The organism is Stenotrophomonas sp. RG-453 (assembly GCF_033843685.1).
GTDB classification, from domain to species: domain Bacteria; phylum Pseudomonadota; class Gammaproteobacteria; order Xanthomonadales; family Xanthomonadaceae; genus Stenotrophomonas; species Stenotrophomonas bentonitica_A.
In genome coordinates this window covers 229,329-286,999 of record NZ_JAMYED010000007.1, presented here as the reverse complement: position 1 = coordinate 286,999, position 57,671 = coordinate 229,329, and the positions used below count along the sequence as shown (strand labels likewise).

Genomic DNA, 57,671 nt, shown 5'->3' with positions numbered 1-57,671 from the left:
ATGGCAGAGCGCAGCCGGCTGAAGCCTTCCGTCCACGCCCGGCCATTGGCCTCGCGCTGATTCATGCCGAATTCGCGGCACAGCTGGCGGGCCCAGTCGTCGGGATTGAACCAGTCCAGACCCGCTTGGCGGAGCAGATGGCCCCCAATGGAGCTCTTGCCTGCGCCGTGGACCCCTGCCAGCACGAACAGGAAGGGCCGTGCAGGCATCAGTAACCGCTGCCTGCGGCCACCTTGCCCTTGAGGCGTGCTGGCTTGCGCAGCAGCGCGCGCGCCTTGTTGGCGGCCGCGGCGCTGTCCAGCACGGCAAGGCGATCATCGAAGCGCTGACGGAGCTGCTGCAGGGCCGGGGCCTGTTCGCGCAGGGACGCGAGGTCCCGCTGCAACGACACGACCTCGGCCTGCATGGCCTGGTACTGCTGGGCGGACAGAATGACGGCCTGCGGCTCGTTGTGATTGGTGACCAGTACGGCCTGCTGTTCGCGGACGTCCTGCATCACCTTGCGCCAGTGCTCCTTCACCGTCGAGGCGGTCGTGCGGGTCAGCTCGGTGATCGGGTCGAACTTGAGCGCGTGCAGCATGGCGGCGGCTCCCTGGCGGATGGCGCCCAGTGTAGCCCGATCCGTACGAATTGTGAGAAATATGGGATTTATGAAATTTATGAAAATGAGGACTGGTGGCTGCGCCGGCTATCCCTCGTCCGCCCTGCGGCGCAGGGTGCGGCGGGAACGCCAAACAGCAGCAAGGGGGCGTGTGCCCCCTTGCTGTCGTGCGATCCCTCTACCGGAGAGGGCGTAATTGGCGCCGTGCCAGGCGCTTACTTCTTTCCGGCCAGCTGACGCAGCACGTACTGCAGCAGGCCGCCGTGCTTGAAGTACTCCACTTCCTTCGGGGTCAGAAGCATCACATGGGCCTCGAAGGTCTTCTTCGTGCCATCGGCCTTGGTCGCGGTGAGGGTGGCCGTCTTGCTGGCACCATCCTCCAGGCCGGTGATGTCGATCACTTCCGAACCGTCCAGGCCCAGGCTCTGCGCGTTGTCGCCGTTCTTGAACTGCAGCGGCAGCACGCCCATGCCGACCAGGTTGGAGCGGTGGATGCGCTCGAAGCTCTCGGCGATGACCGCCTTGACGCCCAGCAGGTTGGTGCCCTTGGCGGCCCAGTCACGCGAGGAGCCGGTGCCGTATTCCTTGCCGGCAAAGACGACCAGCGGAACGCCCTCGGCCTTGTACTTGACCGCCGCATCGTAGATCGCCAGCTTCTGCGGCTCGCCGCCATCCTTCGGGAAGTACAGGGTGTTGCCGCCTTCTTCGCCGCCGAACATCAGGTTCTTGATGCGGATGTTGGCGAAGGTGCCGCGCACCATGACGTCATCGTTGCCGCGGCGGCTGCCGTAGCTGTTGAAGTCGGCCGGCTGCACGCCGCGCTCCTGCAGGAAGCGGCCCGCCGGGGAATCCTTCTTGATGTTGCCGGCCGGGGAGATGTGATCGGTGGTGATCGAATCGCCGAACAGGCCCATCACGCGGGCGCCATGCACATCTTCGATGTGGCCGACGTCCATGGTCATGCCCTCGAAGTAGGGCGGGTTCTTGATGTAGGTCGAGCTGCCGTCCCACTCATACAGATCGCCATCGGGCGACTTGATGGTGTTCCAGCGGGTGTCGCCCTTGAACACGTCGGCATAGTTCTTCTTGAACATCTCCGGCCCGATGGTCGCGGCAATCACATCGCCGATTTCCTTGTTGCTCGGCCAGATATCGCGCAGGTACACCGGCTGCCCATCGCTGCCCGTGCCCAGCGGCTCGGTGGTCAGGTCGATGTCGGTGGTGCCGGCGATGGCATAGGCAACGACCAGCGGCGGGCTGGCCAGGTAGTTCATTTTGACTTCCGGGTGCACGCGGCCTTCGAAGTTGCGGTTGCCCGACAGCACCGAGGCCACCACCAGGTCACCGGCGGCGATGCCGGCACTGACTTCGGTCGGCAGGGGGCCGGAGTTGCCGATGCAGGTGGTACAGCCGTAGCCGACCACGTAGAAGCCGACCTTCTCCAGCTCGGTCAGCACACCGGCTTTTTCCAGGTAATCGGTGACCACGCGCGAGCCTGGGCCGAGCGAGGTCTTGACCCACGGCTTGCGGTCCAGGCCCTTGGCCGCCGCGTTGCGGGCGAGCAGGCCGGCACCGATCATCACCGCCGGGTTGGAGGTGTTGGTGCACGAGGTGATCGCGGCGATGACCACCGCGCCATCCTTCAGGCGGAATTTCTGGCCATCCAGTTCGACATCGCTGTAACCCTTGGCCAGCTGTTCGTTGCCGACCGCCGCGCCGCCACCTTCGTTGACGAACGTGGCGACATCATCGTTGCGCTTGTCGCGGTTGGTGGTCAGGCCGACGAGGTTCTCGCGGTAGTTCTGCTTGACGTCTTCCAGCAGCACGCGGTCCTGCGGGCGCTTCGGGCCGGCCAGCGACGGCTTGACCTGGCCCATGTCCAGTTCCAGCGTGGCGCTGTAGCTGGCGTGCGCGGTGTTGGCGTCATGCCACAGGCCCTGGGCCTTGGCATAGGCTTCCACCAGCGCGATCTGCTCCTCGCTGCGGCCGGACAGGCGCAGGTAGGTCAGTGATTCTTCATCGATCGGGAAGATGCCGCAGGTGGCGCCGTACTCCGGGGCCATGTTGCCGATCGTGGCACGGTCGGCCAGTGGCAGGTGCTGCAGGCCTTCGCCGAAGAACTCCACGAACTTGCCGACCACGCCGTGCTTGCGCAGCATCTGGGTGACGGTCAGCACCAGATCGGTGGCGGTGGCGCCTTCGGGCATGCGGCCGGTCAGCTTGAAGCCGACCACCTGCGGGATCAGCATCGACGACGGCTGGCCCAGCATCGCCGCTTCCGCTTCGATGCCGCCCACGCCCCAGCCGAGCACGCCGATGCCATTGATCATGGTGGTGTGGCTGTCGGTGCCGAACACGGTGTCTGGATACGCAACGGCCTTGCCATCCTTCTGCGCGGTCATCACCACGCGGGCCAGGTTTTCCAGGTTCACCTGGTGGACGATGCCGGTGTTGGGCGGCACCACCTTAAAATTGTCGAAGGCCTTCTGGCCCCAGCGCAGGAAGCCGTAGCGTTCCTGGTTGCGCTGGAATTCGATCTTGCCGTTGAGGTCCAGCGCATCGGGTGTACCGAACACATCGACCTGCACCGAGTGATCGATCACCAGCTCGGAGGGGATCTGCGGGTTGATCTGCTCCGGGCGTCCGCCGAGCTTGACCACGGCATCACGCATCGCGGCCAGATCGACCACGCAGGGCACACCGGTGAAATCCTGCAGGACCACGCGCGCGGGCATGAACGCGATCTCGATGTCCGGTTCGGCCTTGGGATTCCACTGGGCGACGGCCTGGATGTGGTCCTTGCCGACGGTCACGCCGCCATCCTCGTGCCGGAGCAGGTTCTCTAGCAGGATCTTCATCGAGTAGGGCAGGTGGGAGATGTCGAACGTCTGTCCGAGCTTGGGCAGGCTGAAGTAGTCGTAGGTGGTGCCGCCGACGTCCAGCTGGCTGCGGGTGGAGAACGAATCGCTCATTGCAGATGACTCCTCTTGCGGATGGCTTGCGTTGGCCCGCCCGAGGCAGACCTGCTTGCGTTCGCCGCTGACCGGTGGGGCCCGCGATCGTCCTGAGTATGAACGATTCAGGGCAGTGACCACCTGCGGCAGTTGGTCTCAGGCTACATGGAGATATGTATCCCTCATGTCACGGATGAGACAGATCCTTTCTGTGCCAAGGGTCTTGGCGGCCAGATCAGTACTCCAGTGGAAGTATGCCCCCGGAAGTATGTATAATCTGTGCATACTTTGGAGGGCGTACCGATGGAAGCTACCGTTGCAGAACGCGGGCAGATCACCTTGCCCAAGGCGGTCCGTGATGCGCTTGGCCTGACCAAGGGCACCCAGCTGAAGGTGGAGCTCGAGGGCAGCCGCATCATCCTGCGCAAGAGCGTGGACGATGCGATCTCCCGTGCCCGCGGCAAGTTCGCGCTGGATGGTTTCGATTCGGCCGAAGCGGCTGTGCGCGCGGTCCGCGACGAGGAATGAGCGCGTGATGATCGCCGTCGATTCACCGGTGCTGATCGAGCTGCTCAGCAATGGCCCGCAGGCCGACGCGGTCGAAGCGGGCCTGCGCCAGAGCCTGGTCGGCGGGCGCGTGGTGATCTGCGGGGTGACCCTCGCCGAGATCTGCGCGTCGCTGCGCGGCGGCGCCGAAGTGCAGGAGGCGCTGGAGGAAATGGGCGTCCACTTCAGTCCGCTGGAGGCCAAATCCGCATTGCGCGCCGGTGAGATGCACCGCCGGCACCGGCAGCGGGGCGCCAAGCCACGCGGGCTGGACGAATTCATGGTCGGGTCGCATGCACTCCTGCAGTGCGATGGCCTGATCACCTGGAACGACACGTTTTACCGCGACTACTTCAAGGGCCTGAAGCTGATCGTGCCGCACGCCTGAGCCCATACTTTTAAACCGCATTCTTTCAAAGAATCACCCGGGAGTTGTCATGTTGGAAGCCTACCGCCACCACGTAGCCGAGCGCGCCGCGCTTGGCATCCCGCCGCTGCCGCTGAGCGCCCAGCAGACGGCCGACGTCATCGAGCTGCTGAAGAACCCGCCGGCGGGCGAAGCCGAGTTCCTGCTGGAACTGCTGACCCACCGCGTGCCGGCCGGCGTGGATGACGCCGCCAAGGTCAAAGCCTCGTACCTGGCCGCGATCGCGCTGGGCAGCGAAGTCAATCCGCTGATCACGCGCGAGCGCGCCACCGAACTGCTGGGCACCATGCTCGGTGGTTACAACGTCGCCCCGCTGGTGCAGCTGCTGGACGACGCCACCGTCGGCGCGATCGCCGCCGATGCGCTGAAGAACACCCTGCTGGTGTTCGATGCCTTCCACGATGTGCAGGAAAAGGCCAAGGCCGGCAACGCGAACGCCCAGGGCGTGCTGCAGAGCTGGGCCGATGCGGAGTGGTTCACCAGCCGCCCGCAGGTGCCCGAGAGCCTGACCATCACCGTGCTCAAGGTGACCGGCGAAACCAACACCGATGACCTGTCGCCGGCGCCGGACGCCACCACCCGCCCGGACATCCCGCTGCACGCCCTGGCGATGCTCAAGAACAAGCGCGATGGCATCGAACCGGAAGAAGACGGCAAGCGCGGCCCGGTCAAGTTCATCGAATCGCTGAAGGACAAGGGCCACCTGGTCGCCTACGTGGGCGACGTGGTCGGTACCGGTTCGAGCCGCAAGTCGGCCACCAACTCGGTGCTGTGGTTCACCGGCGAAGATATTCCGTTCATTCCGAACAAGCGCTTCGGCGGCGTGTGCCTGGGCTCGAAGATCGCCCCGATCTTCTACAACACGATGGAAGACGCCGGCGCGCTGCCGATCGAACTCGACGTGTCGCAGATGAACATGGGCGATGTGATCGAGCTGCGCCCGTACGACGGCAAGGCCCTGAAGGACGGCGCCGTCATCGCCGAGTTCAAGGTCAAGTCCGACGTGCTGTTCGACGAAGTGCGCGCCGGTGGCCGCATTCCGCTGATCATCGGCCGTGGCCTGACCGCCAAGGCGCGCGAAGCGTTGGGCCTGGCGCCGACCGATCTGTTCCGCCTGCCGATGGACCCGCCGGATACCGGCAAGGGCTTCTCGCTGGCGCAGAAGATGGTTGGCCGCGCCTGTGGCCTGCCGGAAGGCCAGGGCATGCGCCCGGGCACCTACTGCGAACCGAAGATGACCTCGGTGGGCTCGCAGGACACCACCGGCCCGATGACCCGCGACGAGCTGAAGGACCTGGCCTGCCTGGGCTTCTCGGCCGACCTGGTGATGCAGTCGTTCTGCCACACCGCCGCGTACCCGAAGCCGGTGGACGTCAAGACCCACCACACTCTGCCGGAGTTCATCTCCACCCGTGGCGGCATCTCGCTGCGTCCGGGCGATGGCGTGATCCACAGCTGGCTCAACCGCATGCTGCTGCCCGACACCGTCGGCACCGGCGGCGACTCGCACACCCGTTTCCCGGTGGGCATTTCGTTCCCGGCCGGCTCGGGCCTGGTCGCCTTCGCGGCCGCCACCGGCGTGATGCCGCTGGACATGCCCGAATCGGTGCTGGTCCGCTTCAAGGGCACGATGCAGCCGGGCGTGACCCTGCGTGACCTGGTCAACGCGATCCCGCTGTACGCGATCAAGTCCGGCCTGCTGACCGTGGCCAAGGCCGGCAAGAAGAACATCTTCTCCGGTCGCATCCTGGAAATCGAGGGTCTGCCGGATCTGAAGGTCGAGCAGGCGTTCGAACTCTCCGATGCCTCGGCCGAGCGTTCGGCGGCCGGTTGCTCGGTGCACCTGAACAAGGAGCCGATCATCGAGTACCTCACCAGCAACATCACGCTGCTGAAGTGGATGATTGCCGAGGGTTACCAGGACGCCCGTTCGCTGGCGCGCCGCATCGAGAAGATGGAAGCCTGGCTGGCCAACCCGGAGCTGCTGGAGCCGGATGCCGACGCCGAGTACGCCGCCGTCATCGAGATCGACCTGGCCGACATCCACGAGCCGATCGTGGCCTGCCCGAACGATCCGGACGACGTCAAGACGCTGTCCGACGTCGCCGGTGCGGCGATCGACGAGGTGTTCATCGGGTCGTGCATGACCAACATCGGTCACTTCCGTGCGGCGGCCAAGCTGCTGGAAGGCAAGCGCGACATCCCGACCAAGCTGTGGGTCGCCCCGCCGACCAAGATGGATGCTTCGGAGCTGACCAAGGAAGGGCATTACGGCACCTTCGGCACCGCCGGTGCCCGCATGGAAATGCCGGGCTGCTCGCTGTGCATGGGCAACCAGGCGCAGGTGCGTGAGGGCGCGACGGTGTTCTCCACCTCGACCCGCAACTTCCCGAACCGCCTGGGCCGCAACTCCAACGTGTACCTGGGTTCGGCCGAGCTGGCCGCGATCTGCTCGCGCCTGGGTCGCATCCCGACCAAGGAAGAGTACATGGCCGACATCGGCGTGCTGGATGCCAGCAGCAAGGACATCTACCGCTACATGAACTTCGACCAGATCGAGGACTATCAGGACGTGGCCGGTACGGTTGCTGCCTGATCCGATGCCGGGCGCTGCCCGGCTTCGGTAACCCATCGGTCACTGGCCGATGGATGAAACACGAAAACACCCGGCGCGAGCCGGGTGTTTTTTCATGTGCACGATCAGGTCGCCGGAAACCGGAACGGCCAGGCGTCGTCGGTCACCTCGTTGCGCTCGGCGCAGACTTGGCGGAAGGTTTCCACGAACGCCTGCTGCAGTCGGGTGGGGTGCCAATCGGCGCGGGTGGTGAGGCCGATGCGGCGGCGCAGGTCATCGCCGGCCCGGCCTACCTCGCAGAGCAGGCCGGCGCGGCGTTCGAACACGAACTGATCGCGCGACATCAAGGTGAGCCAATCATCTTCGAGCAGCAGGCCGCGCGTGATCAGCACCGAACCACACTCGATGCGCAGCCGCGGCGGTTCGTGGCCGTGCTGCCGGAACATGTGTTCCCAGCGCGCCCGCACCGGTGCGCCGGTCGCGGCGATCACCCACGGGTAGTCCAGCAGCCGGGCAAAGCCGAAGCCCTTGGTCGCGGCCAGGGGATGACCGCTGCGCGCGACAATGACCGGGTCGTCGTCGAACAGCCCTTCCTGGGCGATGTCGCGCACCGGCAGCCTGTCGCGCATCGCGCCGATCAACAGGTCCAGGCTGCCCTCGCGCAGATCGCCCAGCAGTTCGGCGTAGGGGCCTTCGATCACGTTCACGGTGGCGCCCGGATAGGCCCGCGCGAAGCGTGCCAGTACCTGGGGCAGCAGGATCGCCCGCGCGAGCGGCATGACCCCCAGCGAAACCCGGCCGCCCTGCTGCGAGCGCAGCGAGGCGAGTTCATCGATGCCGGCGCCGAGTTCGGACAGGGCCAGCCGGACCAGGCGCAGCATGCGCGTCGCCGCCGGCGTCGGTTGCACGGTCTTGCCTCGGCGCACGGTCAGCGGTGTTTCGATCACCTCGGACAGCTCGTGCACCGCACGGTAGATCGCGGGCTGCGACACGCCCGCGCGACTGGCAGCCAGGGTGAAGCTGCCGGCAGTATCCACCGCCGCCAGAGCGCGCAGCTGGCCCAGGGTGACGCGGCGTTCGACAGCCGGCATCGCCGGCAGCCGCTGCGCGCGACGGGCCACGCGGACACCGTGCGTGATGTAGTCCAGCGCGCGTTCGATGCGGGGGACCAGCAGGTCGGCCGCCTCGGTGGGCGACATGCCACCGGGCTGCCGGTCGAACAGCGGCGCATCCAACTGTTTCTCCAGCCGCGCGATGGCCTGGGTCAGGGCCGGCTGGGACAGGTTCACGTGCGGAGCGGCGGCGCTGATGCCGCCGTGGTGGTAGACGGCGGCAAGGGCGTGCAGATGCTTGAGGTTCAGATCCAGAGGGCTGCTCATGCATCAACTATAACCAAACCCAATGGCTTTTTCGAAAAACGATCTTGAGGGGGCAGGCCGGGCAACGACAGACTGCGTCATCGTCAACGAAGGATGGATGGATGTCCCGGGTAGTTTCTTCTATCGAACGCGCTGCTCCGGCGGCGATCCAGGTGCTGGCAGAGGCCGGTGTCGCCACCGCGCACGAAGCGCAGGGCCGCAGCGGCCTGCTGCATCCACGGCTGCGCCCGATCTACAGCGGCGTCCGCATCGCCGGCAGCGCGGTCACTGTATCGGTGCCGCCGGGCGACAACTGGATGATGCACGTGGCGATCGAACAGCTACGCGAGGGCGATGTACTGGTGGTCGCGCCCACCAGTGATTGCACTGACGGCTACTTCGGCGATCTGCTGGCGACCTCGGCCCAGGTGCGCGGCTGCCGCGGGCTGGTGATCGATGCCGGCGTGCGCGACGTGCGTGACCTCACCGCGATGGGCTTTCCGGTCTGGAGCCGCGCGGTCCACGCACAGGGTACGGTCAAGGAAACGCTGGGTTCGGTGAATGTGCCGGTGGTCTGCGGCGGGGCGCTGGTGCAGCCGGGCGACGTGGTGATCGCAGACGATGACGGCGTCTGCATCGTGCCGCGTGCCGATGCAGACCGGGTAGCCGCCGACGCGCGGGCGCGCGAGGCGCGCGAGGCCGACAAGCGCGAACGCCTGGCCAACGGCGAGCTCGGCCTGGACCTCTACCAGATGCGTGAGCGCCTGGCGGCCAAGGGCCTGCGCTATGAGTAAGGGCGTGCGCGCGATGTGGATGCGCGGTGGCACCTCCAAGGGCGGGTTCTTCCTCGCTTCGGAGCTGCCCGCCGCGCCGGCCGCGCGTGATGCCTTCCTGCTGCGTGCGTTCGGTTCGCCCGATCCGCGCCAGATCGATGGCATGGGCGGCGGCGATCCGTTGACCTCCAAGGTCGCCGTCGTGGCGCCTTCCAGTCGCGCCGATGCCGACGTGGAGTACCTGTTCCTGCAGGTCTTCGTGGACCAGGCCGTGGTGAGCGATGCGCAGAACTGCGGCAACATGCTGGCCGCTGTCGGCCCGTTCGCGATCGAGCGCGGGCTGGTTGCCGCCACCACGGATCAGACCGAGGTGCGCATCTTCATGTGCAACACCGGTACGCTCGCCGTGGCCAGCGTACAGACGCCGCAGGGCAAGGTGGCCTACGACGGTGAGGCGCGCATCGATGGTGTCCCTGGCAGCGCAGCGCCGGTGCCGCTGGCGTTCGCCGATGTTGCCGGCTCCAGCTGTGGTGCCCTGCTGCCGACCGGCCAGGCCGTGGATGTCATCGACGGCGTGCAGGTGACGCTGATCGACAACGGCATGCCGTGCGTGGTGCTGCGTGCCGGCGATCTCGGGATCAGCGGGCATGAGGACCGCGCCACGCTGGATGCGGACGAGGCGCTCAAGGCACGGCTGGAGGCCATCCGCCTGCAGGCCGGCCCGCTGATGCGGCTCGGCGATGTCCGTGCCCAGTCGGTGCCCAAGATCATGCTGGTGGCCGCGCCGCGCGCGGGCGGGGTGATCAGCGTCCGTTCCTTCATTCCGCACCGCTGCCACGCCTCCATCGGCGTGCTCGGGGCAGTGACGGTCGCCACCGCCTGCCTGCTGCCGGACTCACCCGCGCACCCCCTGGCGGTGCTGCCCGGCGGCCTACACCAGACGCTGGAGATCGAACATCCCAGCGGCAGCACCGCGGCCGTGCTTGATCTGGATACGGCCGGGCAGGTGTCCCGCGCCGCCGTACTGCGCACTGCGCGGAAGCTCTTCGACGGCGTGCTGTTCGACTGAATACGTACGACGTCCTTATTCTTGTGACCTGGGAGGGTTGATATGACCGTTGTAGAGAAGCGGCCGAGCCGCTTCGGCATTGTTGGCCAGCTCTGGTTCCAGGTGCTGGCCGGTACGCTGATCGGTGTGTTGTTGGGGTGGCTGCAGCCAGACATCGGCTCGGCGATGAAACCCTTCGGCGACGCCTTCATCAAGCTGATCCGGATGATGATCGGTCCGATCATCTTCGTCACGGTGGTGCATGGCATCGCCGGCATGCGCGACATGCGCAGCGTGGGCCGCCTGGCCTTGAAGTCGCTGATCTACTTCGAAGTCATCACCATCCTGGCGCTGATCGTGGGCCTGGTCGTGGTCGATGTCTGGAAGCCCGGCGCCGGCATGAACATCGACCCGGCCACGATCGACATGGCCAGCATCCAGGGCTACGTGCACAGTGCGCACGACCAGTCGATCGTGTCCTACGTCATGGCGATCATCCCCAATACGCTGGTCAGCGCCTTCACCGAAGCGCATGTACTGCAGGTGCTGTTCGTGGCGGTGCTGTTCGGCGTGGCGCTGGCCTCGATCGGCGAGCGCGGCGCGCCGGTGATGAAGGTGATCGAGTCGACCTCGGGCGCGCTGTTCAAGATCATCGGCTACATCATGTACTTCGCCCCGATCGGTGCGTTTGGTGCGATCGCCTTCACCGTCGGCCAGTTCGGCGCGGGCTCGCTGCTGTCGCTGGGCGAGCTGATCATCGAGTTCTTCGTGGTCTGCGGGCTGTTCACCGTGCTGGTGCTGGGCAGCGTGTGCTGGTGGACCGGCGCCAGCCTGTGGCGGCTGCTGGGCTATCTGCGCGATGAGATCGTGATCGTCGCGGCGACCACCTCCACCGAAACGGTGCTGCCGCGCCTGATCGAGAAGATGAAGAAGCTGGGCTGCGAGGAAGGCGTGGTCGGTTTCGTGATCCCCGCCGGTTACTCGTTCAACCTGGATGGCACCTGCCTGTACCTGACCACCGTGGCGCTGTTCCTGGCCCAGGCGACCAACACCGAACTGACCGTGTGGCACCAGCTGGGCCTGATCGCGGTGCTGCTGCTGACCTCCAAAGGGGCGGCTGGCGTGGCCGGTGCGGCATTCGTGGTGCTCGCGGCGACGCTGGGCACGACCGGCACCATTCCGGTGGCGAGCATCGCGTTGATCCTGGGCATCCACCGGATCCTGGCCGAGGGGCTGACCTTCGTGAACCTGATCGGCAATGCGATCGCGGTGCTGGTCATCGCCAAGTGGGAAGGCAAGCTGGATGAGAAGGTGCTGGCCGAGCAGATCGGCACCCGCCGCCTGCGCCGCCGCGTGCTGACCGCCGCCACGGTCTGATCCTCCCGCCGCGGCGCTGCCGCGGCCTCCCGACATCCATCCGTTGCGCGGCTCCGGCCGCGCACAGGAGGCGCTTGTGTCCCGTTTCTCCCGCAACACTCTTTCCCTGCTGGTGGCTGCCAGCCTGGCGGCGCCGGCGTTCGCCGCGTCCTCTGCAACCCAGGGCGGTCTGCCTGATGGCGTCGATCTCACGCTGGACCTGGTCGGCAACGTCGCCTCCAATCCGGTCGGCGGTGTCGAGCAGGGCACCGAAGGCTCGTACTGGGTGATGGCCCAGTCCAAGCTGGATCTGGACACGCTGTGGGGTATCCACAACACCGAGGTCGACGCGCAGTGGGCCTGGTTCGCCGGCCGCAACCTGGCACGCGAGAAGATCGGCAATTCGATCAGTGCCCAGCAGACCTGGCGGCCGGTGGCCGGCGGGCGCCTGACCCGCCTGACCCTGCGCCACCGCTTCGACAACGGCCTGAGCATCATCGTCGGGCGCGCCCCGGTGAACAGCTACTTCAACAGCTCCGCGCTCAACTGCGTGTTCATGAGCAACGCGATGTGCCTGACCCCGTATGGGGCGATCACCGACCTGGGCATCACCGCCTACCCGAACGCGTCCTGGGCCGGGATCGTGCGCTACGACGTGAACGATCGCTGGTATGCGCAGGCTGGCGCGTTCGACTACAACAACGAGTTGAACAAGGCTGGCAAGAACGGCCTGGACTTTTCGGTGGGCGAGGGCACCGGCACCATCACCGCCTATGAAGTGGGTTACCAGACCAGCTTCGCCAATGACCGCCTGCCACGGACCTACCGGCTGGGCATGTACCGCAACAGCGATGGGGGCAAGAGCTCCTACTACGACGCCGACGGCAACTCCGCGGCGCTGACCGGCAGACCGACCGCCGCGCAGGACGGTGCGCGGGCGGGCGGGTATGCGATGGCCGACCAGACCGTCTGGCGTGGCGAAGGCAAGCGCAACCTCGCACTGTTCGCACGGGCATACGTGAACACGGGCAACGAAGCACCGATCGATACCTTCTTCTCGGCCGGCTTCGTCAAGACCGGTACCTTCGCCGGCCGCGAGCAGGACACGCTGGCGATGTTCGTCTCCAACACCCATTTCAGCGATGAACAGATCGACTTCCTGCGCGACCGGCGCACCCGAAACGGCGGTAGCGGGGCTCCTCATGCGGACGAAATCATCGCCGAACTCAGCTATGGCTGGGCCGTGCACAAGGGGATCCGCGTGATGCCCAACCTGCAGTACGTCATCAACCCCGACCCCATCTACGCGCCGACCCGCACCACCGACATCCCCGATGCGCTGATCGTCGGGCTGCGCGTGGACATCCACTTCGCCCAGCTGTTCGGCTGGTGATTCCTCCGCCACGAGGCCCTTGCATGATCATCGACTGCCACGGTCACTACACGACCGCCCCCGCCAGCCACGACGCCTTCCGCAAACAGCAGATCGCGCACTACAACGATCCCTCGCTGCCTGTGCCGGTCTATCCGGACATCAGCGATGCGGAACTGCGCCAGAGCGTGGAGGGCAACCAGCTGCGCCTGCTGCGCGAGCGCGGTGCGGACATGACCATCTTTTCCCCCCGCGCCAGCACGATGGCCCACCACATCGGCGATGAACGGGTCAGCGCCGAGTGGACCCGCCGCTGCAACGACCTGATCGCCCGCGTGGTGGCGCTCTATCCGGAAACCTTCATCGGCGTGTGCCAGCTGCCGCAGTCGCCTGGCGTACCGATCGCCCACTCCATTGCCGAGCTGGAGCGCTGCGTCAACGAACTGGGCTTCGTCGGCTGCAACCTCAACCCCGACCCGTCCGGCGGACACTGGACCGGCCTGCCGCTGACCGACCGCGCCTGGTATCCGTTCTTCGAGAAAATGGTGGAACTGGACGTGCCGGCGATGGTGCACGTCTCGGGCAGCTGCAATGCCAACTTCCATGCCACCGGCGCGCACTACCTCAATGCCGATACCACGGCGTTCATGCAGTTCCTGCAGGGCGACCTGTTCCGTGACTTCCCCGACCTGCGCTTCATCATCCCGCATGGCGGCGGCGCGGTGCCCTACCACTGGGGGCGCTTCCGCGGGCTGGCCGACATGCTGGGCAAGCCGCCGCTGAACGAGCACGTCATGAAGAACGTGTTCTTCGATACCTGCGTCTATCATCAGCCGGGCATCGATCTGCTGTTCAAGGTCATCGACATCGACAACATCCTGTTCGGCTCGGAAATGGTGGGCGCGGTGCGGGGCATTGATCCGGAGACCGGGCAGTTCTTCGACGACACGCTGCGCTACGTGAACGCGCTGGGCCTGTCCGAAGGCGACCGTTACAAGGTTTGCGAAGGCAACGCGCGGCGCGTCTACCCGCGCCTGGATGCACAGCTGAAGGCAAGGGGTCTGTGAGATGACGACGTTCGTGAAAGACGCTGACTGGCTGGATTTCTGCCCGGACCCGAGCGTGCCCGGTTTCGTGCCGCCGCCCGGGGCGGTGGATGCGCATTGCCACGTGTTCGGCCCGGGCGACCGGTTTCCGTATGCCCCCGAGCGCAAGTACACCCCATGCGATGCAGGCAAGGACCAGTTGTTCGCGCTGCGCGACCGGCTGGGTTTCGAGCGCAACGTGATCGTCCAGGCCACCTGCCACGGCGCCGACAACAGCGCCCTGGTCGACGCCCTGCGCAGCGCGGAAGGCCGCGCCCGTGGCGTGGCGACCGTGCGTGACAGCGTGACCGATGCCGAGCTGCAAGCGCTGCACGAAGCTGGCGTGCGCGGGGTTCGCTTCAACTTCGTCAAGCGGCTGGTCGACCCCAAGCCGGATGCCTACTACCGCGCGATCATCGAGCGCATCGCGCCGCTGGGCTGGCACGTGGTTGTCTACTTCGAGGCGGCCGACCTGGCCGAACGCTGGGACTTTTTCACCTCGTTGCCGACCACCGTGGTGGTGGATCATATGGGGCGCCCGGACGTCACCCAACCCGTGGATGGCCCGGCGTTCCAGCAGTTCGTGCGGCTGATGGCCGAGCACCCGAATGTGTGGAGCAAGGTGAGCTGCCCGGAGCGTCTGTCACGGAGCGGCCCGCCGACCTACGACGACGTGGTGCCGTTCGCCCGGCATCTGGTGGAGCGCTTCCCCGATCGCGTGCTGTGGGGCACGGACTGGCCGCACCCGAACCTGAAATCGCATATGCCCGATGACGGCGCGCTGGTGGATGTCATTCCCCGGATCGCGCCGACCGCCGAGCTGCAGCGCAAGCTGCTGGTGGACAACCCGATGCGGTTGTACTGGGCATAGGGCCAGCGGGCGGTCCGCCGCAGTCAGCTGCGCGCCAACGCCATCAAGCGCTCGGCGATCCGCTCCAGCGGCACCATTTCCTCGGCCGCGCCGATCCTCACCGCGCTGCCGGGCATGCCCCAGACCACGCTGGTGGCCTCGTCCTGCACCAGGGTCGGGGCGCCGGCGTTGCGCAGGTCCAGCAGGCCGCGGGCGCCGTCGTCGCCCATGCCGGTCAGGATGGCGCCGATGGCGTTGGCCCCGGCACTTTCGGCCACCGAGCGGAACAGCACATCGACCGCCGGCTTGTGGCGGTTGATCGGGGGGCCATCGTCGATCCGGCAGCGCCAGCGGGCACCGTCGCGGATCACGCGCAGGTGCTTGCCACCAGGGGGCAGGTAGGCGTGGCCGGGCAGCACCGCTTCGCCGTCACTGGCCTCGCGCACCGACATCGCCGAATGGCGGTCCAGGCGCTCGGCGAAGGGCGTGCTGAACTGCGCCGGCAGATGCTGGGTCATCACCACCGCCGGGGCGTCTGCCGGCAGGCCCTCCAGCACCACGCGCAGGGCTTCGGTACCCCCGGCCGAGGCACCAATGGCGATCAGGCGGTCGGTGGTGCGGAACTGGATGGAGCGGGGCACGGCCACGGGCGCAACGGCATCAAGCGTGATGCGCGGCGGGTTCGGCCGCGACAGGGGCCGCACGCGCGAGCGCGCGGCCATCTTGACCTTGGCGATGATCTCCTCGGCGTAGCCCTGCAGGCCGCGGGCGACGTCGAGCTTGGGCTTGGAGACGAAGTCCACCGCGCCCAGCGCCAGCGCCTGCAGGGTGGTGTCGGCACCGCGCTCGGTCAGCGAGGAAATCATCACCACCGGCAGGGGGTGCAGGCGCATCAGGTTTTCCAGGAAGGCCAGCCCGTCCATGCGCGGCATTTCCACGTCCAGCGTGATCACATCCGGCGCCAGGCGCTTGATCTTCTCGCGCGCCAGCAGCGGATCGGCCGCGGTGCCGACCACCTCGATACCGGGATCGCTGGCGAGGATCTCGCTGAGCATCTGGCGCACGACCGCCGAGTCGTCGACGATCAGGACCTTGCAGGGCACACCGTGGCTCATTCGAACAGCTCCACGCCACCGGTGACGGGGGCTTTGGACAGGCGGGCGCGCACGGCCGATTCGGTCGCGGCCACTTCGGCTTCGTGGGCGTGCGGCAGTCGCTGCACCACCACGCGCCCGGTATCGGCGAAGAACCACACCTTGCGCGGGTGGATGCCGCACAGGTCCTCGGCGATGATCGGGATGTGCTCGGCCTGCAGGTACTGGCGGACGAACTCGGCGTTGCGGGTGCCGACCGGATTGCTGGTGAATCCCTTGAGCACGTTGGCACCGCCGAACACTTTGGCCTCCAGGCGCTTGCGGTGGGCGCCGCGCTTGAGCAGGTCGTTGATCAGCAGTTCCATGGCATAGCTGCCGTAGCGTGCAGGCGCGCCATCACCGACGTTGCCCTCGGGCAGCAGGAAGTGGTTCATCCCGCCGATCTTGAGCACCGGGTCGCGCAGGCAGGCGGCCACGCAGGAGCCCAGGGTGGTGGTCAACGCGGTGGCGTCGTCCACGGCCAGGTACTGGGTCGGCAGCAGCTTGGCTGCGGTGACCTGGAAGCGGCTGTCGAAGTACCGCATCACCTCGTCGTTGCGGATCGGCAGACTCATGCCGGCGCTCCCGGCGCGCGTTTGTACAGCGTGCGGCCACAGGGCTGGATCAGGTCGGCGGCGTGCAGGTAGTTCTCCGAGTGACCGGTGTAGAGCAGGCCGTCATCGCCCATGTGCTGGATGAGCCGCGAGAGGATGCCGCGCTGGGTGGGTTTGTCGAAGTAGATCATCACGTTGCGGCAGAACAGGGCATCGAACGGGCCGCCAACGTCGTAACGGGTGGCGAGCAGGTTGAGCGGGCGGTAGTCGATCAGGTCGCGCAGCGCGGGGTTGACCCGGCAGTGACCTTCGTTGGGACCGGTGCCGCGCTGGAAGTAGCGCTTGCGGATCGCCGGATCCAGCCCGGCGACGCGGTCGATCGCGTAGACGCCACGGCTGGCGGTGGCCAGCACCTGGGTGTCCACGTCGGTGGCCAGGATGCGCACCGGCGGCTTGAGCGTGCCGAAGGTCTCGCAGGCGGTGATCGCCATCGAGTAGGGCTCCTCACCGGTGGAGGCCGCGCACGACCACAGCTGCAGCGTGCCCTGGCCGGCGCGCAGGCGCAGTTCCTCGGCCAGCTTCTCGAAGTGGTGCGGCTCGCGGAAGAAGGCGGTCAGGTTGGTGGTGAGCGCATTGGTGAACGCCTGCCATTCGTCGCCGCCGTGGGCTTCAAGCTGGTCCAGGTACTCGCTGAAACTGCGCATGCCCAGCGCCCGCAGCCGGCGCGACAGCCGGCCGTAGACCATGTCGCGCTTGGCCGGCGCCAGCGAAATGCCGACCCGCTGGTAGATCAGTTCGCAGACGCGGCGGAAGTCGCGGTCGGCGAACTCGAATTCGCGAGCGTTCGGTGAAGCGGCGTTGGCGGGGGGCGTGGACACGGGCGGACTCGCAGGGGAAGGGGATGCGGCGACCGGGTGATCGCCGCGGGCACTCAGAACGCTTGCCAGTTGCCGTCATCGGCCGGCGTGCTGCGCGCGGGACGCATCGGCGTGGCGGCACGCGGGGCCGCCGGCGTTGGGCGGCTGGCGGGACGCACCGGCGGCATCCCGGCAACCGCGCGGGCGGTGACCGCGCTGACGGCCTGCGCGACATGGTCGTCCAGGCGGAAGATGGCCACGGCATCGGCCAGCTGGGTGGCCTGTTCTTCCATCGCGCGGGCGGCAGCCGTGGCTTCTTCCACCAGGGCGGCGTTCTGCTGGGTGGTCTCGTCCATCTGCACCACGGTCTGGTTGACCTGGTCGATGCCGGCGGACTGCTCCTGCGAGGCCGCCGAGATCTCGGCCATGATGTCGGTCACGCGCTGCACCGAGGCGACGATCTCGCCCATGGTCGCGCCGGCCTGGTTGACCAGCTGCGAGCCTTCGGCGACCTTGCCGACCGAGTCGTCGATCAGGCCCTTGATCTCCTTGGCCGCGCCCGCCGAGCGCTGGGCCAGGGTGCGCACTTCGGAGGCGACCACGGCAAAACCACGTCCCTGTTCCCCGGCACGTGCCGCCTCCACCGCGGCGTTCAGCGCCAGGATGTTGGTCTGGAAGGCGATGCCGTCGATGACCGAGATGATCTCGGCAATCTTCTTCGAGGAGGTCTGGATCGCGGCCATGGTGGTGACCACTTCGCCGACGACATGGCCCCCCTGGGTGGCGACGGTATGTGCGCCGATCGCGAGCTGGTTGGCCTGGCGCGCGTGCTCGGCGTTCTGGCGCACGGTGGAGGTGAGTTCCTCCATCGATGCGGCGGTCTCTTCCAGGTTGGCGGCCTGCTGCTCGGTACGGCGCGAGAGATCGCTGTTGCCGGTGGCGATTTCGCCGGCGGCGAGGTTGATGCTGCCGGCGGCCTCCTGGATCTGGCCGACGATCTGGGTCAGCTGCGCGACGGTGGCGTTGGCATCGTCGCGCATGGTGGCGAACACGCCCTGGAAGTCACCGTGCATGCGCGCGGTCAGATCACCCTCGGCGATCGCCGAGAGCAGCTGGGAGAGCTTGCCCAGGTTGTCATCGCTGACCTGCATCATCGCGTTGAGGTGGCCGATCATCCGGCGGAAATCGTGATCGAAGCGGGCGGTGTCGCCACGCTGGCTGAAATCGCCGGCGGCGGCCGCCGCGGCCAGGCGCTGGATCTCGCCGTTGATGTTGCCCAGGTTCTGCTTGACCGCATCCACGGTGGCGGTGATGGCGGCCTTCTCACCGGGGTAGCGCGCGATGTCCGCGCTGAGGTCGCCCTGCGCGTAGCGCTGCACCACCGCCAGCACCGCATCCATGGTCTGCACGTGTGCGCCGACCAGGGTATTGGTTTCATGCACCATCAGGCCGTACTCACCGGGGAAGGCGGTTTCGTCCATGCGGTAGCCGGTGCTGCCGGCATCGTGGCGGCGGGCCATCTCGCGCTGGCCGCTGATCACCGCATGCAGCTGTTCCTGCATGCGCGCCATGCTTTCCAGCAGGCGGCCGGGCTCGTCGTGCGCCTGCTCGCCGATGCGGCTGTCCAGCTTGCCGCGGGCGATGCTTTCGGCCACGTGCGTGGCCTGGCGCAGGGGCAGGGTGATGCGATTGCCGATCAGCCAGCTCAGCCCCAGCACGATCAACACCACGGCGCCGCCACTGGCGGTCATCACGGCCGTGAAGGCCAATGCGTCGGACTGCACGTCATCCATGTACACGCCGCTGGTGATGACCCACTGCCACGGGGCGTACATGCCGGCGTAGGTGACCTTCTCGATCAGGGCGTCATTGCCGGGCTTGGTGGTCTTGTAATACGTGTAGCCGCCCCCGGTCCTGGCCATGTCGACCTGCTGCAGATAGATCGGCACGCCGTCCTTGGAGGTGTAGTCCTTCTGCACCTTGCCCACGCGGTCACGCGCGAAGGGGTGCATCAACAGGGTGTAGTCGGTGCCGAGCACGTTGTAGTACGCGCTGTCATTGTCGGCACGCATCACGTCCAGCGCCTGCAACGCCGCTGCCTTGGCAGCCTCTTCGGTCAGCTCGCCGGAACTGGCCAGTCGGGTGTAGTGCGCCAGGATGCCGTAGCTGAGTTCAACCTGGGTCTTCAGCGCTTCCTTGCGGGTTTCGGCAAGGTCCAGGTACTGCATGCGGGCAGCAATGATCGCCAGCGCGATCACGCCGACGGCGATGAGTGCGGTCAGCAGGTTGAGCTTGCGCCTGACGGACAGGTTGGAGAAGGACTGGTTCCAGCGGCTGAGTAGATTCATGGGCAGGGGTCTTTGATCGACAGACATGTCGCGGCAATGCTGTTATCGGCCGCAGGTCGCCACGATTGAGTCCGCTCGACTGAGCGTATTCAGGTTGCGGGCGGCGCCGCAGTGGAACGCGCAGAAAAAAGGCCCCGATGCGCATGCATCGGGGCCTTTCCGCGTGGTGCGTGGCGGGGCTTAGAACTCCTGCCAGTCGCCGTCGGCCAGTTCGGTGGCCACTGGGCGCGAGGCCGGGCGACGTACCGCGGCCTGCGCCAGCGGTGCACGCACGGCGCGCGGCGGTGCGGCCACGACCGGCGCCGGGGCGATCTCCTGCTCGTCGAGCTTGAAGATGGACACCGCGTCGGTCAGGTGACCGGCCTGTTCTTCCATGGCGCGGGCAGCGGCGGTGGCTTCTTCCACCAGCGCGGCGTTCTGCTGGGTGGTCTCATCCATCTGCACGACGGTCTGGTTGACCTGCTCGATGCCGGCCGACTGTTCCTGCGAAGCCGCGGAAATCTCGGCCATGATGTCGGTCACGCGCTGCACCGAGGCGACGATTTCGCCCATGGTGGCGCCGGCCTTCTGTACCAGCGCCGAGCCATCGTTGACCTTGCCGACGGAGTCGTCGATCAGGCCCTTGATCTCCTTGGCCGCGCCGGCCGAGCGCTGGGCCAGGGTGCGCACCTCGGAGGCGACGACCGCAAAGCCACGCCCCTGCTCGCCGGCACGTGCCGCTTCCACCGCGGCATTCAGCGCCAGGATGTTGGTCTGGAAGGCGATGCCATCGATGACCGAGATGATCTCGGCGATCTTCTTGGACGAGGTCTGGATCGCACTCATGGTGGTCACCACCTGGCCGACCACATCACCGCCCTGGGAGGCGACGCTGTGTGCGCCGATGGCGAGCTGGTTGGCCTGGCGGGCGTGCTCGGCGTTCTGGCGCACGGTAGAGGTCAGCTCCTCCATCGATGCGGCGGTTTCTTCCAGGTTGGCGGCCTGCTGCTCGGTGCGGCGCGACAGGTCGCTGTTGCCGGTGGCGATCTCGCTGGCGGCCGAGTTGATCTGCTGGCTGGAGTGCTTGATCCGGGTGACGATGCCGCTGAGCTGTTCGGCGGTGGCGTTGGCATCGTCGCGCATCCGGGCGAACACGCCCTGGAAGTCGCCGTGCATGCGCACCGTCAGGTCGCCCTGCGAGAGCGAGGCGAGCAGGTTGGAGACCTGTTCGATGCTGGCCGAGTTGGCATCCAGCAGACCGTTGAGCTGCTGGGCCAGCTGCAGGAAGAAGCCTTCCTTGCCGTCGCTGTCGATGCGGCCGGAGAGGTCGCCGGCCGCTGCCTGGGCGATCACGCGGGCAACTTCGGCTTCCACCAGGGCTTCAGGGGTACGGTCGCGCCATTCGATGACGTGGCCGACGGTCTCGCCCTGCTCGTTGGCGATGGAGGAGATCACCTGGGCGAACTGGGCCTGGCCGAACTGCATCGGGCGGCGGCTGACGCCATGCTGCTGCAGTTGGGCCAAGGTCTTGGGATCGATTTCGCTGCCATGTTCCAGCGCGGCGGCCGACTTGCCGATCAGCGAGGCGGCGGCGTCGAAGTCCGGCAGGTCCTTGCGGATGTCGGCTTCGTACTGGCTCAGGGTCTGCTGCAGGGCGCGGTTGCTGTAGACGATGGTGTGGTGGGCATCGGTCAGGTAGACGCCGGTGGAGCTGTAATCCAGCGCGGTACGGATGCGCAGGTTCTCGCGGGCGATGGCCTGGTCGGTTTCGGTGCGCTCGCGCAGATCGCGCTGCATGCGCTGCATGGCCTGCAGCAGATCGCCCACTTCATCCTTGCGGCTGACGTCGATATGGCCGTCCAGCTTGCCGCTGGCGACATCGTTGGCGACCGAGACCGCGCCGCGCATGCTGCCCACCAGCGAACGGGCAAACAGATACACCAGCACCAGGCCCAGGGCGGCGCCGCCCAGCAGGGTGATGACGGTCAGCGTGGCGGAGGCGGCGTAGGTGGATTCGGCTTCCTCGCGGGAGGCGCGTGCGAGACGGTTGTCTTCAGCAATCAGCGCTTCGAGCGCCGCCGAGGCCTTGCGATGCTTGGCGCGGGTTTCGCCGACGAAGGTGTCCACGGCATCGTCGGGCAGGTCCAGCTCGAGCATTTCGGTAACGGCGTCGTAGGACGCCAGCGAATCGGTCCAATCCTTGGCGAAGGTGTCAAACAGCTTCTTCTGCTGGGGATTGTCGATCAGCGCGGGGTATTTCTTGATCGAGGCGTCGATCTGGGTGCGAAGCTCCGCGGCGCGGGCCTTGGCTTCGGCCTTGACGTCATCGCTGGCGCGGATGAGGCCCTGGTAGGCGGAGTTGCGGTACTCGCCGACCATGCCACGCAGCTCACCGGCGGTGCGGATGCTGTCCATCCGGGGGCCGGCCAGTTCGGTGGTGACGTTGTTGAGTGAGTGCAGGCCACGATAGGCCACGATGCCCTGCAGCAGCATCACCAGCAGGAGGACGCCGAAAGTCAGCATCAACTTGGGCATCAGTTTGAGGTTGTTGATCCAAGGCATGGCAGGTGCGGTCTCCAGTGGCAAACGCGTCCGGCCGTCGGGGCCGGTTGCAGCGACCACGCCGGCCAGGGCCGGCGTGGCAGGGCGAACGGGCAGTTACTTGATGTTGGCCAGCTTCAGGCCGGCCGGCGAGCTGACTTCGATTTCAGCACGCGAGGCATCGCGGGCGATCTTGCCGATCACGCAGACGGTCTTGCCTTCCAGCGATTCCAGCGGGAAGCTGAACTTGTCGCGGTTGGCGCCGGCGATGCGGGCCGAGAAGGTGTGGCGCGGGAAGGCGCCGCCCATGTACAGGAAGGTCGGCTGGCCTTCGGAGCCTTCGGCGTAGCGGGCCTTTTCGACCTTGCCGCAGACCATGCCGTCCTTGCCGACCGAGCGCGGTGCCAGTTCCGGCGGAATCATTTCACCGGACTGGGCGAATGCAGTGGAGGCGGAAGAGGCGATCACGGCGACCGAGAACAGGGCAAGCAGGGACTTCATCGGGAAAATTCTCCGGGGATATGGGCAAGGTGGCCCGGCCATGGGCGATCCAGTGCAGCCGGGTTCTGAAACCAGCTATCGGCCGGTCAGGGGGGAACTGAAGCAATTTTTTCGACGGTGGCCGTTGCAGACGGCGGCAGCGGCGTGACTGCCGCTTTTCTGTGACGGATGTCTCAGGCGGCGACGTCGTCGATGACCGCTGCCTGGCCCATGTCGGCGCTGTCGAGCAGGGTTTCGATATCCAGCAGGATCAGCATGCGGTCGTCCTGGGTGCCGATGCCGGAGATGAAGCGGGTATCGACGGCGGCGCCGAATTCGGGGGTCGGGCGGATCTGGTCGGCGGCGAGCGGGATGACGTCGGAGACACTGTCCACGACGATGCCGACGACGCGGTCTTCGACGTTGAGGACGATCATCACGGTGAAGGCATCGTAGGTGGCATTTTCCAGGCGCAGTTTGAGGCGCAGGTCGATGACGGGGACGATGGTGCCGCGCAGGTTGATGACGCCTTTGATGTAATCCGGGGCATCGGGCACGCGGGTGACGGAGTCGTAGCCGCGGATTTCCTGGACTTTGAGGATGTCCACGCCGTAGTGCTCGGCGCCGAGGGTGAAGCTGAGGTACTCGCCGCCGTCGCTGGCGGCGTTGCTGTTCTTGTCGTTCATCGAGGGGTCCTGGGTCGGGCGTAGCGGTCGAAAAACCGGGGGTCACGCTGGATATCGGCCTGCCCGGGGGCGACTTTAGCTTCCACCCACCCAAACCCTGCCTTCAGTCGGGACCATGAGCCGCAGGGATGCGGCGACGCCATGCCGTTGAAGCAGCGATCAACTCTCCCCGTTCTTCCGCGCACTCCGCTGCCGGTCGATACGGAAGATGTAGCGCTGGATCGCGCTGTCGCCGCCGCGCGGGAGGTCGTCGAAGCGCATGCCGATCCGCTTCATCTCCGCCCCGTTGGGCAGTCTGAGCGCCAACTGGTTGCAGACGATCAGCGAGACGTGCAGCGGGCTGCCGTAGGGGAGGTCGAGCCGGGCGGCGTAGCGTTTCTGCAGGGAGAACACGTTGCAGTCCACCGGCACCGTGACGGCCAGGCCACCGCCGCTGATGTCGACCACGCGCAGCTGGAGCGCTTCGCTGCGATCTTCGTTGACCGGGAACTGCAGGTGCGGGGAATCGGTGATCGGCGTTTCCAGCCGGTACAGTTCGCGGCGTTGCAGATGCACCAGTTCCTGCGGGAACGGCACGCGGAAGGCAACATGGCCTTCGTTGCGCACGCGCTCCAGCCCGTCCAGGCGAAAGCGGACCATCACCCGGTCCAGCTGGGCGAAGCAGAGCAGGTGGCCGGCGTCCTCGGCGGCGCGATTGGAGGGCTCGGACGGGCTGCCGTCGAGCAGCAGCCAGTCGTCGTCTTCGTCCAGCTCCAGGACGGCCGTGGGGAAGGACTGGTCACGGCCGCCGAGATGGGCGTTGATCAACGAACGCTGGTCGATCAGCGCCTGCAGCAACTGCCGGATCTGGCGGGGGTTGCGGACCAGGTACCTGTCATCCGTGGCATCGTCGTGGATGCCATGGGGGCGGTCGTGTGCGTCGAGGCTGCCTTCGGACATGGAATCTGCTGGGTTGGGCGGGTGCCGGCAGGCGTAGATGCCGGGGCTCTGTCCGTTTATCGGCAGTAGTTCACATTTATGTAGGGGCAATTTGCAGCGCGGCGGTGCGCGACGGCCCTGCCGAAACGACGACACCCCGCCGGAGCGGGGTGTCGAAGGGCGCGTGATCACGTGGCAGGCGCGATCAGAACTCCTGCCACTCGGTGTCGTTGGCCAGGGCCGGTTCGCGGGGGCTGACCCGGCGCGGTGCGGCAACGACGCTGCGCGGCTTGGCCGCTGGGACGGCTCGTGGCGCGGCCGGTGCACGGACCACGGTGGCCGGTGCCGCGTGTCCGTGGCTGTCCAGCTTGAACAGTGCGACAGCGTCGGTCAGGTGACCGGCCTGTTCTTCCATGGCACGGGCGGCGGCAGTGGCTTCTTCCACCAGCGCGGCGTTCTGCTGGGTGGTCTCATCCATCTGCACGACGGTCTGGTTGACCTGCTCGATGCCGGCCGACTGTTCCTGCGACGCGGCGGAGATCTCGGCCATGATGTCGGTCACGCGCTGCACCGAGGCCACGATTTCGCCCATGGTCGCGCCGGCCTGGTTGACCAGCTGCGAGCCTTCGGCAACCTTGCCGACCGATTCGTCGATCAGGCCCTTGATCTCCTTGGCGGCACCGGCCGAACGCTGGGCCAGGGTGCGCACTTCGGAGGCGACCACGGCGAAACCACGGCCCTGCTCGCCGGCACGGGCCGCTTCCACCGCGGCGTTCAATGCCAGGATGTTGGTCTGGAAGGCGATGCCGTCGATCACGGTGATGATGTCGGCGATGCGGCGCGAGGAGGCGTCGATCTCGTGCATGGTGCTGACCACGCGGCCCACGACGTCACCGCCCTGCGAGGCGACCGAATGCGCGCCGATCGCAAGCTGGTTCGCCTGACGGGCGTGTTCGGCATTCTGGCGCACGGTGGAGGTCAGTTCCTCCATCGACGCGGCGGTTTCTTCCAGGTTGGCGGCCTGCTGCTCGGTACGGCGCGACAGGTCATTGTTGCCCGAGGCGATCTCGCCAGCTGCGGTGCTGATGCTGGAAGAGGCCTGCTGGATGCGGCCGACGATCCGGGTCAGCTGGGCGACCGTGGTGTTGGCATCGTCGCGCATCGAGGCGAACACCCCGTGGAACTCACCCTGCATGCGGGCGGTCAGGTCGCCGTTGGCGATCGACTGCAGCAGGTGGGACAGCTGGGACAGGTTGCCGTCGGCGACCTGCATCATGGTGTTGAGGTGCTCGATCATGACCCGGAAGTCGTGGTCGAAGCGCGTCGCATCGCCACGCTGGGTGAAGTCACCGGCCGCGGCCGCCTGGGCGAGCGCCTGGATCTGGGTATTGATCGCCAGCAGGCTGGCTTTGGCCGCATCCATCGATTCGTGCAGGATCGCGCGGCTGCCGGGCAGGCGGCGGGCATCGGGCGAAAGGTCGCCGGCGGCGTACTGGTTGAGGACGTTGATCGCGTCCTTGATCGCATCCAGGTGCTCGAAGATCACCGTATTGATGCCGACGGCCAGCTGGCCGTACACGCCGGGGAAATCTTCCGGGATGCGGTGGCTGATGTCCGGGCCGGCGTGCATGTCGACCATCTGCTGGGTCTGCTCGGAGAAGCGGCGCAGCATCACGGTCATGTCGCGGGTGGCGGCCAGCATCTTGCCCGCTTCATCCTTGCTCGTGGCCTGGATGTTGACCGACAGGTCACCACGGGCGACCGACTGGATGGCGTGCACGGCCTGGCGCAGCGGGCGGGTGATGGCGCGCGAGATGACCACGCCCATCACGGCGGCCAGCAGCGACAGCAGCACGATGCAGGCGATGATCGCGTAGACGCTGTTCTGGTGGGTGGCGTTGGCGCTCTCGATGCGGCTGGCCATCACGCCATTGCTGAACTCCCCCAGCTCCTTGAGCGCGGCGAACAGGGCGCGACGTGCCGGGCGGGACTGCTCATCGGAAATCTGCTGGGCGGTCGCCCCGTCGCCGGCGGCGATCGCTTCCTTGATCAGGCCGTTGGCCTTGAAGTAATCGGCGGTGCGCGCGGCGACCACGTCATACAACTGGCGTTCCTTGTCGCCGGCCGGCAGGGCGGCATACGCGGCCAGCTCGGCATTGACGACCTTGCCGGTGTCGGCCATGCGCTTGTCGTAGTCGGCAACCGCCTCGGGTCTGTCGAGCACGGTCAGCTGCGCCATTTCGTAGGTGCGGAACTCGCCGAGCTGCGCGCGCACTTCGCCCAGGTGCTGCACCGAGGGAATGTCGTTGGTGCTCATCGCGCGCAGCTGTGCGTTGGCCTCGCCCAGGCGGACCAGGGCGAAGCTGCCCAGGGCCAGCGTCATCAACGTGGTGAGGGTGAACCCTACCGCCAGCTTGCGGGCGATGGGCAGGTCGTGGAACCACTTCATGGTTGAAACTCCGGGCAGGGCAGTGGCGCACAGCCGTGGGGTGCTGGGCGGAATCAGCGGGGTAGGAGAGGGTGGAGCGCAGGCGCGAGCCGGTTGCCGTGGTCGCTACTTCGGATAGCGGCGTCGATCCGTTGCAACTTGATAGTGCGACGTCACATTTTTTCACGAGCGCAGCTGCGGTTCATCGGTCGCCGATGGTTGCTGTTGCAAGGGTTGCGGGCGGATGGGCCATACCGTGGCGAACGGTTGGCAGGGCAATCACGAGGCGAAGTGGCGGATGAAGTTCACACTTTCCGGCCCATGCGCATGGGACCGCGCGCCCACGAACGAACGCCGCCGCTCCCGGGGGAGCGGCGGCGTCGGGACCAACGCGATGGCAGCGGCGTTACGCGGCCTGCGGCACCTTGAGCGAACGCACGAGGCCGCCGATGTCCACGATCAACGCGACCCGGCCATCGCCCAGGATGGTTGCACCGGACACGCCGCTGATCCGCCGGTAGTTGTTCTCGATGTTCTTGACCACCACCTGCTGCTGGCCGACCAGTTCGTCCACTTCCAGCGCGATTTTCTGGCCATCGCCCTCGACGACGACCACCAGCGGATCGTCCAGCGCGCGCCCACCGTAGCCGTAGTACTCGCTGAGCGAGAGGATCGGCAGGTACTCTCCGCGGACGCGCAGCACGCGGCCTTCGCCGGCCATGGTGCGCACATCGTCGGCCTGCGGCTGCAGGGCTTCGAGGACGTAGGCCAACGGCAGGATCAGGGTTTCGCCGGCCACCGAGACGGTCATGCCATCCAGGATCGCCAGCGTCAGCGGCAGGCGGATCAGCACGCGGGTGCCGTTGCCGGCCTGGCTTTCCAGCTGCACCTCACCACCCAGTGCCTGGATGTTGCGGCGGACCACGTCCATGCCGACGCCACGCCCCGACAGATCCGTGACGGCATCGGCGGTGGAGAAGCCCGGCTGGAAGATCAGGTCCCACACCTGCGCGTCGGTGGGGTTGTCCGGCACGCTCAGGCCACGCTCGAGCGCCTTGGACAGGATCTTGTCGCGGTTCAGGCCGCGGCCGTCGTCGCTGACTTCGATCACGATGTGCCCACCCTGGTGCGAGGCGGCTAGTGTGATCGTGCCGGTTTCGTCCTTGCCCGCCTCGCGACGCACGTCCGGCATTTCCAGGCCGTGATCGATCGAGTTGCGGACCAGGTGCACCAGCGGGTCGGCGATCTTTTCGATCAGGCCCTTGTCCAGCTCGGTGCCTTCGCCGATGGTGCGCAGGCGTACGTGCTTGCCCAGGCGCGAAGAGAGATCGCGGACCAGGCGCGGGAAACGGCGGAACACCGCATCCACCGGCAGCATGCGCACGCCGATGACCGCTTCCTGCAGATCGCGGGTATTGCGTTCCAGCAGGTCCAGCCCGGTCAGCAACTGCTCGGCCTGTGCCGGATCCAGTGCGTGCGAGACCTGCTTGAGCATGGCCTGGGTGATGACCAGTTCGCCGACCAGGTTGATCAGCGCATCGACCTTGTCCACGCTGACGCGGATCGAGGTTTCAGCTTCGTGTGCGGCGGTGGCCGGTGCTGCTGCGGCCGGTGCGGCGGGAGCGATGGCGGGGGCGACGGCAGGCTTGGCCTCGGCCGGCGCGCTGGTGGCCAGACTCGGCGGCGCGGCCGGACGGATGTCCAGTTCGCAGTCGTCCACGACCCAGGCAAAGGTATCTTCGATCTTGCTGCGCGGCACCTTGCCGACCAGCCCCAGGTCCCAGGCCAGGTGCGCTTCGAGCGGATCGAGCTGGTCGAAGCCGGGCAGGCGGTCCAGGCGCGCGGCAACCTGCAGCGAGCCCAGGTGTTCAAGCTCGCGGATGATGCGCAGCGGGTCGTTGCCGCTCATGAACAGCGACGGTGCTGGCACGAAGCCGATCTGCCACGCCTCGGGGGTGTCATCGACCTTGGCGGCGGCGACCGGCGCCGCTGCGGCGGCCTGGCCGGACAGCACCGCTTCCAGGCGCGCCTTGACCTCGGCAACCGCCTGCGGATCGGCTGCCTGGCCGTGCTCGGCTTCACGCAGCAGGGCGCGCAGCACGTCCACCGAGGCCAGCATCGCGTCCACCGCGGCCGGCTCCAGCGCGCGCTTGCCGGCGCGCAGTTCGTCCAGCAGCGTTTCCAGCACGTGGGTCAGCGCGGCGATCGCATCGAAGCCGAACGTGCCGGCGCCGCCCTTGATCGAGTGCGCGGCGCGGAACACCGAGTTGATGATCTCCGGGTCCTGCTGGCCCGATTCGAGCGCCAGCAGGCCAGCTTCCATCGCATCCAGCCCCTCGCGGCTTTCTTCGAAGAAGGTGGCGTGGAAACGTTGCAGATCCATGCTCATGGTGCGGGGTGTCCGGTTGCGAGGGGAGGGAAAGGTGAAGCGGGATCAGCCCAGGACTTTCTGGACGGTGGCCACCAGCTGTTCCGGATTGAACGGCTTGACCAGCCAACCGGTGGCACCGGCGGCCTTGCCTTCGGACTTCTTGTCCGCAGCCGATTCGGTGGTCAGCATCAGCATCGGCGTGAACTTGTATTCGGCCAGCTGGCGCAGCTCACGGATCAGCGAGATGCCATCCATGTTCGGCATGTTGACGTCGGTGACCACCGCGTTGAAGCGTTGGCCCTTGGCACGACCGAGGGCGACCGCGCCGTCTTCGGCTTCCTCGACGGAAAAGCCGGCCGAGGTGAGGGCGAAAGAGACCATCTGGCGCATCGACGCCGAATCGTCCACCACCAAGATACGTGCGCTCATGCAGCGTTCTCCACAGATTTCAGGTTGTCATGGGGTGCATCCAGGCCGAGGGCCTGGGTGACGCCGAGCAGTCGCGCGGCATCACGGAAGGTTGCGGTGCAACCGTAGAATCCGGTGGGATGCCCGGCCTTGCGGCGGGCCTCGACGAATGCGCACAGCACCTGCACCGAGGCGGTATGGATACGGCCGATCTGGCTGGCATCCAGCGTCAGATCGCCGGCCTGATCCACCAGGGGGGCCAAACGTGTTTTCAGCTCGGTGCTGGTCTCGATACCGAGATCATCACCCAGGGCCACAGTGCTCATCATTGCTCCGGACAAACGGTTCCGAGAGAGATAACGGCCCGAACCCACAAAGCTTTAGGGGCGGCGTGGGCGATCGCGTGGGTGCCGGTCAGTTCAGCAACTGGGTCGCGTCCAGCAGGATCATCGGCTGGGCGCCGCACCGGGCCACGCCGCGGAACAGGTCGTTGGAGATCTGGCAGATGCGGGCGGTATCGGGGGGCTCGATCTGGGAATCGGTGAGATTGGCGACATCCTCCACGGCCGATACGCGCAGGCCCATGGTCTCGCCGTTCTCCTCCAGCACCACGATGCGGGTGTTGGCGTCATTGCCGGCCGCACTGCTGCCCAGGTGGAGGCCCAGGTCCATTACCGGCACGACCTGGCCACGCAGGTTCATGATGCCCAGCATCGCCGGGGAGGTGCCGCGCAGGGGCAGCAGAGGCACGGGCAGGACCACCTCTTGGACCTTGAGCAGTTCGAGCGCGTAGGCCTGGGCGCCGCAGCGCAGGCGCAGCCAGCGCGAGGTGCGCTCGCTGGCGCGGCGGTTCTCGCGCGGGCTGGAGGCCGGGTCGCGTGCCTGGCGCTGCAACTCTTCCCAGCTGCCGGGCCGGCTCTGTGCCAATGAGGGCGTGCCGGCGCGGGCACTGGTCGCCGCCGGCATGGGCGGCATCGAGGGCATCTGCCGGGCAATCGGTGCGCGGGCGGCTGGCGCGGCGGCGGGCGGTGCGGACTCGGGCGCCGGCACCTGCCCCGGCGCCAGGGCCGGGGCGGGGGGCGCGACAGGCGCGGGCAATTCGGCCGGCGTGCTGGCGCCTGCGGGCATGGGATCGGTTTCGTAGACGACCTCGGGCGGCAGGTCGTCCCAGCTGGGGCGCGCTTCTTCGTCGGGCGCGGGCATCGCGCCGCTGAGCAGCGGATCGTTGCGCAGTTCGTCGAGCAGGTCGTCGAATCCCAGTGCCGGCGCGCTGATGGCAAGCGAGGCTGTCTCGGCGTCCAGTGCAACGCCCGCCGTGGGCAGCGTCATGGCGCCGCTCAGCAGCGGATCGTCGCGAAGCTCATTGAGCAGGTCACGGAAGCCTGGCGGGACAACCGGGTCGTCTGCCGCCGGCGCTGTACCAGCGGCGGTCTGTTCGTCGGTGGCCGGCGCCGCGTCGGCGCTGGCCGTTTCGACAGTCGCAGGTGCAGCGTCGAGGCCGCCGGTCGCTTCGACGGTGTCGGCCGTCGCGACGGCCACCGGTGACGCTGCCGGCGGCGGCATCGCGTCGCCAAGCAGCTGCTCCAGGTAATCGTCGAGCACGCCGGTGGTGTTCATGCCGCGCGCTCCATCTGCTGTGCATCGTCGGCCAGGATCCATTCCAGCGCGCGGCGATACGCGGCCAGGCCACGGCCGGGGTAATCCTCCGATTGCGGCGGCACGGTCAGGCTGGCGGCATTGCAGATGCGGGTATCGATCGGAATCGCGTCTTCCCAGACGCGATGGCCATGCTTGTCCTGCATCAGCTTGACGGTCTCGTTGCCGGCGCGGGTGCGGCGGTCGAACAGGGTCGGCAGGATCGACATCGGCAGCGCGCGGCGGCGCGAGCGCTCGACCATCTCGCCGGTGCGGACCATGCCATCCAGGCCATGCAGGGCGAGTGGCTCGGCCTGGGTCGGGATGATCAGGCGGTCGGCCGCGGCCAGTGCGTTGATCATCAACAGCCCCAGGGTGGGCGCGCAGTCCAGCAGGATGTAGTCATGCTGGCCCTGGTGACGGCCGAGCGCGTTCTGCAGGGCCAGGCCGAGGCCCGGCTGGTTGGCGCTGCGCCGTTCCAGCGTGGCCAGTGCCGCCTGTGCGCAGACGTAGTCCAGGCCCGGGATGTCGCTGTGGCGGGCGAGGGTGGGCAGCTCGGCCGGCGGCGTGGCGAACAGCTCCAGCACACCCTGCGGCGGCGGATCCAACGGCACGCCGAAGGCGCGGGTCAGCGAGGAATGCGGATCCAGATCGATCAACAGCACGCGGTGGCCCTGCGTGGCCAGGCCGCGGCCGAGTGCGAGCGTCGTGGTGGTCTTGCCCACGCCGCCTTTCTGATTGGCAACAGCCCAGATACGCATGCGGTTCACTCCTTCATTGCGGGCGGAACGGCGGCGCCAACGCGGCTGCCGGCCGGCACCGGTGGCAACTGCACCGGTGCGATGGGGGTAATGGGGGTAACGGGGCTGCCGGCGCTGGGCGCCTTGGCGGCATCGGTGGCGTCGGCGTCGGCGCTGAGGCGGTCGGTGATCGGGTCGATGCTCTGCGCCGTGTCGGCCAGGATGATCACCATCACCCGCCGGTTGCGGTTGCGGCCTTCGGCGCTGGCATTGTCTTCGCGCGGGCGGAACTGGCCGTAGCCGACCATCGCCAGGCGTGCCGGCTGCAGGCCCTGGTCGGCGAACAGGTGCACCACGCTTGCCGCGCGTCCGGCCGAGAGCTCCCAGTTGGAGGGGAACAGCGAGGTGGCGATCGGGATGTTGTCGGTATGGCCTTCCACGCGTACGCCGTTGGGCGCGTCACGCAGCACTTCGGCCAGCTTGGAGAGGGTGTCGCGCGCGTGAACATCCAGCGTGGCCGAGCCGGTCGGGAACAGGATGTCGCTGTTGATCTCCACCTCGATCCACAACTCGGTGCGGCGCACGGTGATCATGCCGCGTTCGATCAGCGGTGCCAGGGTGGCGGTGAGCTTGTCGGCGATGCCGTTGAGCTGGCGCTCGGCACGCTGCAGCTGTTCCTGGTTGCGGATCGAGACCGGCATGCGCATCTGCGAGGCCATCGCCGGCAGCAGGGTCGGGTCGTTGCTCGGTGCCGGTGCGGAGGGGCCGATCCGGTTTCCGGCCTTGATCACCGAGGGGCTGTCCCAGCCACCGCCCTGGACCTGCTGGTTGCCGACCTGCACCGGGTTGATCGTGCGCGGCGCGCCACCGAAGGCGGTGGTCAACGCGTCTGCCATGATCCGGTACTTGCCTTCGTTGAGCGAGGAGATGGCGTACATCACCACGAAGAAGGCGAGCAGCAGCGTCATGAGGTCGGCGTAGGGAATCGCCCAGGCCTCATGGTTGGCGTGCTCTTCGTGGTGCCTGCGGCGGGCCATGTCAGTGCAGGAACCCGGACAGGTTGGTTTCGATGTTGCGCGGGTTCTCGCCCTGGGCGATGGAGATCAGCCCTTCGATGATCATCTCGCGGTCGCGGCTGTTGTGATGGATCACGCTCTTGAGCTTGGCCGAAACCGGCAGGAACAGCAGGTTGGCCGAGGCGATGCCGTAGATGGTGGCGGTGAACGCCGCGGCGATGCCATGCCCGAGCTTGCTCGGGTCGGCCAGGTTCTTCATCACCGCGATCAGGCCGAGCACGGCGCCGATGATGCCCAGGGTCGGGGCGTAGATGCCCATGCCCTCGAACACCTTGGAGGCGGCCAGGTCCTGGCTTTCCTGGCTGCTCAGTTCAATCTCCATCATGTGCCGGATGGTCTCTGGCTCGACGCCGTCCACCAGCAGCTGCAGGCCTTTGCGCAGGAACGGATCGTCCTGCGCATCCACCTGCGCTTCCAGGCCGAGCAGGCCCTGGCGGCGGGCGATGTTGCTCCATTCCACGATCTGCTGGATCAACTGGCGACGGTCACTGCTCGGCGGCCGGATCACCCAGCGCACGATCTTGAACGCATGCTTGAAGACTGCCGGCGAGGTGTGCAGCAGGATCGCGGCGATGGTGCCGACGATGACGATCACGAAGGCGGCCGGCGACCAGAGCGACGCCAGACCGGCTCCCTTGAGGATGCTGCCGCCGACCAGCGAGGCCAACGCGAGGAATAGTCCAATGAGGCTGAGTCTGTCCATGGGTCCGTTATCGGCTTGTATGAATGGGACTTGAGACGCCGAAGGAATCCAGTGATGCGGCGGTCACACTTTCACGCGGTCAATCGTGGTGGGTGCGCAGTCCATCCACGTCCAGGATCAGCGCCATCCGGCCATCGCCGATCAGGGTGGCACCGGCATAGCCGCGCAGGCCACGCAGCGCCTTGGGCAGGGGTTTAATCACCACTTCCTCGCGGCCGCGCACCTGATCGACCACCAGGCCGAAGCGGGCTTCGCCGGCCTGCAGCACCACGATGGTCAGCAGCGAGGAGGGCATCGGCTCCACATCCAGCCAGTGGCGCAGATCGACCAGGGCCAGCGTGTGCGACTTGCGGTCCAGCACGGCGCGGCCATCGAACCAGCCCAGCGAGCTGTTGGGCGCATGCAGCACCTCCATCACGCGGGCCAGGGGCAGGGCGTAGACGTCTTCGCCGGCCTGCACCAGCAGGGTCGGCAGGATCGCCAGGGTGAGCGGCACGCGGATCATGAAGCGGCTGCCACGACCCAGTTCGGACTGGATCTGGATCTGGCCGCTCAGCTCGCGGATGCGCGACTGGACCACGTCCATGCCCACGCCGCGGCCGGAGATGTCGGTGACCTGCTGTTTGGTCGAAAAGCCGGGCAGGAACACCAGGTGCAGGCATTCTTCGCTGCTCAGGCGAGCCGCCGCTTCCGGATCGATCAAGCCTTTCTCACGCGCCTTCTGGCGCAGGCGTTCGGGATCGATGCCGGCACCGTCGTCCTGCACCTCGATGCTGACGTAGTCGCCTTCCTGCTGGGCCGACAGGCGCACGTGGCCGCTGCGCGGCTTGCCCTGGGCTTCACGCAGCTCCGGCATTTCCACGCCGTGGTCGATCGCGTTGCGGACCAGATGCACCAGCGGATCGGCCAGTGCTTCGACCAGGTTGCGGTCCAGTTCGGTTTCGGCGCCGATCAGTTCCAGCTCGACTTCCTTTTTCAGCGAGCGTGCGACATCGCGGGCCACCTTGGGGAAGCGCGAGAACACCTTGCCGACCGGCTGCATGCGGGTGCGCATGACCGCCGACTGCAGGCGCGCGGTGGCGATGTCCAGCGTGGACACCGCGCGGTCGAGTTCTTCATCGTGCAGGCGCGCACGCAGAGTCTTGAGGCGGTTGCGCGAGAGCACCAGCTCGCCGATCAGATTGACGATCGCATCCAGGCGCTTGGTATCCACGCGCACGGTGTGTTCGGCTTCGGCGACCGGTTTGGCCGGGGCCGGCTTGGCGTTAGGCGCCGCCGGGGCGGCCACGGCGCGCGGGGGCGCGGCAGGCACGGGCGCAGCGGCAATGGCCTTGGCACCTGGAACGGCGCCGCCATGCAGCTGGTCAAGCAGGGCTTCGAACTCGTCTTCGCCAATCAGGCCGTCGTCCTTCTTCGACACGGCCACGGCGGTCGGCGCGGCGCCGCCATGCAACTGGTCGAGCAGTGCTTCGAACTCATCATCGGTGATCAGCTCGCCACCGCCGCTGCCGGCGCTGGCGGCAGCCGCGGGCGTCGGGGTGGCCGGACCGTTGACGTCGAACTGGGCGATCAGTTCCGGCGGGGCATAGCCCGGCTCGGTTCCGGCCGAGACCGAATCCAGCATCGACTGCAGGTAGTCCAGCGACTGCTGGGCCGCATCGAAGTGGTGCGCCTGCAGCGTGGCCTGGCCCGAACGCGCCATGCCGAGGGTTTCCTCGGCCGCGTGGCACAGTTCGACCATCGCCTGGATGCCGAGGAAGCCGGCACCGCCCTTGAGCGTGTGGAAGCCGCGGAACACGGCGTTGAGCTGGTCCGCGTCCTGGGGCGCCTGCTCCAGCGACACCAGCTGTTCGCCGAGGCGGTCCAGGATTTCCTGGGCCTCGAGGATGAAGTCGGCAGCGATATCGTCTGGAACAGCACTCATGATCGTTACAGTCCCAGGTCCGAGAGCAGGTCGTCGGCGTCGTTCTGTGACACCGCATGGCGATCCAGGCCGTTCACGGCCGGGCCGGCCAGGCCGTTGTTGTCGCGCTTCTTCTCGTCTTCCTGTGGCGGCAGACCGAGCGCACCGAAACCTTCATGCACGCGGCGCACGATCCCCACCACGCGGCGGATGATCTGGCCGGTGAGGTCCTGGTAGCTCTGCGTCAGCGCGATTTCGGTGAGGTTGTGGCGGATCCGGTCGAGCTGCTGGCCCTGGTCGGGCGTCAACCCGTTGGCGCGCAGCTGTTCGGTGAGCGAGCGACACTCCTCGGCCAGGTCCAGCGTGCGGTGGGTGGCCTGTTCGGTCATCGCCACCACGTGGTCCAGGCGCGCGCAGGCGTCATCCAGTTCGCCGGCTTCGCTGGGCAGGCTGGGCAGCTCGCCCAGAGCCTGGCCGAGTTCGCGGGCCAGGCGGTTCAGGCCGGCCATCATCGGCTGCGTGCGCAGCGCGGCGAGGGCGTCGATTTCCCGGCGCCAGCCGGCTTCGTCGCCACTTTCCAGCGCGGCCAAGGCATCCTGCAGGCGCTGCACCAGCGCGGATTTGTCGCTCAGGGTCTCCATCAGGCGCTCGCTGCCAGGCGTTCGAAGATCTTGCCGAGCTTTTCTTCCAGGGTCTGTGCGGTGAAGGGCTTGATGATGTAGCCGTTCACGCCGGCCTGGGCCGCTTCGATGATCTGCTCGCGCTTGGCTTCGGCGGTCACCATCAGCACCGGCAGGGTCTTGAGCTTGGCATCGGCACGCACGGCCTTGAGCAGGTCGATGCCGGTCATCACCGGCATGTTCCAGTCGGTGACCACGAAATCGAACGGCTGGCTCTGCAACATCGCCAGCGCGGCATGCCCGTCCTCGGCTTCGGCCGTATTGGTGAAGCCCAGATCGCCCAGCAGGTTCTTGACGATACGACGCATGGTCGAGAAGTCGTCGACGATCAGGATACGCATGTTCTTGTTCAAAGCACTTTCCTCGATTTCAATGGTTCTCGAGGCCGGCGTCTGCCGCCTCGAAGATCTTCAGCCGGCCCCGCAGGCGCAGCACGGCCTGGCCATGGATCTGGCACACGCGCGATTCGCTGACACCCAGTACGGCGCCGATCTCTTTCAGGTTCAGTTCCTGCTCGTAGTACAGCGACAGGACCAGCTGTTCGCGCTCGGGCAGCAGGCCGATCGCGTTGCCCAGCTCGCGCCCGAACTCGCCGCGTTCCAGCACCTGCTGCGGGGTCGGGCCACCCTGGGCGACGGTGTCCAGCTCGCCCTGGTCTTCGATCCGCGATTCCAGGCTCAGCACCTGGCCGCGCGAGGCGTCTTCCATCAGCCGCAGGTAATCCGGCAGCGGCATGTCCATCGCGGCCGCCACTTCGGTGGCGCTGGCGGCGCGGCCGGTGCTCTGCTCGAGGCGACGGATGGTGGCGGCGGCATCCCGGGCACGGCGATGCACCGAGCGCGGCACCCAGTCGCCCCGGCGGATCTCGTCGATCATCGAGCCGCGGATACGGATCGAGGCGTAGGTCTCGAACGAGGCGCCCTGGTCGGCGTCGTAGCTGCGCGAGGCCTCGATCAGGCCCATCATGCCGGCCTGGATCAGGTCGTCCACTTCCACGCTCGCCGGCAGGCGCGCGGCAAGATGGTGGGCGATCCGCCGGACCAGGTCCGAGTGCTGGGCAATGCACTCGTTGGCCGCGGTCCGCTGGACCTCTTTGTATTGTGCTGCGCCCTTCATACCGTCACCCCGCGTTGCTTGAGGATGCGTTCCAGGAAGAACTCGACCCCGCCACGCGGCTCGGTCGGGGCCTGCCAGCGGGCGGTGCGGCGCGCGATTTCGGTCAGCGCCAGGGCGGCCGGGCTGGAGGGGTAGGCCTTCACCACCGGCTGCTGGCGCTGCACCGACAGGCGCAGCCAGTCATCCTGCGGCACGCAGCCCAGGTAGTTCAGCGAGACATCGGCGAGGAACTTCTCGCACACGCGGGATAGCTTCTCGTACAGCACGCGGCCTTCGTTCGGGTCGCGGACCATGTTGGCCACCACCTGGATCCGGTCCACGCCGCGCTCGCGCGAGAGCACCTTGATCAGGGCGTAGGCATCGGTGATCGAGGCCGGCTCGTCGCAGACCACCACCACGGTGTCCTGCGCGGCCTGGCAGAAGGTGAGCACGCCATCAGTGATGCCGGCGGCGGTGTCCACGATCATGATGTCCAGCTCGCGCTCGAGCTCGGAGAACACATTGACCAGGCCGACGTGTTCGGCCGGCTGCAGTTCGGCCATGTGGCGGCGGCCGGAGGCGGCCGGGACCACCAGCACGCCACCGGGGCCTTCCATGATCACTTCTTCCAGCGTGCAGCGCCCGGCGACCAGGTCGGCCAGGGTCACCTTCGGCTGCAGGCCCAGGATCACGTCGATGTTGGCCAGGCCGAGGTCGGCGTCCAGCAGCAGCGTGCGTTTGCCCATGTCTGCCAGCGCCACGGCCAGATTGGCCGAAACGTTCGTTTTGCCCACGCCGCCCTTGCCGCCGGTGACGGCGATGGTGCGGACCGGGCCCAGCGGCTGGCTTCGGGTAGCCGACAACGGGAAGGTCTTGGTCAGCTTGGCGTACTCACGCGACGGCATGGTTCAACTCCGGGTTGCAGGGCATATCGGCCGCGCGGCGCAAATCTTCAAGGCGAAGTACAAGATTGGCCGCACTGGCACGGTGCAGGTCTTCAGGAACGTCCTGGCCATCGGTGACCCAGGTGATCGGCAGGCGGTGGTCCACGGCCACCGACAGGACGCTGCCGAAGCGGCCGGTCTCGTCGAGCTTGCTCAGCACCACGCCCTGCGGGTTGGCGGCGCTGAAGCGGCGGACCACCTCGTCCATGTCGCCGAAGCTGGTGTTGGCCGGCAGCACCAGCAGGGTGCGGATCTGCTGGGCCGCGCGCAGCCACTGCAGCTGGGCGGCCAGGGCGCGGTCACGCGGGCCCAGGCCCGCGGTGTCGATCAGGACCAGCTTGTAGTCCTTCAGGCGCTCCAGCAGTTGGTTCAGATCGCTGCCGCTGCTGGCTTCATGGACCGCGATGCCGAGCTGCCGGCCGAAGCCGTACAGCTGCTCGCGGGCGCCAATGCGGCCGGTATCAGTGGTGACCAGGGCGACATCGCGGGCCGCATGCGCCTCGGCGAAGCGCGAGGCCAGCTTGGCGATGGTGGTGGTCTTGCCGGCGCCGGTGGGGCCGACCAGGGCGATCACGCCGCCGGCTTCGAGCGGGTCGACCGGGGCGATCGGCAGCTTTTTGGAGAGCAGGCCGAGCATCAGCCCGCGGCCACGGTGGGCTTCGGTGTCCAGCGGAATCTGCATGGCCACGTCGCGGCTGATGCCGGCATCGAAGCCGTACTCGTCCATCAGGTCCAGTGCGGCAGCGCGGACCGGCGAGCCGCGCAGGCGCTCGTCGGTGAAGCGGTTCATCTCGCGCTCGATGACATGGCGCATGCCGGCCACTTCGTGACGCAGCTGGCGGATCTCTTCGTCATCACGCTGCACCACCACCAGTTCGGCGGCCGGCTGGGGCTGGGCCTGCGCCGGTTCGGCGACAACGGCGGGCGCCGGGTTTTCGGTACGGGCTTGGGCGACCGTGTCCGGCGCTGCCACGACGCTCTCGGCCGCGGGCAGGGCCGGCGGCACGGTGACGCTGACCGGCAGCGGCGGCATCGCCACGGCGGCGGCCGGCACGTGCATCTGGAAGTGCGGTTCGTCGTCCATCGGCGGGTCGATGACGAAGCGCGCGCGGTTGATCGGCGGGTTCACGGCCGCCACGCTGGGCTCGGCGACAGGCGGCTCAGGCTGCAGCAGCGCTGGCGACGCGGCCGCGGCCTGCTCGACATTGAACGGCGCGAAGATCTGCTCCGGCAGCGACGGTTCGTTGACGGCCGGGCCGACGCTGGCACGGGCCAGGGTGGCGGCGAAGCCACTGCTGCCAGGCGGCGGCACGATCTCGTTGGCGGTATCCAGGGTGCGACCGGTGGCGCCGACGGCGGCGCGGGCCAGCGCGGCGACGGCCGAGGTGGTCGCGGCCACCGGCTCGGGCGCGGCGACCGGGGCCCTGCGGCGGGTCACGGCGGCGATCACGGCATCGGCGGCGCTGCGCGGGCGCGGCACCGGCGGTGGGGCCACGTCCTTGCGGGCCGCTTCCAGCGCACGCTGCACGGCGCTTTCGTCATAGTTGGCCGCCGCCACGATTTCGACACCTTCCTCGATCCGGCGGTTGGACAGGATCACTGCGTCCGGTCCGTGTTCCTTGCGCACCAGGTTCATGGCCGAGCGCATATCGGAGGCGACGAAGCGTTTGATTTTCATGCTGTGGTACCGGGACTGGGGCGGCGGAGTCGTGGAAGGGAAACGCTGGTTGTCGGTGGTCTGCACGGTCAGGGAGTCCCTTTATTTCCTGCTGCGGTGAAATCGAATGAGGTGTCTGTTTTCTGTCGCGGTACCGTCGGGCGTCCGGCTCAACTGATCGTGCCGACCAGCTTCAACCGTTTGTCCTCGGGCACCTCGCTGTAGGCGAGTACGGACAGCGAGGGGACGCTGTGGCGTACCAGCCGTGCCAGCGCCGCACGTACCGGGCCAGGCACCAGCACGACCGCGGGCTCGTTCTTCGCTTCCTGCTTGCCGACACATTCGGCCAGGCTTTGATGCAGTCGCTCGGCGAGTCCGGGTTCCAGCGCGGCGCCGTTGCCCTGCGTGGACTCCTGCAAGACCCGTTCCAGTTGCGGGTTGAGGGTGAACACCGGCAGCTCCGGCGACATCCCGGCGATCTCCTGCACGATGAAACGGCCCAGCGCGTTGCGCACGGCAGCGGTGAGCACGGCCGGGTCCTGGCTGGTCGGCGCGCTTTCCACCAGCGATTCGACGATCTTGCGCAGCTGGCGGATCGGGATGCGCTCGATCAGCAGGTTCTGCAATACCCGCACCACGGCCGACAGCGGCAGCGACTTGGGCGTCAGATCTTCGACGAGCTTGGGGGCGCTCTTGGCCAGGTTGGCCAGCAGCTGCTGCACTTCCTCGTGGCCGAGCAGCTCCGGGGCGTGCTCCCGAATCAGGTGCGACAGATGGGTGGCGACCACGGTGGCCGGGTCGACCACGGTGTAGCCCATCGATTCGGCATTGGCGCGCTGGTGCGGCTGGATCCAGGTGGCATCCAGGCCGAAGGCGGGGTCCTTGCCGGCAATGCCTTCCAGCGTGCCCAGCGCACTGCCCGGGTCCAGCGCGAGTTCGCGGTCGGGATGGATCTCCGCGGTGGCCACCGGCACCCCGTGGATCAGCAGGCGATACGCGGTCGCCGGCAGTTCCAGGTTGTCGCGGATATGCACCGAGGGAATCAGGAAGCCGATGTCGTGGGTGAGCTTGCGGCGCACGCCCTTGATCCGGGCCATCAGCTCGCCGCCCTGGTTCTTGTCCACCAGCGGGATCAGCCGGTAGCCGACTTCCAGGCCGAGCGGATCGACCGGGCGCAGTTCGTCCCAGGTCAGCTCGGCGGTGGGCGAGGGCGCTGCACCGGGCAGGCCGAGGGTGTCGGGGCGGTTGGCGGCTGGGGAATCAGCCGCCGCGCCCTGGGCGGTGCTCTTCTTCCACGCCTTCCAGGCGATGAAGCCTAGGATCGCGGCCAGCGTCAAGAAGGCGACGTTGGGCATGCCCGGGACCAGGCCGACGACTGCAAGGATCGCTGCGGCGATGGTCAGTGCGCGGTACTGGCCGAATACCTGGCCCATCATGGCCTGGGCCATGTCCTGCGAGCGCGAGGCGCGGGTGACCAGCATGGCCACCGCCGAGGACACCAGCAGGGCCGGCAGCTGGGCCACCAGGCCGTCACCGATGGAGAGCAGGGTGTAGGTCGCGGCGGCATCGCCGAAGGGCATGCCATGCTGCAGCACGCCGACCGCCAGGCCGCCGACCAGGTTGATGAACAGGATCAGGATGCCAGCGATCGCGTCGCCGCGGATGAACTTGCTGGCACCGTCCATTGCGCCGTAGAAGTCGGCTTCCTCGCGGACCTCCTCGCGGCGGGCCTTGGCCTCTTCACGCGTCAGCAAACCGGCGTTGAGATCGGCGTCGATCGCCATCTGCTTGCCGGGCATGGCATCGAGGATGAAGCGTGCGGTCACTTCGGACACGCGGCCGGCGCCCTTGGTGATCACCACGAAGTTGATGATGGTCAGGATCGCGAACACCACGATGCCGACCGCGTAGTTGCCGCCGATGACGAACTCGCCGAACGAGGCGATCACCTTGCCGGCGGCCTCGTGGCCGTTCTGGCCGTGCAGCAGGATCACGCGGGTGGAGGCCACGTTCAGCGCCAGCCGCAGCATGGTGGTGATCAGCAGCACGATCGGGAAGATGGTGAAGTCCAGCGGGCGCTTCACATAGACCACCGCCAGCAGCACCATCAGCGAGATGGCGATGTTGAAGGTGAACAGCGCATCCAGCACGGGGGGCGCCAGCGGCACCACCACCATCGCCAGCAGGGCGAGCACGATCAGCGGGGCGCCCAGCCCGTGGCGGATCATGTCCAGCGCGCGGCGCGCGTTCATGCCGGCCGGCTGCGCGCTCATGGGCGGCCTCCCTTGCCGAATTCATCGATGTCGATGCAGGGCGCTGCCGGCATCGGGCCGGTCTGCCAGCCGCGCAGCTGGTAGACATAGGAGAGCACCTGGGCCACGGCCGAATACAGTCTCACGGGAATTTCCTTTCCAAGTTGACCTTCCCGATACAAGGCGCGTGCCAAAGGCGGGGCGGAGACGATGGCGACCTTGTTGCCATCGGCCACCTCACGGATGCGCAGGGCGGTTTCATCCACGCCCAGGGCCACCACGGTGGGCGCCCCCATCTTTCCGCCTTCATACTTCAGGGCGACCGCGTAATGGGTGGGATTGACCACCACGACATCGGCGGTGGGCACCGCTTCCATCATCCGGCGGTTGGACATCTGCTGCTGCAGCTGGCGGATGCGGCCCTTGACCTCCGGGCTGCCCTCGCTCTCCTTCATTTCCCGGCGCAGCTCTTCACGGGTCATCTTCAATTTGCGCATCCAGTTCCAGCGCTGGTACGGGGCATCGATGGCGGCCAGCAGCATCATTGCGCCGCCGGTGGCGAGCATGAGCTTCAGGGTGAAGCCCAGGCCGTGGATCATCGCGGCCTCCAGTGGCTGGTTGAGCAGGTCGCGCAGCGGGCGGATGCCGTGCCACACCACCAGCCCGGCGGCGGTGCCGACAAAGGCGATGCGCAGCAGGGACTTGGTGAACTCGGCAATCGCTTCCGGGCCATACAGGCGCTTTATGCCGGCCATCGGGCTGAGCCGCTTGAAATCGGGCATCAGCGATTTGTTCGACCAGCGCAGCCCGCCCATCGCCACCGGCGACAGGAAGCAGGCCAGCAGACAGATCACGAGCAGCGGCCACATGGCCACCAGCAAGCGCAGCATCAATTCGCCGAAGTGCCCGAACAACGCCTGGGGATGCAGGCGCAGCCCCGGCTCGGGGCTCAGCGCGACCTGCATCCAAGTCTTGGCGTTGCGGGCGATGGTGCCGGAGAAGGCCATCAGCGCCAGCACACCGGCACCGAACACAGCCGCCGTCGCCAGCTCACGCGAACGCGGGATGTTGCCCTGTTCCTGGGCATCGCGCAGGCGTTTTTCGGTAGGTTGCTCGGTCTTTTCGCCGGCTTGTTCGTTCTCGGACATGGGCTGCACGACACGGGGGATTACCCGGGGTCGTGCAAGAACCGTTCCGTGACGTCAGATCGAGCCGCTGCGCGCGTGCGACACCTGCACCTGTCCGGACGGCGTCGCGGTGGCGATGGCCTCCTTCAAGGGCACCTCACCCACGCCCAGGGCCCGTTCGACCACCAGCTCGGTGCCTTGACCGTGCAACAGCGCCTGCAGCCGTCCGAACTCGCCGCACCACAGGGTTTCGATGTCGCGGTCGCGACTGCGGTCGCGGTCGGCCGCCAGCGCCACGGCCCGAACCTGCAGACGCCCACCGTCGGCCTGGCCGCCCACTTCAACGCCATAGCCGGGGGTGGCGGCTTTCTTGAGCACCACCGCGCCGCTGTCCTGCCATGCGGTGGCCATGCCTTCGCGCACCTCATAGCCGAGGCTGGCCAGACCGTCGAGTACGGCCTGGCGCCGGGAAACTGCCGCCAGCGCCTGCTGGTGGCTGGCCAGGGCGGTGTCGCACTGCTGGGCCAGCGCGGTCAGCAGCGGCAGCGCGGTGTCGGTACTGCACGCGCCCACCTGGGCCAGCAACGGCGCATGGTCAACCGGGTCCAGTGCCGCCAGCCTGCTGGCCACATCCTGCAGCCGCTCCAGCTGCACGCGGCGCTGGGCGAACGCGGCCGAGGCGGCGGCCAGTTCCAGAACCAGGCTGTCCAGCAGCAGGTTGCGCCGCTGCGGAGCGGTTTCCTGCTCGGCGTGGTGCAGCGCCTCCAGGTAGGGCGCGGCGACTGCCGGGCCTTGCAGTACCTGCAGTTCGGCGATGTAGCGGTCCACGCGCAGCAGGCGCGCCTCGCGTCCGGGGTCGGCGGGCTGCCCGGCGGCCCAGTCGGCCAGCGTGGGGGTGGGCGCCGAGGTCTGCAATGCAGTGGCCAACGCGCGCTGGTCCTCGCTCAGTGTTGCCTGCTCCTCCGGGGGCGAAAGGAGGGCGAAGGCACGGGCCAGCACCGCCTCCGCGTCAGCACCGGGATGACCGTCGGCCAGTGCCCGTAGCGCCTGCAGCAGGCCCGCCTCTGCATCGACGGGTCGATCCTGCAGCGTTTTGAGCACGGCCGCCGCGTTGTCGCGCTGCCGCCGCTGCTGCTGGCGGCCTGCCGCAGCGCGGTCCACGGCGCGCGCCTCGCGGTCGCGGGTGTCGGCCTGCAGGAAGGCGATTTCGGCCTCGATCAGTCGCGCATACCGCGTGTTGTCGCTGTCTGCCACCAGCGCCTGCAGCGCCTGGCGGCGTGCCATGACGGCGGCCACGGCCGATGCATCGCGCTCGCCGATCCGCTCGCACTGGGCCTGCCAGCGCGCAACCGCCTGGTCCAGCCGGTGCAGCATCGCTTCTCGCAGGGCCAGCAGTTCTTCGGCAGTCACGATACGGACGACTTTGGGACCACTCATGGCAGGGTTTCCGGTTGCGCGGGGACAGGCGGGGGCGGCACCGGGGCGGGGGCCATGGCTGCCTCGATGGCAACGCGCAGGCGTGCCCGTTCGGCCTCGCCGTCGTGGTACCAGGCATGCGAGGACACCCGGTGGATGCCGCCGATGGCGCGACGCAGGACCGAGGGTCGCCAGATTTCCCGGGCGCGGGCATGCGCCAGCAGCGGGTGGCTGGGCGCGTCGCACTCGATGCCGATGGCGAAGTTGCCGGTGTCGGGGTGTTCGATGGCGAAGTCCAGCCCGAATGCATCGCCTTCGCTGGCGGCGGCCGCATTCCATCCCAGCGACTGCAGGTAGGCACCGACGATCTGCGTGAACCCGTCGGCGGGCGCCGCGTGGGTGCGGTTGGCCACGCTGCGGTCGGTCTGCAGGCGATCCAACAGCCGTGCGCTGCCGTCGAACTCGCCGGCACACAGGGCCCGGGCGTACTCCAGGTAACCCTGCAGGTAGTCGCGCGGGCTGGCCGGGGCACGCTGGGTGTTGAACAGGTCGGAGATGTCGGCGATCGGCATGGAGGTGATCATCACCACCCGTTGCCGGGCGCGGGTGACGGCCACGTTGAGGCGGCGCTCGCCGCCGGTCTGGCCGAGCACGCCGAAGTTGCGCCGGAAGGTGCCCTGCGCGTTGCGGCCGAAGGTGGAGGAAAACACGATGATGTCGCGCTCGTCGCCCTGCACGTTCTCCACGTTCTTGACGAAGACCGCCATGTCCTCGCCGTCTTCGCTGCGCTCGCGTTCCTCGGCGAATGCGGCGCGGAAGGCGGCATCCTGCCCGGCGCGCTGCTCCAGGTGTTCCTCGATCAACTCGGCCTGCTTGCGGTTGAAGGTGACCACGCCCACCGAGGGGCGCATGGCATAGGGCTGTTGCCACACCTGGGCCAGGTACTCCACCACCCGCGCCGCCTCGGCAGGGTTGCTCTGCTGCTGGTACACGCCGTCGACCTGGATCAGCTCCAGGGGCTTGATCCGCGCGATGCTGCTGCGCGGATGGCGTACCGGCACGTTGAGGCGGTTGCCGTAGAAGGCCGCATTGGAGAAGCCGATCAGTTCGCGGTACGCCGAGCGGTAGTGGATCTGCAGCGTGGTGCTGGGCAGGGCATTGCGGGCCAGCTGCAGCAGGTCCGGGCAATCCTTGATTTCGCGCCGGTTCCAGGTTTCCTCGAAGGCGTCGCGCTGCTCGGCATCGACCTCGGCATCGGGCTCGTCGCCATCGAAGACCTCTGCTTCATCGCTTTCCACCCGGCTGGAGAAGAAGGCGGTGGGCGGCATCTGCTTCTCATCACCGCTGACGACCGTGACCCGGCCACGGAACAGCGTGGGCAGGGCGAACTCGACCGGCATCTGCGAGGCCTCGTCGTAGATCACCGTGTCGAACAGCCCCGCCTGCAGTGGCAGCACGCGGCTGGCCACGTCCGGGTTCATCAGCCAGACCGGGCGCAGGTGCATCAGGCCCAGTTCGCTGCCCAGCTCGATGAACTCGCGCAGGCGGCGCGAACGGCGCCCGGTCAGCCGGGTGACGTCTTCCCACTGCTTGCGGTTGCCTAACTGCTCCAGGTCGATGTGGGTGCCCAGCATCTGGCGGTTGAGCCGCCGCATCTGCTGGTCGGCAGCTGCCAGGCTGGCGACCTTGGCCTGGGTTTCATCCTGGCCGAACTGCAGCGCCGGGTTCGCCTGCTCCATGCGGTGCTTCCAGCCCAGCCGTGCTTCGCGATGCAACAGGCGGCGCACGGCCGGCTCCAGCGCGTCGCTGGAAAGAGTATCCAGCTGCGGTTGCAGCTGACGCAGCAGTGCCAGCAGCTCCAGGTCTGCACCCGACAGCTGCCCGGCGCGCCCGCGGAAGGCCTGGTAGGCAGCCAGATGGGGCAGGGCATCGTGCAGGTGCTGCAGCGCCTGGGCGTTGCTCTGGTTGTGGGCGATGGCGGTGGCCAATGCGTCCGCCAGCGCCTGCTCCAGCCAGTCTGCCAGCAGTGCGAGCTGCTGCGCGCTGGCATGGCGGGCGGCATGCCGGGCGAGCGAGGCATCCAGGTCCTGCAGCAGTGCGTCCAGGTGCGCGCGGTCGCCCGCCAGGGCCGCGTCGTCGGCCTGCTGGGGGCGGGGCGACTGCGCCAGCGCCTGGGCAAGTGCCTGCACATCCAGCAGTTGGCGCCCGCTGGCGCGTGCCATCGGGCCCAGCGCGATGCCGGTCTGTTGGCCAACCGGGTCCAGCGCCAGCTGCTGGTGCAGGCCGGCCAGTTCGGTGCGCAGCGGGCGCAGGCGCGCTTCCAGCGTCGCAGCGGCCAGCAGTGCTGCGGTGCCCGCTTCCCCCATCGCATGGGACTGCGCCTGCAGGACGCGGTTCACCCGTCGCCGGCGCAGCAGGTGAAGCGGGTTGATGCGCGCCAGCAGGCCGCGCGCGCCCAGCACGCGCGCGGCGTCGCGCTGCAGCTGCGCAAGCGTGCGCTCGTCGATGCCGGTGAGGGCCGGCGACAGCGTGCTGGAGAACGTGTCAAGGTCGAGCGCCGCCACGGCCTTCTCGATCTGCTGCAGCCGGTCCAGGGCGATGTCGCCCTGGCTTGGCTGCCCCGCGCGTGCGGTGCGGAACAGCGGCAGCCAGCGTGCCAGTCGGCTCCGTTGTGCGTCATCCAGGCCGAGCAGGGTCGCCACATGCGCCGACTTCCAGGCCTGGTGCGGCGCGGGATCGTCCAGCTCGAACGTGGCCGGGTGCGCCAGCAGGATCGCCTGCCGGTGCTGTTCGGCCGCAGTGAACGTCTGCAGGGCGGCAACGAATGCGGCGAGGGTGTCCGCGTCGGCCGCAAAGGGGCGCAGCTGCGCCAGCGGGCTGCCCTCGTAACGGGCCGGCAGCCACAACCGGATCAAGGGCGCGCAGGCTTCTTCGCGCTGCACCAGGGTGGGCAGGTCCAGTGCCAGCAGGCGTTGGCGCAGGGCGGGCAGGACCAGTGGGGGCGTGCCGGCGTCCAGCGCGATCAGTTCGCCGAGCAGGCGCCGGTAGCTCAGCCCGGTGGCGTCGTCGATCTGGTGCAGGCTGTGCTGGTGGCGATCCAGTTCGCCTTCCAGTGCCTCGATCCGCGCGGCCACCTGCTGGCGCTGCTGCTGCCAGGCCGTTTGCGTGGCGCCGGCGGTGAACAGGGCGTCGAGCTGCTCGCGGATGCTGCGGATGACCGGTTCGCGGTCGCGGTTGACGTCGTTGAGCATGACCACGCGCTGGCCCAGCCCTTCGGCGACCAGGCGCTTGTGCACCACTTCCAACGCCGCATGCTTCTGGCAGACGATCAGCAGGCTGCGTTGCCGTCCGATCGCGTCGGCCACCATGTTGACGATGGTCTGGCTCTTGCCGGTGCCAGGCGGGCCTTCGATCAACAAGCCCGGTCCCTGCCGTGCCTGCAGCACCGCCGCTTCCTGCGAGGGATCGCTGGCCACGGTGAAGTAGCGCTGCAGCTCCGGCGTGGCAGGCGGGGCAGTGCCGTCGGTGTCGGTCGGCGGTGCCAGCCGCAACGCGGTTTCAAGGCCGGTGCCGGACGGCGACAGAACCTTGAGCTGGCGCAGGTCTTCGCCGATGGCCTGGCCCATGAACGTGACATGGAAAAGCACCGCGGCGCAGTCCAGTTCGTCCTGGTAGGGCGCCACGTCCACGCTGCTCGAGGGCAGGCCGACCAGGCTGCGCGAGCGGATCGTGGCCAGCATCCCGAAGGCATCCATCACATCGGCGGCCCGGATCGCCGAGCGTCCCAGCAGTTCGTCGGCGGTGCTGCGCCAGCGCTTGCAGGTCTCGGCACCCAGCACGCTTTCAAGCGCAGGGTTGAGCCGTACTTCCTCGCGTTCGCCATCGAAGGCCAGCCCGACCTGGCCGCGCGTGCCCGGCTCCAGCAGCAGCGTGGCCGGCCACAGCAGCAGCGGAATGATGCGGGTGCGCGAGGTGCCGCGCGGATCGCGGCTGAGCAGGAACGGAAAACCCAGATACAGCCCATCGATGCCGGTGTCGCGCTTGTAAAGCGCGCTCTGCCGTGCCAGGGCCATCAGGCGGGGTTCCAGCAGCGGGTTGCGCTGGAACGATTCGGGGTCCAGCTGCACGGCGCGCGCGTTGCGCTGCAACAGGTGATCGAGCAGCGCGGCGGCGGGTCGCCGGGCGCTATCCACGTCGTGCATGTCCACGCGTGCGGTGGTCTTGCCGATGCTCATGCGCACCAGCGGGCCACGCATCACCGCGGTGACCACTTTCTTTTCGAAGAAGTCCAGGATCTGCGAGACGTACTGCTGCTTCTGCGGCTGCAGCCAGCGGCTGGCGGGCACGGCCAGCACCACCAGGGCGCGTGCCAGCGGCATGCGCCGTTCCAGCCGGAACTGCTCGGCCCAGCCATCCACCACGGGCAGGCCGGAGCGGGCGAAGCCCAGGATGCGCGCGTCCACGCTGCGATACAGCTCGGTACGCGGGTGCTGTAGCAGGGCCGCGGCTGCGTCGCTGTCGAAGGCGTCGAGACCGGCGCTGGCGGCGAGTGTGGCCGCCTCGGCAAGGATGGCCTCGGCACTGCGGAACTGGCCGATTTCCGCGCTCAGCAACACGATCAGGTCTTCTTCGGCCACCACCCGGCGCTCGGCCAGCGACAGCAGCCCGGGATGCGCGGTGTCAGGCAGCAGGCGCTGGCGTTCCTGCCATTGCGAGGCCAGCTTGGCCCGCGAGGTGGACAGCAGGTAGACGCGCAGGGATTCCTCGACCAGGGCGATGTGCTGGTGCAGCGCGCGCTGGCGTACGCTTTCCTCGCGCCGCTTGAGCCTGCACAGCCAGTTGTCGGTCTGCAGGTGTTCCAGCAGGTCCGGCACCGAACCGCTGATCAGCCGGTAGCCCTCCAACGGGTGCTCAAGCAACCAGCCGGGTGTGACGATGTCGCCCCGATGGATCAACGGCATTTCCGGGTTGAGCACCTTCAACGCCAGCATCAGCCGGAAATCGTCCTCGATGCCTTCGTGTCGGGCAATCTGGCGCAGCCCGGCGACACGGGTGGCAGGCAGGCCGACCTGCTCGGCCCAGGTGACGATCGCCCCGCGCAGCAGGTGGTCCAGGGCCTGGTCCCAGCCGTCGGCCTGGGCGGCGGCCAGCGCGAACACGGCGGGGCGATGATAGCGGCGCGTGCCCAGCGGCAGGCTGGCGCCATCGCCCTCATCGTGCGCGTGCTGCGCCGCCGGCGGCGCCGGCACGGCGATGCCGGCCAGCCAGTCGGCCACCTGCGGCCATTGCCAGCGCTGGTGGCGGTCGCGGGCCAGCAGCCCGCGCAGCAGCAGCGCCAGCTCCGGGTCCAGCGTTTCCGGAATCGGGACACCATTGGCCAGCACGTGGATCAGGAACGCATTGGGATGGATGCCCTCGAAGCAGGCGCCGTCGGTGAGCTGTTCGAGCAGGATCATCCCCAGGCTCCACCAGTCCGACGCGGCAGCCACGCCACCGGCGATCGCCTCGGGCGCCATGTAGCGGCTGATCTCTAGGGGCGAGACGATGTCCAGGTCGAACTCGGACAACCGGGCCGAACCGAATCCGCTGATCACCAGGTCCAGTGGCGCGCGCGCCCGCACCAGCAGGCTGGCCGGGCGCAGGTCGCGGTGGCGCAGCCCGGCTTCGTTGAACGCATGCAGCGCCTGGCCCAGTTCGCCGACGATATGCCGGACCGCATCGCGGTCGCCGATCACGCTGCCCAGTTCGGCCAGCGTGCCACCGGTGAGCATTTCCACCACTTCGAACGCGCGGTCATCCCAGCGCCCGGTGGCGATGACCTCCGGCACGTGCGCGCGTGGCAGGCGGCGGATCACATCGTAGATGGCCGGGTCGGGTTCGGCACCGGGGCGGTACAGGGTCAGCACGGCCTGCACCGCCGTGACGGTGTGTTCGGCCTGGTAGCGGTCACGCACGCCGTCGGTGCTGCTGATCTGGCGCAGCAGCCGCCAGCCATCGATGACCGTTTCGCTGCTGTCGGCCACCGGGGGCGGCAGGTCCGCCGCCGCCGTCCCATCGGTCGCGCTGGCGCCGCAGTGCAGGCACATCAGGTCGCCGGGGGTCATCGGGTGGCCGTTGTCGCAGACCACCTCCGCGGCAACGGCGCCGACCGTCGATGCCTGCACCGCTGCCTGGGTGACCACGCTCTGCGGCCGCCAGCCATCGGGATGGATCGGCTCGCCGGCCAGATCCCAGCCGCACGCGTGCGCATCAACATGGCCTTCGCAGAACATCTCGGCCAGCGCGCGTTCGGTGTGGCAATTGGGGCAAAAACGAATCATGGACTTACTCGACTGGACGACGCGATGAAGTGTGTGCGCTGGTCTGTACCTGGTGGCCCTGAGCGCGCAGCAGCTCGCGTAGGCGCAGCAGGTCGCCGCGGCGGGGGATGCCGGCCATCCAGACGGTGCCGGTGGCATCGAACATCAGGTCAAGCGCCTTGTCGGCCGGCGTGCTGGCCCGCTCCAGGCCCGCCAGGCGCGACCGACCCAGCGCGGTGAGCAGGGTGAGGCGCTGGTTGTCGCTACCCCGCAGCGCCAGCGACTGGTCCGCCTGTTCGAGGTAGGGGTCGCTGATCACCGCATCGATCAGGTCGCGCGCCTGGTCCAGCATGGGCTGCAGCGTTTCCAACGGGTGGCCGCTGTACACCAGGATGTCCGCGGCGGTGCGTTGGCGCAGTCCCACCAGCATCTGCAGCAGGGCGTCGAACTGGTCGAACGGCTCGCCGCCGGAAATGGTGATGCCGTCGGCCTGGTCCAGCCACGGGGCCACCTGCTCGAGCAGGGAGGCCACGTCGACGACGGTGCGCCCCGGCCCCCAGGTGTCGGCTGAAATGCAGCCGCTGCAGCGGATGCTGCAGCCCTGGAACCAGATGCCCAGGCGTTGCCCCGGCCCCAGCGTGGTCACCGGGAAATGCACGCGTGACAGCTGCAGTGGACGGTTCAACCGCGTTCCAGGTTGAGCACGTTGGCATCCACCGCAACGATGGTGAACTGCTGGCCGGGCTGCGCGTCCTGGTCGAACAGGGCACGCGCCAGCGGGTTGAGCAGGTGGGCCTCGAGCTGGTTGCGGATGCCGCGCCCGCCGTTGGAGAGGTCCTTCAGGCATAGCGCGCGCAGCGCGTGGCGGGCCGGCGCGGCCAGGGTCACGCGCAGGTGCTGGGCCTGCAGGTCGGCCAGGGTCGCGTCGACCATCTGGTCGAAGATCTGCACCGCGACCTCCTCGCGGATGAAATCGAACACGATGATGTTCTCGCCGATCCGGTTGAGGATCTCCGGCCGGTTCAGGACCAGCTTGAAGTGCCGGTCGATTTCGTCGTGCACCTTGCTCTGCACCTGCTCGAAGGGCTCGCCGGGCAACACGTTGGCCACGCGCTCGCCATGCTCGCCCTGACGGTAGATGCCCAGATTGGAGGTGAACACGATCAGCGCCTCGGAGAAGTACACGCGGTCGCCACGCCCGGACGTGAGCACGCCGTCATCGAGGATCTGCAGGAACTTGTCCAGGATGCGCGGATGGGCCTTCTCGATCTCATCGAACAGGACCACGCTGAACGGCTTCTCGCGGATGGCGTTGGTCAGTTCGCCGCCTACGTCGTAGCCCACGTAGCCGGGCGGGGCGCCGATCAGCCGCTGGTCGGCATGCTCGGCGCTGAACTCGGACATGTCGAACCGGATGTAGGCGCTTTCGTCACCAAACAGCAGGCTGGTGACGGTCTTGGCCAGCTCGGTCTTGCCCACGCCGGTCGGGCCGGCCAGGAACGCCACGCCGCGCGGCCGGTTGCCCTTGCGGCTCGCACCCACACCGGTCATGGCGCGCTTGACGATGTCCAGCATGTGGGTCACCGCATGGTGCTGGCCCTTGACCCGTTGATGGACGAACGCATCGCCCATGCGGATGCGCTGCCGGTCAATGCGCAGCCAGGGGTCTTCGGTGACCCCGACCTTGTAGCGGCGCACGGCGTCGCCGATCTGGTCCACCGCCACCCCTTCGACCCGGGCCAGCTGCGCGATGGCACTGAGGTCCAGCAACAGCAGCCCCTCGGTGCTCTGCACAAATGCGTCCACCGCCTGCGCGGTGGCCTCGGCGCCGGCGTCCGGCGCACCGGCCAGACCCTTGAGCAGCGCCGGGGCCAGTGCGCGCCGGGTGAGCTGGTCCGGCTTGGCCACCGGAATGTGGCGGATGCGCGGGTTGCCGACCAGCAGCCAGTCGGGCAGGTCACCTTCCTTCTCCACTACCCAGAGCACCGTGTTGAAGAACGGCTTGCGCTGCACGCCACCCGGTCGGCTGCGTGCCTGGTGGGAGAGCACCAGGGCCTGGGTGAACAGCTGGTGTTCGGCGGCGCTGAGGGCGTCGCTGCGCACTGCCAGGCGCGAGGCGAAATCGATGATCACTGCCACCGGCTCGCCTTGGCGCACGACCAGCCGCTGGAGCGTGGCACTGAGCAGGTCGATACCGGCGGGCGCGGCGCCATCCACCGGGGTCAGCCCCAGCGATTGCAGCAGGGCGACGCCGCTGGCGGGATCGGTGCCGGGGCGTTCCAGGGCGCGGAGGCCGGCCAACGGATCCCAGCCCAGCACCTGCGCATAGCCCTGGTCGAGCAGGGTGTTGCACAGGGTCTGATTGAAGCTCTGCGCGGTGACCGTGCCCGGTGCCACTTCGGCGGCCTGCAGGTCGCGGATGTTCCCGGAAAGCACGAACTGGCTCTTCAAGGGAAGGAAACGAACAAGATCGCGCTGCCAGCGCGGACCTTCAAACACATTCTTCCCTGACATCCTGCTGCCTGCTGTTCCCATGGTAGGGGGCAGGGTATTGCGCGCAGCCGCCAATTTCCAGCGCGTGCGGCTAGCCTGTTGCCGCGCCTGGCCGTGCCTGCGCCTTCCATCCGGCGGCGATCTCCACCCGCGGGCGCGGGTGGTCATGCAGCTGCGTGAACCGCTCCGGGTCCACCGGGCGCCCCAGCAGGTAACCCTGCAGGTAGTCGCAGCCCAACCGTTCCAGGTAGGCGCGCTGCCCGGCGGTCTCGACGCCTTCGGCCACGATGTCCATGTCCAGCGCGTGTCCCAGCGCCACGATCGCCGAGACGATCACCACGTCTTCGGAGCTGTTCTCCAGGTCGCGTACGAAGGCGTGGTCGATCTTGATCTCGGTTGCCGGCAGGCGCTTGAGGTAGAGCAGGCTGGAGTAGCCGGTACCGAAATCGTCGATGGAGATGCCCACGCCCAGCGCCGCCATCGCCAGCAGCAGCGTCAGGCTCGCCTCGGTGTCGCGCATGACCGTGTTTTCCGTGATTTCCAGGATCAGCCGGCGTGGTTCGATCCGGTGGGTCTGCAGCGCCTCGCGCACTTCCCGCAGCAGGTTGGGCGAGGCAAACTGGATCGGGGAGAGGTTCACCGAGACCGTCCAGCCGTCATGCCCGGCGTCGTGCCACACACGCAGCTGGCGGCAGGCTTCGTCCAGCGCCCACCGGCCGATCTCGTTGATCACGCCGCTGCGCTCGGCCAGGCGGATGAAGCGGTCTGGTGGAATCAGCCCCTGCTGGGGATGGCGCCAGCGGATCAGGGCTTCAGCGCCACTGACCGACTGCCCGGCCACGCGGGTCTTGGGTTGATAGTGCAGCAACAGCTGCTCGGTGCCGATCGCGCGGCGCAGGTCGGCCAACAGCTGGAACTGCTGTTCGGCGCTGTCGTTCATCCACTCGGCGAACAGCACGTAGGCATTGCGCCCGGCCTCCTTGGCCTGGTACATCGCGGCATCGGCGAAGGCCATCAGCTGCCGCTCGCTGGCGGCGTGGTCCGGACAGATCGCGATGCCGACGCTGGCCGTCACCTGCAGGTCGTGGCGGGGCAGCAACGGCTCGCGGCCGACGGTCTGGATGATGCGGCTGGCCAGTGTCGCCACGTCTTCGTCGTTCTCGATCGGCACCACCAGCACGAATTCATCGCCGCCCAGCCGCGCCAGCATGTCCGCCGGGCGCAGCAGCTTGCGGGTGCGGTCCGCCACGGCGACCAGCAGGGCGTCGCCGGTCTGGTGGCCGTAGGCATCGTTGACCTGCTTGAAGCCGTCCAGGTCCATGAACATCACCGCAAACCGGCTGCCGCGCTGTTCCGCTTCGGCCAGGGATTGCTCGATCCGCTGCTGCAGCAGGCGACGATTCGGCAGGCGGGTGAGCGGGTCGTGCAGGGCCGCCTGGGTCAGCTCGGCATAGGCATCGTCAAGCGAACTGCTCAGGTCGGTGTTGCGCAGACGCAGCAGCTGGGCCTCCATGCGCTGGTCCAGCCAGGACACGATCAGCACTACCGCCAGGATCGCGATGGTCAGGGCCAGCACCACCAGTGCCAGCCACTGCGCCTGCAGGCCCTCCCCGCCGGCGGCACTGCAGATGCTGCCCGCGGGGAAGCGGGCGGCGGCCATCCCGGTGTAGTGCATGCCCACGATCGCCGTGCCCAGCACCAGTGCCGGCGCGGCACGGTCGCGCAGGCGGCGATGGCTGCTGCGCAGGCGGAAGGCGATGAACAGCGCGGTCCAGGAGGCGACCACGGCGATCAGCAACGACAGGGCCACCCAGCCGGGGTGGTAGTCGATGCCGGGCTGCATGTGCAGCGCGGCCATGCCGAGGTAGTGCATCGCGGCGATGCCGCTGCCCATGAGCAGTGCGCCAAGGGCGAGGCGCCCGTGCGGCAGAGTCGGTTGCGAGACCAGCCACAGCGCGAAGATGGACGAGGCCATCGCAGCCAGCAGCGAAACCGTGGTCAGGCCGAGCGCATAGCCGAGTGGGATGGGCAGGCGGAAGGCCAGCATCCCGATGAAATGCATCGACCAGATGCCCAGCCCCATCGCGCAGCCGCCGCCGATCAGCCACAACCAGGTGGTACGGCGCGTGGCCGCGGTGGTGACGCGGCTGGCCATGTCCAGCGCAGTGAACGAGGCCAGCACGGCAACCAGGAATGACACGACCACCAACCACGGGGTGTAACTGCCGATCAGCATGGATGACGCTCTCCTTGGTCAACGCCTGAGCGATACGACAGAACGCGCCGCCATCAGCGCAGAGCGCGGGTGAAGATTTCGTCGTCAGCCAAGACTAACGCCACGCACCGGGGGGATCGCAAGTGGCAGGCGTGCAGGGCGATACGGTGGCCACGCGGTTGTCCCGCACGTGTCCCGGGTCAGCGGCTGACGCTGTCGGCGGCATCGAACGCCGCGTCGAACAGGCGTTGCACGGGCGGGCCCATCTCACCGGCCAGCACGGTCAGCAGGAACAGCCCCAACAGCAGCGCGACCGGCAGGCCGAGCTGGATCGGGTTCAACGCGGGCGCCGCACGGGCCAGTACGCCGAAGGCCAGGTTGATCGCCAGCATCGCTACGGTCAGCGGCAGCGCCAGCGTGAGCGCGCCGCGGAACACCTGCAGCAGGAACGTCGGCGCGATGCTCAGGAATGCCTGGGGGTCGGGCAGCGAGGTGCCGATCGGCAGGGCCTTGTAGCTGTCCATCAGCAATGAGATCAGCGCCAGGTGGCCATTGGCGGTGAAGAAGAGCAGGCCGAACAGCAGATAGAACCATTGCCCGATCACGCCGGAGCTGCCGCCACGCAGCGGGTCGCTCATCTGCGCGAAGGCCAGGCCGGTCCCCTGCGCGACCAGCTCGCCGGCCATCGCACCGGCCTCGAACACCAGCCGCAGCACGAAGCCGATCGACACGCCGATCGCCAGTTCGCGCGCAATGGTCAGCACCGTGGCCGCATCGAAGCCGGTCCATTCCGGTACTGGCGGCAGCATCGGCGACAGCGCGATGGCCAGCGCGCCGGCCAGCAGCACGCGTATCCGGGACGGCACCGCGCGGGTGCCGATCAACGGCATGGCCATCAACATCGCGCCGATGCGCAGCATCGTCCACAGGATCGTGCCGATCATGCCGAAGGCCTGCAGGCCGTCGGCGGCCATCTGGGTCGCGGAATCCACGGCGGCTGGCCTCAGCCGATCAGGTGCGGGATGCGCTGGAACAGCAGCGTGGTGTATTCGACCAGATGGCCGATCAGCAGGCTGCCCAGCGCAAACAGCACCACGGTCAGTGCCGCCGCCTTGGCGACGAAGGCGATGGTCGGCTCGTTGAGCTGGGTCGCGGCCTGGACCACGCCGACCACCACGCCGACGATCAGCACGGTGAGCAGCAGCGGGCCGGCGACCCACAGCACGGTGATCAGGCCACCACGGAGTTCGGTCAGGGCAAGTTCGGGCGTCATGTCGGTCTCGGGTCCGTATCGATCAGCAGGGCAGGGCGGTCAGACCGCATTGAAACTGGCGGCCAGGGTGCCCACCACCAGGACCCAGCCATCCACCAGCACGAACAACAGGATCTTGAACGGAGCGGAGACCAGCATCGGCGAGAGCATCATCATGCCCATCGACATCAACACGCTGGCCACGACCAGATCGATGATCACGAACGGAATGAAGATCAGGAAGCCGATCTCGAAGGCGGTCTTCAGTTCGCTGGTGACGAACGAGGCGACCAGGATCGGGAACGGAATGGCATCCGGGCTGGAGTAGGTGCCGTGCCCGGCCATGCCCGCGAAGGTCATCAGATCGGTCTCGCGGATCTGCGCCAGCATGAAGGCGCGTAGCGGCTGGGTGGTCAGCGTCCAGGCGGTCTGGAAGTCGATCTCGCCGTTGAGGTACGGCGCCATGCCGCTGCCCCACGCCTTCTGCCACACCGGCAGCATCACCATCGCGGTGAGGAACAACGCCAGGCCGAGCA

Annotated in this window: 45 protein-coding genes (2 of these 45 cut by a window edge); 9 read left to right on the top strand and 36 right to left on the bottom strand. The window is 67.8% G+C overall.

The features are described from left to right. The 3 genes from NJD74_RS15175 to acnA form a co-directional block, all read right to left on the bottom strand. Positions 1–209: the 5' end (the start) of an AAA family ATPase gene (locus NJD74_RS15175; RefSeq protein ID WP_319624502.1), read on the bottom strand. It extends 460 nt beyond the left edge of the window; only the first 209 of its 669 coding nucleotides appear in the window; its start codon is at positions 207–209; the stop codon falls past the left edge of the window. Continuing rightward, positions 209–580 carry a type II toxin-antitoxin system prevent-host-death family antitoxin gene (locus tag NJD74_RS15170; RefSeq protein ID WP_070427301.1) on the bottom strand — a complete coding sequence of 124 codons (372 nt, stop codon included), beginning with the start codon at positions 578–580 and terminating at the stop codon, positions 209–211. The genes NJD74_RS15175 and NJD74_RS15170 overlap by 1 nt, the downstream gene beginning before the upstream one ends. Before the next feature lie 236 nt (positions 581–816). Further along, positions 817–3,573 (bottom strand): aconitate hydratase AcnA, encoded by a 2,757-nt coding sequence (gene acnA / locus NJD74_RS15165; RefSeq protein ID WP_319624501.1) that lies wholly within the window; start codon positions 3,571–3,573, stop codon positions 817–819. Between the two features lie 285 nt (positions 3,574–3,858). Here acnA and NJD74_RS15160 point away from each other — a divergent pair, with 285 nt between their 5' ends. The 3 genes from NJD74_RS15160 to acnB are packed head-to-tail and all read left to right on the top strand — an operon-like array spanning position 3,859 to position 7,124. After that, positions 3,859–4,083: an AbrB/MazE/SpoVT family DNA-binding domain-containing protein gene (locus tag NJD74_RS15160; protein ID WP_019182937.1), complete on the top strand. Its 225-nt coding sequence runs from the start codon at positions 3,859–3,861 to the stop codon at positions 4,081–4,083. 7 nt (positions 4,084–4,090) lie between these two features. Then, complete coding sequence (locus tag NJD74_RS15155) at positions 4,091–4,489, top strand: type II toxin-antitoxin system VapC family toxin (protein WP_019182936.1); 399 nt, start codon at positions 4,091–4,093, stop codon at positions 4,487–4,489. Positions 4,490–4,538: 49 nt separating this feature from the next. After that, on the top strand, positions 4,539–7,124 hold the full coding sequence (gene acnB / locus NJD74_RS15150) for a bifunctional aconitate hydratase 2/2-methylisocitrate dehydratase (RefSeq protein WP_019182935.1): 2,586 nt from the start codon (positions 4,539–4,541) through the stop codon (positions 7,122–7,124). A 104-nt stretch (positions 7,125–7,228) separates the two neighbouring features. Here acnB and NJD74_RS15145 read toward each other — a convergent pair whose 3' ends face one another. After that, complete coding sequence (locus NJD74_RS15145; RefSeq protein ID WP_019182934.1) at positions 7,229–8,482, bottom strand: LysR family transcriptional regulator; 1,254 nt, start codon at positions 8,480–8,482, stop codon at positions 7,229–7,231. 101 nt (positions 8,483–8,583) lie between these two features. Between NJD74_RS15145 and NJD74_RS15140 the strand changes: the two genes are divergently transcribed. The 6 genes from NJD74_RS15140 (at position 8,584) to NJD74_RS15115 (ending at position 14,966) form a co-directional block, all read left to right on the top strand. Next, entirely contained in the window at positions 8,584–9,255 is a 672-nt protein-coding gene (locus NJD74_RS15140) for a 4-carboxy-4-hydroxy-2-oxoadipate aldolase/oxaloacetate decarboxylase (protein ID WP_319624500.1), read from the top strand. After that, positions 9,248–10,303, top strand: a complete 1,056-nt coding sequence (locus NJD74_RS15135; protein WP_319624499.1) for a 4-oxalomesaconate tautomerase — start codon at positions 9,248–9,250, stop codon at positions 10,301–10,303. Before NJD74_RS15140 ends, NJD74_RS15135 begins: the two co-directional genes overlap by 8 nt. A gap of 42 nt (positions 10,304–10,345) precedes the next feature. Continuing rightward, positions 10,346–11,659, top strand: a complete 1,314-nt coding sequence (gene dctA, locus NJD74_RS15130; protein ID WP_102788445.1) for a C4-dicarboxylate transporter DctA — start codon at positions 10,346–10,348, stop codon at positions 11,657–11,659. 76 nt (positions 11,660–11,735) lie between these two features. Further along, positions 11,736–13,031: a carbohydrate porin gene (locus NJD74_RS15125; RefSeq protein WP_319624498.1), complete on the top strand. Its 1,296-nt coding sequence runs from the start codon at positions 11,736–11,738 to the stop codon at positions 13,029–13,031. Positions 13,032–13,054: 23 nt separating this feature from the next. After that, on the top strand, positions 13,055–14,077 hold the full coding sequence (locus tag NJD74_RS15120; RefSeq protein WP_019182929.1) for an amidohydrolase family protein: 1,023 nt from the start codon (positions 13,055–13,057) through the stop codon (positions 14,075–14,077). 1 nt (position 14,078) lies between these two features. After that, positions 14,079–14,966, top strand: a complete 888-nt coding sequence (locus NJD74_RS15115; RefSeq protein WP_319624497.1) for an amidohydrolase family protein — start codon at positions 14,079–14,081, stop codon at positions 14,964–14,966. A 23-nt stretch (positions 14,967–14,989) separates the two neighbouring features. Here NJD74_RS15115 and NJD74_RS15110 read toward each other — a convergent pair whose 3' ends face one another. The 32 genes from NJD74_RS15110 to fliP form a co-directional block, all read right to left on the bottom strand. After that, positions 14,990–16,060 carry a chemotaxis response regulator protein-glutamate methylesterase gene (locus NJD74_RS15110; RefSeq protein ID WP_070472826.1) on the bottom strand — a complete coding sequence of 357 codons (1,071 nt, stop codon included), beginning with the start codon at positions 16,058–16,060 and terminating at the stop codon, positions 14,990–14,992. Further along, positions 16,057–16,653, bottom strand: a complete 597-nt coding sequence (gene cheD, locus NJD74_RS15105; RefSeq protein WP_019182926.1) for a chemoreceptor glutamine deamidase CheD — start codon at positions 16,651–16,653, stop codon at positions 16,057–16,059. The genes NJD74_RS15110 and cheD overlap by 4 nt, the downstream gene beginning before the upstream one ends. Next, positions 16,650–17,510 (bottom strand): CheR family methyltransferase, encoded by an 861-nt coding sequence (locus NJD74_RS15100; RefSeq protein WP_019182925.1) that lies wholly within the window; start codon positions 17,508–17,510, stop codon positions 16,650–16,652. The genes cheD and NJD74_RS15100 overlap by 4 nt, the downstream gene beginning before the upstream one ends. Positions 17,511–17,563: 53 nt before the next feature. After that, positions 17,564–19,837, bottom strand: coding sequence for a methyl-accepting chemotaxis protein (locus NJD74_RS15095; RefSeq protein ID WP_319624496.1), 2,274 nt, complete (start codon positions 19,835–19,837; stop codon positions 17,564–17,566). Positions 19,838–20,017: 180 nt separating this feature from the next. Then, a complete protein-coding gene (locus tag NJD74_RS15090) occupies positions 20,018–22,378 on the bottom strand; it encodes a methyl-accepting chemotaxis protein (RefSeq protein WP_102788448.1) in 2,361 nt (786 codons plus the stop codon). A 96-nt stretch (positions 22,379–22,474) separates the two neighbouring features. Continuing rightward, positions 22,475–22,858: a hypothetical protein gene (locus tag NJD74_RS15085; RefSeq protein WP_019182922.1), complete on the bottom strand. Its 384-nt coding sequence runs from the start codon at positions 22,856–22,858 to the stop codon at positions 22,475–22,477. Between the two features lie 173 nt (positions 22,859–23,031). Continuing rightward, positions 23,032–23,523, bottom strand: coding sequence for a chemotaxis protein CheW (locus NJD74_RS15080; protein WP_019182921.1), 492 nt, complete (start codon positions 23,521–23,523; stop codon positions 23,032–23,034). 159 nt (positions 23,524–23,682) lie between these two features. Then, positions 23,683–24,462, bottom strand: a complete 780-nt coding sequence (locus tag NJD74_RS15075; protein ID WP_319624495.1) for a flagellar regulator YcgR PilZN domain-containing protein — start codon at positions 24,460–24,462, stop codon at positions 23,683–23,685. Positions 24,463–24,646: 184 nt separating this feature from the next. After that, entirely contained in the window at positions 24,647–26,890 is a 2,244-nt protein-coding gene (locus tag NJD74_RS15070; RefSeq protein ID WP_319624494.1) for a methyl-accepting chemotaxis protein, read from the bottom strand. Between the two features lie 385 nt (positions 26,891–27,275). Then, the gene (locus NJD74_RS15065; protein WP_070472006.1) at positions 27,276–29,258 is read right to left on the bottom strand and encodes a chemotaxis protein CheA; all 1,983 of its coding nucleotides are present in this window, start codon (positions 29,256–29,258) and stop codon (positions 27,276–27,278) included. Positions 29,259–29,303: 45 nt separating this feature from the next. After that, complete coding sequence (locus tag NJD74_RS15060; RefSeq protein ID WP_019182916.1) at positions 29,304–29,669, bottom strand: response regulator; 366 nt, start codon at positions 29,667–29,669, stop codon at positions 29,304–29,306. Then, the gene (locus tag NJD74_RS15055; RefSeq protein ID WP_102788450.1) at positions 29,666–29,974 is read right to left on the bottom strand and encodes an STAS domain-containing protein; all 309 of its coding nucleotides are present in this window, start codon (positions 29,972–29,974) and stop codon (positions 29,666–29,668) included. Before NJD74_RS15055 ends, NJD74_RS15060 begins: the two co-directional genes overlap by 4 nt. Before the next feature lie 88 nt (positions 29,975–30,062). Next, the gene (locus NJD74_RS15050) at positions 30,063–31,265 is read right to left on the bottom strand and encodes a chemotaxis protein CheW (protein ID WP_102788451.1); all 1,203 of its coding nucleotides are present in this window, start codon (positions 31,263–31,265) and stop codon (positions 30,063–30,065) included. Continuing rightward, positions 31,262–32,044, bottom strand: coding sequence for a ParA family protein (locus NJD74_RS15045; RefSeq protein ID WP_070471827.1), 783 nt, complete (start codon positions 32,042–32,044; stop codon positions 31,262–31,264). Before NJD74_RS15045 ends, NJD74_RS15050 begins: the two co-directional genes overlap by 4 nt. A gap of 5 nt (positions 32,045–32,049) precedes the next feature. Then, complete coding sequence (gene motD, locus NJD74_RS15040) at positions 32,050–33,060, bottom strand: flagellar motor protein MotD (protein WP_319624493.1); 1,011 nt, start codon at positions 33,058–33,060, stop codon at positions 32,050–32,052. 1 nt (position 33,061) lies between these two features. Next, positions 33,062–33,802, bottom strand: a complete 741-nt coding sequence (locus NJD74_RS15035) for a flagellar motor protein (protein ID WP_019182911.1) — start codon at positions 33,800–33,802, stop codon at positions 33,062–33,064. A gap of 79 nt (positions 33,803–33,881) precedes the next feature. Then, the gene (locus NJD74_RS15030; protein ID WP_046273860.1) at positions 33,882–35,726 is read right to left on the bottom strand and encodes a chemotaxis protein CheA; all 1,845 of its coding nucleotides are present in this window, start codon (positions 35,724–35,726) and stop codon (positions 33,882–33,884) included. Positions 35,727–35,731: 5 nt separating this feature from the next. After that, on the bottom strand, positions 35,732–36,346 hold the full coding sequence (locus NJD74_RS15025) for a protein phosphatase CheZ (protein WP_070427319.1): 615 nt from the start codon (positions 36,344–36,346) through the stop codon (positions 35,732–35,734). After that, positions 36,346–36,738, bottom strand: coding sequence for a chemotaxis response regulator CheY (cheY, locus tag NJD74_RS15020; protein WP_019182908.1), 393 nt, complete (start codon positions 36,736–36,738; stop codon positions 36,346–36,348). The genes NJD74_RS15025 and cheY overlap by 1 nt, the downstream gene beginning before the upstream one ends. Before the next feature lie 16 nt (positions 36,739–36,754). Beyond that, positions 36,755–37,501, bottom strand: a complete 747-nt coding sequence (locus tag NJD74_RS15015; protein WP_019182907.1) for an RNA polymerase sigma factor FliA — start codon at positions 37,499–37,501, stop codon at positions 36,755–36,757. Then, the gene (locus NJD74_RS15010) at positions 37,498–38,385 is read right to left on the bottom strand and encodes a MinD/ParA family protein (RefSeq protein ID WP_019182906.1); all 888 of its coding nucleotides are present in this window, start codon (positions 38,383–38,385) and stop codon (positions 37,498–37,500) included. The genes NJD74_RS15015 and NJD74_RS15010 overlap by 4 nt, the downstream gene beginning before the upstream one ends. Further along, positions 38,372–40,102: a flagellar biosynthesis protein FlhF gene (flhF, locus tag NJD74_RS15005; protein WP_319624492.1), complete on the bottom strand. Its 1,731-nt coding sequence runs from the start codon at positions 40,100–40,102 to the stop codon at positions 38,372–38,374. The genes NJD74_RS15010 and flhF overlap by 14 nt, the downstream gene beginning before the upstream one ends. A 149-nt stretch (positions 40,103–40,251) precedes the next feature. Next, positions 40,252–42,333 carry a flagellar biosynthesis protein FlhA gene (gene flhA / locus NJD74_RS15000; RefSeq protein WP_174704347.1) on the bottom strand — a complete coding sequence of 694 codons (2,082 nt, stop codon included), beginning with the start codon at positions 42,331–42,333 and terminating at the stop codon, positions 40,252–40,254. 17 nt (positions 42,334–42,350) lie between these two features. Continuing rightward, on the bottom strand, positions 42,351–43,481 hold the full coding sequence (flhB, locus tag NJD74_RS14995; protein WP_319624491.1) for a flagellar biosynthesis protein FlhB: 1,131 nt from the start codon (positions 43,479–43,481) through the stop codon (positions 42,351–42,353). Between the two features lie 54 nt (positions 43,482–43,535). Then, entirely contained in the window at positions 43,536–44,897 is a 1,362-nt protein-coding gene (locus NJD74_RS14990; RefSeq protein ID WP_319624490.1) for a hypothetical protein, read from the bottom strand. After that, positions 44,894–51,196 (bottom strand): AAA domain-containing protein, encoded by a 6,303-nt coding sequence (locus NJD74_RS14985; protein WP_319624489.1) that lies wholly within the window; start codon positions 51,194–51,196, stop codon positions 44,894–44,896. Before NJD74_RS14985 ends, NJD74_RS14990 begins: the two co-directional genes overlap by 4 nt. A 4-nt stretch (positions 51,197–51,200) precedes the next feature. Then, positions 51,201–51,860, bottom strand: coding sequence for a 4Fe-4S single cluster domain-containing protein (locus tag NJD74_RS14980; protein WP_070427322.1), 660 nt, complete (start codon positions 51,858–51,860; stop codon positions 51,201–51,203). Further along, on the bottom strand, positions 51,857–53,689 hold the full coding sequence (locus NJD74_RS14975) for an AAA family ATPase (RefSeq protein WP_254427789.1): 1,833 nt from the start codon (positions 53,687–53,689) through the stop codon (positions 51,857–51,859). The genes NJD74_RS14980 and NJD74_RS14975 overlap by 4 nt, the downstream gene beginning before the upstream one ends. Positions 53,690–53,759: 70 nt before the next feature. Beyond that, the gene (locus NJD74_RS14970) at positions 53,760–55,904 is read right to left on the bottom strand and encodes an EAL domain-containing protein (protein ID WP_319624488.1); all 2,145 of its coding nucleotides are present in this window, start codon (positions 55,902–55,904) and stop codon (positions 53,760–53,762) included. A 179-nt stretch (positions 55,905–56,083) separates the two neighbouring features. After that, on the bottom strand, positions 56,084–56,875 hold the full coding sequence (fliR, locus tag NJD74_RS14965; RefSeq protein ID WP_046273537.1) for a flagellar biosynthetic protein FliR: 792 nt from the start codon (positions 56,873–56,875) through the stop codon (positions 56,084–56,086). An 11-nt stretch (positions 56,876–56,886) separates the two neighbouring features. Further along, a complete protein-coding gene (locus NJD74_RS14960) occupies positions 56,887–57,156 on the bottom strand; it encodes a flagellar biosynthetic protein FliQ (protein ID WP_019184809.1) in 270 nt (89 codons plus the stop codon). A gap of 39 nt (positions 57,157–57,195) precedes the next feature. Continuing rightward, positions 57,196–57,671: the 3' portion of a flagellar type III secretion system pore protein FliP gene (gene fliP / locus NJD74_RS14955; RefSeq protein ID WP_019184808.1), read on the bottom strand. It continues 307 nt past the right edge of the window; 476 of the gene's 783 nt are visible here — the last part of the coding sequence; the start codon falls outside the window, past its right edge — the gene reads right to left on this strand; it ends in the stop codon at positions 57,196–57,198.

Coding starts and splice junctions, on each gene's coding strand:
- NJD74_RS15065 (WP_070472006.1), bottom strand. CDS start 29,258: ATGAGCATGGATCTGCAACGTTTCCACGCCACCTTCTTCGAAGAAAGC.
- NJD74_RS15140 (WP_319624500.1), top strand. CDS start 8,584: ATGTCCCGGGTAGTTTCTTCTATCGAACGCGCTGCTCCGGCGGCGATC.
- NJD74_RS15045 (WP_070471827.1), bottom strand. CDS start 32,044: ATGCGTATCTGGGCTGTTGCCAATCAGAAAGGCGGCGTGGGCAAGACC.
- NJD74_RS15015 (WP_019182907.1), bottom strand. CDS start 37,501: ATGAAGGGCGCAGCACAATACAAAGAGGTCCAGCGGACCGCGGCCAAC.
- dctA (WP_102788445.1), top strand. CDS start 10,346: ATGACCGTTGTAGAGAAGCGGCCGAGCCGCTTCGGCATTGTTGGCCAG.
- NJD74_RS15075 (WP_319624495.1), bottom strand. CDS start 24,462: ATGTCCGAAGGCAGCCTCGACGCACACGACCGCCCCCATGGCATCCAC.
- acnA (WP_319624501.1), bottom strand. CDS start 3,573: ATGAGCGATTCGTTCTCCACCCGCAGCCAGCTGGACGTCGGCGGCACC.
- NJD74_RS15145 (WP_019182934.1), bottom strand. CDS start 8,482: ATGAGCAGCCCTCTGGATCTGAACCTCAAGCATCTGCACGCCCTTGCC.
- NJD74_RS15115 (WP_319624497.1), top strand. CDS start 14,079: ATGACGACGTTCGTGAAAGACGCTGACTGGCTGGATTTCTGCCCGGAC.
- NJD74_RS15055 (WP_102788450.1), bottom strand. CDS start 29,974: ATGAGCACTGTGGCCCTGGGTGATGATCTCGGTATCGAGACCAGCACC.
- NJD74_RS14975 (WP_254427789.1), bottom strand. CDS start 53,689: ATGTCAGGGAAGAATGTGTTTGAAGGTCCGCGCTGGCAGCGCGATCTT.
- NJD74_RS15025 (WP_070427319.1), bottom strand. CDS start 36,346: ATGGAGACCCTGAGCGACAAATCCGCGCTGGTGCAGCGCCTGCAGGAT.
- NJD74_RS15080 (WP_019182921.1), bottom strand. CDS start 23,523: ATGAACGACAAGAACAGCAACGCCGCCAGCGACGGCGGCGAGTACCTC.
- NJD74_RS15090 (WP_102788448.1), bottom strand. CDS start 22,378: ATGCCTTGGATCAACAACCTCAAACTGATGCCCAAGTTGATGCTGACT.
- NJD74_RS14970 (WP_319624488.1), bottom strand. CDS start 55,904: ATGCTGATCGGCAGTTACACCCCGTGGTTGGTGGTCGTGTCATTCCTG.
- NJD74_RS14960 (WP_019184809.1), bottom strand. CDS start 57,156: ATGACGCCCGAACTTGCCCTGACCGAACTCCGTGGTGGCCTGATCACC.
- NJD74_RS15095 (WP_319624496.1), bottom strand. CDS start 19,837: ATGAATCTACTCAGCCGCTGGAACCAGTCCTTCTCCAACCTGTCCGTC.
- flhF (WP_319624492.1), bottom strand. CDS start 40,102: ATGAAAATCAAACGCTTCGTCGCCTCCGATATGCGCTCGGCCATGAAC.
- NJD74_RS15035 (WP_019182911.1), bottom strand. CDS start 33,802: ATGGACAGACTCAGCCTCATTGGACTATTCCTCGCGTTGGCCTCGCTG.
- flhB (WP_319624491.1), bottom strand. CDS start 43,481: ATGTCCGAGAACGAACAAGCCGGCGAAAAGACCGAGCAACCTACCGAA.
- NJD74_RS15060 (WP_019182916.1), bottom strand. CDS start 29,669: ATGAGCGCACGTATCTTGGTGGTGGACGATTCGGCGTCGATGCGCCAG.
- acnB (WP_019182935.1), top strand. CDS start 4,539: ATGTTGGAAGCCTACCGCCACCACGTAGCCGAGCGCGCCGCGCTTGGC.
- flhA (WP_174704347.1), bottom strand. CDS start 42,333: ATGAACGCGCGCCGCGCGCTGGACATGATCCGCCACGGGCTGGGCGCC.
- NJD74_RS15085 (WP_019182922.1), bottom strand. CDS start 22,858: ATGAAGTCCCTGCTTGCCCTGTTCTCGGTCGCCGTGATCGCCTCTTCC.
- NJD74_RS15170 (WP_070427301.1), bottom strand. CDS start 580: ATGCTGCACGCGCTCAAGTTCGACCCGATCACCGAGCTGACCCGCACG.
- cheD (WP_019182926.1), bottom strand. CDS start 16,653: ATGAGTCTGCCGATCCGCAACGACGAGGTGATGCGGTACTTCGACAGC.
- NJD74_RS15010 (WP_019182906.1), bottom strand. CDS start 38,385: ATGCCGTCGCGTGAGTACGCCAAGCTGACCAAGACCTTCCCGTTGTCG.
- NJD74_RS14990 (WP_319624490.1), bottom strand. CDS start 44,897: ATGAGTGGTCCCAAAGTCGTCCGTATCGTGACTGCCGAAGAACTGCTG.
- NJD74_RS15120 (WP_019182929.1), top strand. CDS start 13,055: ATGATCATCGACTGCCACGGTCACTACACGACCGCCCCCGCCAGCCAC.
- NJD74_RS15050 (WP_102788451.1), bottom strand. CDS start 31,265: ATGAACACCACCGGCGTGCTCGACGATTACCTGGAGCAGCTGCTTGGC.
- NJD74_RS15155 (WP_019182936.1), top strand. CDS start 4,091: ATGATCGCCGTCGATTCACCGGTGCTGATCGAGCTGCTCAGCAATGGC.
- NJD74_RS15030 (WP_046273860.1), bottom strand. CDS start 35,726: ATGAGTGCTGTTCCAGACGATATCGCTGCCGACTTCATCCTCGAGGCC.
- NJD74_RS15110 (WP_070472826.1), bottom strand. CDS start 16,060: ATGAGCCACGGTGTGCCCTGCAAGGTCCTGATCGTCGACGACTCGGCG.
- NJD74_RS15070 (WP_319624494.1), bottom strand. CDS start 26,890: ATGAAGTGGTTCCACGACCTGCCCATCGCCCGCAAGCTGGCGGTAGGG.
- NJD74_RS14985 (WP_319624489.1), bottom strand. CDS start 51,196: ATGATTCGTTTTTGCCCCAATTGCCACACCGAACGCGCGCTGGCCGAG.
- motD (WP_319624493.1), bottom strand. CDS start 33,060: ATGGCCCGCCGCAGGCACCACGAAGAGCACGCCAACCATGAGGCCTGG.
- NJD74_RS15135 (WP_319624499.1), top strand. CDS start 9,248: ATGAGTAAGGGCGTGCGCGCGATGTGGATGCGCGGTGGCACCTCCAAG.
- NJD74_RS15160 (WP_019182937.1), top strand. CDS start 3,859: ATGGAAGCTACCGTTGCAGAACGCGGGCAGATCACCTTGCCCAAGGCG.